The sequence below is a fragment of the Pseudomonas sp. GW821-FHT07G06 genome, from assembly GCF_058986625.1.
In genome coordinates, this window is sequence record NZ_JBYSVW010000009.1 from 55924 (window position 1) to 112423 (window position 56500).

General features: G+C 61.5%; 52 protein-coding genes (2 of these 52 running past the window's edge). 26 read left to right on the forward strand and 26 right to left on the reverse strand.

Annotation, left to right across the window (positions count from 1 at the left end; all coding sequences use genetic code 11):
* Window positions 1-2643, reverse strand: the 5' portion of a protein-coding gene (locus tag AC3WJW_RS16420) for a DNA glycosylase AlkZ-like family protein (protein ID WP_493726688.1). Its footprint begins 1674 nt before the window's first position; only the first 2643 of its 4317 coding nucleotides appear in the window; it begins with the start codon at window positions 2641-2643; its stop codon lies beyond the left edge, outside the window.
* Window positions 2644-2950: 307 nt separating this feature from the next.
* Here AC3WJW_RS16420 and AC3WJW_RS16425 point away from each other — a divergent pair, with 307 nt between their 5' ends.
* Together AC3WJW_RS16425 and AC3WJW_RS16430 are read left to right on the forward strand one after the other, a co-directional pair.
* Window positions 2951-3835: a sugar nucleotide-binding protein gene (locus AC3WJW_RS16425; RefSeq protein WP_493726689.1), complete on the forward strand. Its 885-nt coding sequence runs from the start codon at window positions 2951-2953 to the stop codon at window positions 3833-3835.
* Window positions 3828-4757 carry an NAD-dependent epimerase/dehydratase family protein gene (locus tag AC3WJW_RS16430; RefSeq protein ID WP_493726690.1) on the forward strand — a complete coding sequence of 310 codons (930 nt, stop codon included), beginning with the start codon at window positions 3828-3830 and terminating at the stop codon, window positions 4755-4757. Before AC3WJW_RS16425 ends, AC3WJW_RS16430 begins: the two co-directional genes overlap by 8 nt.
* A gap of 182 nt (window positions 4758-4939) precedes the next feature.
* Here the strand turns inward: AC3WJW_RS16430 and AC3WJW_RS16435 are convergent, their stop codons facing one another.
* The 5 genes from AC3WJW_RS16435 to AC3WJW_RS16455 all read right to left on the reverse strand — a co-directional run bounded on the left by AC3WJW_RS16435 (window position 4940) and on the right by AC3WJW_RS16455 (window position 9096).
* Entirely contained in the window at window positions 4940-5638 is a 699-nt protein-coding gene (locus AC3WJW_RS16435; protein ID WP_493726691.1) for an OmpW/AlkL family protein, read from the reverse strand.
* A gap of 250 nt (window positions 5639-5888) precedes the next feature.
* Window positions 5889-6407: a DUF3299 domain-containing protein gene (locus AC3WJW_RS16440; RefSeq protein WP_493726692.1), complete on the reverse strand. Its 519-nt coding sequence runs from the start codon at window positions 6405-6407 to the stop codon at window positions 5889-5891.
* Window positions 6408-6418: 11 nt separating this feature from the next.
* Entirely contained in the window at window positions 6419-7684 is a 1266-nt protein-coding gene (locus AC3WJW_RS16445; protein ID WP_493726693.1) for an ABC transporter permease, read from the reverse strand.
* Window position 7685: 1 nt separating this feature from the next.
* Window positions 7686-8396 carry an ABC transporter ATP-binding protein gene (locus tag AC3WJW_RS16450; RefSeq protein WP_007970153.1) on the reverse strand — a complete coding sequence of 237 codons (711 nt, stop codon included), beginning with the start codon at window positions 8394-8396 and terminating at the stop codon, window positions 7686-7688.
* A 121-nt stretch (window positions 8397-8517) separates the two neighbouring features.
* Window positions 8518-9096 (reverse strand): DUF2796 domain-containing protein, encoded by a 579-nt coding sequence (locus tag AC3WJW_RS16455; RefSeq protein ID WP_493726694.1) that lies wholly within the window; start codon window positions 9094-9096, stop codon window positions 8518-8520.
* A gap of 135 nt (window positions 9097-9231) precedes the next feature.
* Between AC3WJW_RS16455 and AC3WJW_RS16460 the strand changes: the two genes are divergently transcribed.
* A complete protein-coding gene (locus tag AC3WJW_RS16460; protein ID WP_493726695.1) occupies window positions 9232-9573 on the forward strand; it encodes a hypothetical protein in 342 nt (113 codons plus the stop codon).
* Between the two features lie 89 nt (window positions 9574-9662).
* Here the strand turns inward: AC3WJW_RS16460 and trxA are convergent, their stop codons facing one another.
* From trxA to AC3WJW_RS16475, 3 genes are all read right to left on the reverse strand, one after another.
* A complete protein-coding gene (gene trxA, locus AC3WJW_RS16465; protein WP_007970158.1) occupies window positions 9663-10535 on the reverse strand; it encodes a thioredoxin in 873 nt (290 codons plus the stop codon).
* A gap of 131 nt (window positions 10536-10666) precedes the next feature.
* The gene (locus AC3WJW_RS16470; protein WP_493726696.1) at window positions 10667-11323 is read right to left on the reverse strand and encodes a class I SAM-dependent methyltransferase; all 657 of its coding nucleotides are present in this window, start codon (window positions 11321-11323) and stop codon (window positions 10667-10669) included.
* Window positions 11320-11784 (reverse strand): YbaY family lipoprotein, encoded by a 465-nt coding sequence (locus AC3WJW_RS16475; RefSeq protein WP_493726697.1) that lies wholly within the window; start codon window positions 11782-11784, stop codon window positions 11320-11322. The genes AC3WJW_RS16470 and AC3WJW_RS16475 overlap by 4 nt, the downstream gene beginning before the upstream one ends.
* A 127-nt stretch (window positions 11785-11911) precedes the next feature.
* Between AC3WJW_RS16475 and nrdR the strand changes: the two genes are divergently transcribed.
* The 12 genes from nrdR (at window position 11912) to AC3WJW_RS16535 (ending at window position 20710) form a co-directional block, all read left to right on the forward strand.
* Window positions 11912-12376: a transcriptional regulator NrdR gene (gene nrdR, locus AC3WJW_RS16480; RefSeq protein WP_003228656.1), complete on the forward strand. Its 465-nt coding sequence runs from the start codon at window positions 11912-11914 to the stop codon at window positions 12374-12376.
* Window positions 12373-13506: a bifunctional diaminohydroxyphosphoribosylaminopyrimidine deaminase/5-amino-6-(5-phosphoribosylamino)uracil reductase RibD gene (gene ribD / locus AC3WJW_RS16485; protein ID WP_493726698.1), complete on the forward strand. Its 1134-nt coding sequence runs from the start codon at window positions 12373-12375 to the stop codon at window positions 13504-13506. The genes nrdR and ribD overlap by 4 nt, the downstream gene beginning before the upstream one ends.
* A 47-nt stretch (window positions 13507-13553) precedes the next feature.
* Window positions 13554-14219 (forward strand): riboflavin synthase, encoded by a 666-nt coding sequence (locus AC3WJW_RS16490; RefSeq protein WP_218486217.1) that lies wholly within the window; start codon window positions 13554-13556, stop codon window positions 14217-14219.
* A 16-nt stretch (window positions 14220-14235) separates the two neighbouring features.
* Complete coding sequence (ribBA, locus tag AC3WJW_RS16495; RefSeq protein ID WP_007970163.1) at window positions 14236-15327, forward strand: bifunctional 3,4-dihydroxy-2-butanone-4-phosphate synthase/GTP cyclohydrolase II; 1092 nt, start codon at window positions 14236-14238, stop codon at window positions 15325-15327.
* Window positions 15328-15418: 91 nt separating this feature from the next.
* Window positions 15419-15895, forward strand: coding sequence for a 6,7-dimethyl-8-ribityllumazine synthase (gene ribH, locus AC3WJW_RS16500; protein WP_003228649.1), 477 nt, complete (start codon window positions 15419-15421; stop codon window positions 15893-15895).
* A complete protein-coding gene (nusB, locus tag AC3WJW_RS16505) occupies window positions 15892-16392 on the forward strand; it encodes a transcription antitermination factor NusB (RefSeq protein WP_007970164.1) in 501 nt (166 codons plus the stop codon). Before ribH ends, nusB begins: the two co-directional genes overlap by 4 nt.
* Window positions 16393-16420: 28 nt before the next feature.
* Window positions 16421-17386 carry a thiamine-phosphate kinase gene (gene thiL / locus AC3WJW_RS16510; RefSeq protein WP_493726699.1) on the forward strand — a complete coding sequence of 322 codons (966 nt, stop codon included), beginning with the start codon at window positions 16421-16423 and terminating at the stop codon, window positions 17384-17386.
* Entirely contained in the window at window positions 17383-17886 is a 504-nt protein-coding gene (locus AC3WJW_RS16515) for a phosphatidylglycerophosphatase A family protein (protein WP_007970166.1), read from the forward strand. Before thiL ends, AC3WJW_RS16515 begins: the two co-directional genes overlap by 4 nt.
* A 35-nt stretch (window positions 17887-17921) precedes the next feature.
* Complete coding sequence (locus tag AC3WJW_RS16520) at window positions 17922-18662, forward strand: substrate-binding periplasmic protein (protein ID WP_493726700.1); 741 nt, start codon at window positions 17922-17924, stop codon at window positions 18660-18662.
* Between the two features lie 214 nt (window positions 18663-18876).
* Entirely contained in the window at window positions 18877-19494 is a 618-nt protein-coding gene (gene ribA, locus AC3WJW_RS16525; RefSeq protein WP_007970170.1) for a GTP cyclohydrolase II, read from the forward strand.
* Complete coding sequence (locus AC3WJW_RS16530; protein ID WP_102702040.1) at window positions 19491-19910, forward strand: MFS transporter; 420 nt, start codon at window positions 19491-19493, stop codon at window positions 19908-19910. The genes ribA and AC3WJW_RS16530 overlap by 4 nt, the downstream gene beginning before the upstream one ends.
* Entirely contained in the window at window positions 19910-20710 is an 801-nt protein-coding gene (locus tag AC3WJW_RS16535) for a cobalamin-binding protein (protein WP_493726701.1), read from the forward strand. The genes AC3WJW_RS16530 and AC3WJW_RS16535 overlap by 1 nt, the downstream gene beginning before the upstream one ends.
* Before the next feature lie 123 nt (window positions 20711-20833).
* On the opposite strand, the gene AC3WJW_RS16540 is transcribed toward AC3WJW_RS16535, so the two are convergent.
* From AC3WJW_RS16540 to AC3WJW_RS16560, 5 genes are all read right to left on the reverse strand, one after another.
* On the reverse strand, window positions 20834-22720 hold the full coding sequence (locus AC3WJW_RS16540) for a TonB-dependent receptor domain-containing protein (RefSeq protein WP_493726702.1): 1887 nt from the start codon (window positions 22718-22720) through the stop codon (window positions 20834-20836).
* Window positions 22721-22867: 147 nt separating this feature from the next.
* Window positions 22868-24766: a 1-deoxy-D-xylulose-5-phosphate synthase gene (gene dxs / locus AC3WJW_RS16545; RefSeq protein WP_493726703.1), complete on the reverse strand. Its 1899-nt coding sequence runs from the start codon at window positions 24764-24766 to the stop codon at window positions 22868-22870.
* Window positions 24767-24857: 91 nt separating this feature from the next.
* Window positions 24858-25745 carry a (2E,6E)-farnesyl diphosphate synthase gene (gene ispA, locus AC3WJW_RS16550; RefSeq protein WP_007970179.1) on the reverse strand — a complete coding sequence of 296 codons (888 nt, stop codon included), beginning with the start codon at window positions 25743-25745 and terminating at the stop codon, window positions 24858-24860.
* Complete coding sequence (locus tag AC3WJW_RS16555; RefSeq protein ID WP_007970180.1) at window positions 25742-25984, reverse strand: exodeoxyribonuclease VII small subunit; 243 nt, start codon at window positions 25982-25984, stop codon at window positions 25742-25744. The genes ispA and AC3WJW_RS16555 overlap by 4 nt, the downstream gene beginning before the upstream one ends.
* A 166-nt stretch (window positions 25985-26150) precedes the next feature.
* Window positions 26151-27296, reverse strand: a complete 1146-nt coding sequence (locus tag AC3WJW_RS16560) for a Fic family protein (RefSeq protein ID WP_493726704.1) — start codon at window positions 27294-27296, stop codon at window positions 26151-26153.
* Window positions 27297-27574: 278 nt separating this feature from the next.
* Between AC3WJW_RS16560 and AC3WJW_RS16565 the strand changes: the two genes are divergently transcribed.
* From AC3WJW_RS16565 to AC3WJW_RS16595, 7 genes are all read left to right on the forward strand, one after another.
* The gene (locus tag AC3WJW_RS16565) at window positions 27575-28366 is read left to right on the forward strand and encodes a YfaP family protein (RefSeq protein WP_493726705.1); all 792 of its coding nucleotides are present in this window, start codon (window positions 27575-27577) and stop codon (window positions 28364-28366) included.
* A gap of 38 nt (window positions 28367-28404) precedes the next feature.
* Window positions 28405-30117, forward strand: coding sequence for a DUF2138 domain-containing protein (locus tag AC3WJW_RS16570; RefSeq protein ID WP_493726706.1), 1713 nt, complete (start codon window positions 28405-28407; stop codon window positions 30115-30117).
* Window positions 30114-30752: a DUF1175 domain-containing protein gene (locus AC3WJW_RS16575; protein WP_493726707.1), complete on the forward strand. Its 639-nt coding sequence runs from the start codon at window positions 30114-30116 to the stop codon at window positions 30750-30752. The genes AC3WJW_RS16570 and AC3WJW_RS16575 overlap by 4 nt, the downstream gene beginning before the upstream one ends.
* On the forward strand, window positions 30749-35308 hold the full coding sequence (locus AC3WJW_RS16580) for an alpha-2-macroglobulin family protein (RefSeq protein ID WP_493726708.1): 4560 nt from the start codon (window positions 30749-30751) through the stop codon (window positions 35306-35308). The genes AC3WJW_RS16575 and AC3WJW_RS16580 overlap by 4 nt, the downstream gene beginning before the upstream one ends.
* A gap of 1 nt (window position 35309) precedes the next feature.
* Window positions 35310-36929: a DUF2300 domain-containing protein gene (locus tag AC3WJW_RS16585; protein ID WP_493726709.1), complete on the forward strand. Its 1620-nt coding sequence runs from the start codon at window positions 35310-35312 to the stop codon at window positions 36927-36929.
* A 3-nt stretch (window positions 36930-36932) separates the two neighbouring features.
* A complete protein-coding gene (locus AC3WJW_RS16590; RefSeq protein ID WP_493726710.1) occupies window positions 36933-37745 on the forward strand; it encodes a YfaP family protein in 813 nt (270 codons plus the stop codon).
* Between the two features lie 299 nt (window positions 37746-38044).
* Window positions 38045-39058 carry a PDDEXK nuclease domain-containing protein gene (locus tag AC3WJW_RS16595; protein ID WP_493726711.1) on the forward strand — a complete coding sequence of 338 codons (1014 nt, stop codon included), beginning with the start codon at window positions 38045-38047 and terminating at the stop codon, window positions 39056-39058.
* A gap of 305 nt (window positions 39059-39363) precedes the next feature.
* Here the strand turns inward: AC3WJW_RS16595 and AC3WJW_RS16600 are convergent, their stop codons facing one another.
* From AC3WJW_RS16600 to exaC, 9 genes are all read right to left on the reverse strand, one after another.
* Window positions 39364-40110 (reverse strand): S24 family peptidase, encoded by a 747-nt coding sequence (locus tag AC3WJW_RS16600; RefSeq protein WP_493726712.1) that lies wholly within the window; start codon window positions 40108-40110, stop codon window positions 39364-39366.
* 229 nt (window positions 40111-40339) lie between these two features.
* Window positions 40340-40867 carry an inorganic diphosphatase gene (ppa, locus tag AC3WJW_RS16605; protein WP_007894323.1) on the reverse strand — a complete coding sequence of 176 codons (528 nt, stop codon included), beginning with the start codon at window positions 40865-40867 and terminating at the stop codon, window positions 40340-40342.
* 113 nt (window positions 40868-40980) lie between these two features.
* Window positions 40981-41793, reverse strand: coding sequence for a M90 family metallopeptidase (locus AC3WJW_RS16610; protein ID WP_493726713.1), 813 nt, complete (start codon window positions 41791-41793; stop codon window positions 40981-40983).
* Window positions 41794-41797: 4 nt separating this feature from the next.
* Window positions 41798-42454, reverse strand: a complete 657-nt coding sequence (locus AC3WJW_RS16615; protein ID WP_095965734.1) for a DedA family protein — start codon at window positions 42452-42454, stop codon at window positions 41798-41800.
* Window positions 42455-42688: 234 nt separating this feature from the next.
* Window positions 42689-43150: a GNAT family N-acetyltransferase gene (locus AC3WJW_RS16620; protein ID WP_493726714.1), complete on the reverse strand. Its 462-nt coding sequence runs from the start codon at window positions 43148-43150 to the stop codon at window positions 42689-42691.
* 114 nt (window positions 43151-43264) lie between these two features.
* Window positions 43265-44101, reverse strand: coding sequence for an ethanolamine ammonia-lyase subunit EutC (eutC, locus tag AC3WJW_RS16625; RefSeq protein WP_493726715.1), 837 nt, complete (start codon window positions 44099-44101; stop codon window positions 43265-43267).
* Entirely contained in the window at window positions 44098-45492 is a 1395-nt protein-coding gene (locus tag AC3WJW_RS16630; protein ID WP_218480230.1) for an ethanolamine ammonia-lyase subunit EutB, read from the reverse strand. The genes eutC and AC3WJW_RS16630 overlap by 4 nt, the downstream gene beginning before the upstream one ends.
* A 195-nt stretch (window positions 45493-45687) precedes the next feature.
* Window positions 45688-47061, reverse strand: a complete 1374-nt coding sequence (gene eat / locus AC3WJW_RS16635; RefSeq protein ID WP_102702057.1) for an ethanolamine permease — start codon at window positions 47059-47061, stop codon at window positions 45688-45690.
* A gap of 273 nt (window positions 47062-47334) precedes the next feature.
* On the reverse strand, window positions 47335-48855 hold the full coding sequence (gene exaC / locus AC3WJW_RS16640; protein ID WP_034148108.1) for an acetaldehyde dehydrogenase ExaC: 1521 nt from the start codon (window positions 48853-48855) through the stop codon (window positions 47335-47337).
* 402 nt (window positions 48856-49257) lie between these two features.
* Here exaC and AC3WJW_RS16645 point away from each other — a divergent pair, with 402 nt between their 5' ends.
* From AC3WJW_RS16645 to AC3WJW_RS16660, 4 genes are all read left to right on the forward strand, one after another.
* Complete coding sequence (locus AC3WJW_RS16645) at window positions 49258-51174, forward strand: sigma-54-dependent Fis family transcriptional regulator (protein WP_493726716.1); 1917 nt, start codon at window positions 49258-49260, stop codon at window positions 51172-51174.
* A gap of 158 nt (window positions 51175-51332) precedes the next feature.
* Window positions 51333-52682, forward strand: a complete 1350-nt coding sequence (gene mpl / locus AC3WJW_RS16650) for a UDP-N-acetylmuramate:L-alanyl-gamma-D-glutamyl-meso-diaminopimelate ligase (RefSeq protein ID WP_116581882.1) — start codon at window positions 51333-51335, stop codon at window positions 52680-52682.
* Window positions 52679-53311: a flavin prenyltransferase UbiX gene (gene ubiX / locus AC3WJW_RS16655; protein WP_493726717.1), complete on the forward strand. Its 633-nt coding sequence runs from the start codon at window positions 52679-52681 to the stop codon at window positions 53309-53311. Before mpl ends, ubiX begins: the two co-directional genes overlap by 4 nt.
* On the forward strand, window positions 53304-53588 hold the full coding sequence (locus AC3WJW_RS16660; protein ID WP_493726718.1) for a YceK/YidQ family lipoprotein: 285 nt from the start codon (window positions 53304-53306) through the stop codon (window positions 53586-53588). Before ubiX ends, AC3WJW_RS16660 begins: the two co-directional genes overlap by 8 nt.
* Window positions 53589-53718: 130 nt before the next feature.
* Here AC3WJW_RS16660 and AC3WJW_RS16665 read toward each other — a convergent pair whose 3' ends face one another.
* From AC3WJW_RS16665 to AC3WJW_RS16675, 3 genes are all read right to left on the reverse strand, one after another.
* Window positions 53719-54360, reverse strand: a complete 642-nt coding sequence (locus tag AC3WJW_RS16665; RefSeq protein ID WP_104451322.1) for an oxidoreductase — start codon at window positions 54358-54360, stop codon at window positions 53719-53721.
* Window positions 54361-54387: 27 nt separating this feature from the next.
* Window positions 54388-56106 carry a C13 family peptidase gene (locus AC3WJW_RS16670; RefSeq protein ID WP_493726719.1) on the reverse strand — a complete coding sequence of 573 codons (1719 nt, stop codon included), beginning with the start codon at window positions 56104-56106 and terminating at the stop codon, window positions 54388-54390.
* A gap of 114 nt (window positions 56107-56220) precedes the next feature.
* On the reverse strand, window positions 56221-56500 hold the 3' portion of the coding sequence (locus AC3WJW_RS16675) for a MaoC family dehydratase (protein ID WP_493726720.1). It continues 176 nt past the right edge of the window; only the last 280 of its 456 coding nucleotides appear in the window; its start codon lies beyond the right edge, outside the window; it ends in the stop codon at window positions 56221-56223.

The window sequence follows — 56500 nt, forward strand, 5'->3', positions numbered from 1 at the left end:
GTCCAGCGCTCCGAGGTCGTCGGTGGATTGCGGATCGCTCCAGCGCCGATTGAGTACCGCTTGGGTGCGACGCTCTTCAAGCGGTGCATCGTCGAGAAAGGTGTAGGGGCGGGCACTGAGAATTTCCGCCGCCAGCGGTGAGGGCGCCGGCAAGTCGCGGCTGATCAGGCGGATGTCACCGTGTTCCATGCGCCGCAACAAGGCCAGCCAGCCTTCAGTGTCCATGGCTTCGTGCAGGCAATCGTCGAGGGTCTGTTCCACCAGCGGATGGTCGGGAATCTCCCGTTCGCCGGCGAGGTTTTCCACGCAGGCAATCTGATCGGGAAACACGCTGGCGATCAGGTCTTCGCTTTTCATCCGCTGGATTTGCGGCGGGACTTTGCGCCCGCCGCTGTAGCGCGGCAGCGCCAGGGCCACGCCGGCATTCCAGCGCCAGCGCACGCCGAACAGCGGCGCGTCGAGCACGGCCTGGATCAGGATGTGTTCGGCGCTGTTGCTGTGCAGGTAACGCCAGACATCGTCCAGCTCAAAGCTGTGGCTGGTGGACAGCGACAGTACGATGGCGTCTTCGCTGGCGGCGGCCTGCAGTTCGAAGTTGAAGGTGCGACAGAAACGCTTGCGCAGGGCCAGGCCCCAGGCGCGGTTGATGCGGCTACCGAACGGCGTATGAATGACCAACTGGGTGCCGCCGGACTCGTCGAAAAAACGCTCCATCAGCAGCGTGTCTTGCGAGGGCAGGGCACCGAGCGTCTGTCGTGCGCGGGCCAGATAGTCCACCAGTTGTTCGGCGCTGGCGAGGTTCAGGCCCAGGGTCCCGGTCAGCCAGTCGAGCGCTGGCTGCAAGTTGCCAGGCGCGGTACCCAGCAGGTCGTCGAGTTGTGCCTGCAAGCGCGCCACCGCCGAGGACAATTCGGCGCTGCGCCCCGGCGCTTCACCGAGCCAGAACGGAATGGTCGGCGGTTGACCCAGGGCATCCTCGACCCGCACCTTGCCGGATTCCACGCGCAGGATTCGATAGGAGGTATTGCCCAACTGGAAGATATCCCCGGCGATGCTTTCCACCGCGAAGTCTTCGTTGATGGTGCCGATGTTCAGCCCTTGAGGCTCCAGCAGCACGGCGTAGTCGGCGTTGTCCGGAATGGTCCCGCCACTGGTCACTGCGGTCAGTTTTGCGCCACGGCGACCGCGCAGGGTTCGGCTCACGGCGTCGCGGTGCAGGTAGGCGCTGCGCAGACCCTGACGCCCGTTGTAGCCCTCGGCGAGCATGTGCAGCAGCGCCTGATAGTGTTTGTCGTCGAGTCCGGCGTAGGGCGAGGCGCGGCGCAGCATCTCCAGCAGCGCTTGCTCAGGCCACTCCTGGCAACTGACTTCGGCGATGATCTGTTGCGCCAGCACATCCAGCGGCGCCTGCGGGATCAGCAAGGTATCGAGTTCACCCCGGCGCACGCAGTCGAGCAGCGCGGCGCATTCGATCAGGTCGTCGCGGGTGGTGGCGAACAAGCGGCCCTTTGGCGTGCCGCCGACCTGGTGCCCGGAACGGCCGACCCGTTGCAGAAACCCGGCAATCGAACGCGGCGAGGCGATCTGGCACACCAGGTCGACGTCGCCGATGTCGATCCCCAGTTCCAGCGACGCCGTGGCGATCAGCACTTGCAGGTCGCCGCGCTTGAGCCGCTGCTCGGCGTCCAGGCGAAATTCCTTGGCCAGGCTGCCGTGGTGGGCCGCTACGGCGTCCTTGCCCAGGCGTTCGCTCAGGTGACGGCTCAAGCGTTCGGCCAAACGCCGGGTGTTGACGAAAATCAGCGTGGTCCGGTGCTCGCGAGCGAGGGCGGCGAGGCGATCGTAGACCAGCTCCCAGACATCGTTGGCCATCACGGCCGACAGCGGCACGGGCGGCACTTCGATGTCCAGGTCGCGGGGGCGGGCGTGACCGATGTCGACGATCTCGCACGGGCGGTCGCGACCGACCAGGAAACGCGACACAGCTTCGATGGGTTTTTGCGTGGCCGACAGACCGATGCGCAGCAGCGGCTCGGGGCAGAGTGCCTGCAGGCGTTCAAGGCTCAGGGCCAGATGGCTGCCACGCTTGCTGGCGGCCATGGCATGGATTTCGTCGATGATCACCGTTTGTGTCGTACCGAGCATCTGCCGACCGGAGTCGGAACCGAGCAGCACGTACAGGGATTCCGGTGTGGTCACCAGAATGTGCGGCGCCGTCTTGCGCATCGCCGAGCGGTCTTTTTGCGGTGTATCGCCGGTGCGCACGGCCGTGCTGATCTGCAGTTCGGGCAGCCCCATCACACGCAATTGCTCGGTAATGCCGGCTAACGGGGTTTGCAGGTTGATCCGGATGTCGTTGGACAGCGCCTTGAGCGGCGAGACGTAGACCACCAGGGTTGCATCGGGCAAGCCTTCGGGGCTTTCCAGGCCGCGGTGCACCAGGTCGTCGATGACCGCGAGAAACGCGGTGAGGGTCTTGCCGGAGCCGGTGGGCGCGGCGACCAGGGTCGAGCGGCGCTGACGGATCAACGGCCACGCCCGGGCCTGGGCGGCGGTGACCGCTGCGAACGTGTGGCTGAACCAGGCACTGACGGCGGGGTGGAAGCCGCTCAGGGCACTGTCTGCGGGGATGGGCAGGTTCATGCAGCAAGTTATGCGGGTGGGGGGCGCAAGATGCAAGTACCACTTGGGGATCTCTATTGGCTGACAGGGCCCCATCGCGAGCAAGCTCGCTCCCACAGGGGGGCGGTGTTCACAAAACCATTGTGGGAGCGAGCTTGCTCGCGATGAGGCCAGTGGCAGCACCACAAATCCCGGACATCTACACTTTACGGATGACGGTTGCGTACTAAACCCGCAAAATGCAACGATTCCGGCAATTACCAACGACATCGCCTGGGGGCGATGTCGATATAGCCATCGTTCCAATCAGACTGGGCCTGCTGACTCTATGCGAATGCGCCTTATGTTACTGGGCGGCGGAAATGCCCTTGGGCAGGCGCTGATTCGCCTCGGTGCGGAGGAAGACATCGGTTTCCTCGCCCCCCGCCCGCCGCAAGACGGCTGGGATGCCGCGAGCCTGACACAACTGCTCGACGACACTCGTCCCGATGCATTGATCAACCTTGCCTACTACTTCGACTGGTTTCAGGCCGAAGCGGTCAGCGAACAGCGTCTGGCCGGCCAGGAGCGCGCGATCGAGCGTCTGGCGGAACTGTGCCAGCACCACAACATCGTCCTGCTGCAACCTTCCAGCTATCGCGTGTTCGACGGTTCCCGCGCCACGGCCTACAGCGAAAAAGACGAACCGGTGCCCTTGGGCTTGCGGGGGCAGTCGTTGTGGCGGATCGAGCAAAGCGTTCGCGCCACCTGCCCGCAACACGTGCTGCTGCGTTTCGGCTGGCTGCTGGACGACAGCCCGGATGGCGCCCTTGGCCGCTTCCTCGCCCGTGCCGAACAACCCGAAGAACTGCTGATGGCCGACGACCGGCGCGGCAATCCGACGCCGGTCGACGATGCCGCCCGTGTGATCATTTCAGTGCTCAAGCAACTCGATTGCGCCGCGCCGCTGTGGGGCACTTACCACTACGCCGGGCATGAGGCGACCACGCCGCTGGCGCTGGGGCAGGCGATTCTGAGCGAAGCCCGCAGCCTGCATCCGCTGGCCATCGAAGCCCCGACCGCCCAGGCCCACGCCGCGCGTCCGGATGCCGCGGAAGAGCCGCAACACGCGGTATTGGCCTGCAAAAAAATTCTGCACACCTTCGGGATCAAACCACGCGCCTGGCGTGCGGCGCTTCCCGGTCTACTGGACAGGTTCTATCGCCATGGCTAAAGGCCCCGTTTTGATCACCGGTGGTGCCGGTTTCATTGGTTCACACCTGACTGACGCGCTGCTTGCCAAGGGCCATGCGGTGCGGATTCTCGATGACCTGTCCACTGGCAAGCGCAGCAATCTGCCGCTGGATAATCCCAAGGTCGAACTGATCGTCGGCGACGTGGCCGATGCGGCTTTGGTCGCCCAGGCAATGGCCGGTTGCAGCGCCGTGGCGCACCTGGCCGCCGTGGCGTCGGTGCAGGCCTCGGTGGACGATCCGGTGCGCACGCACCAGAGCAATTTCATCGGCACGCTGAACGTCTGCGAAGCCATGCGCCAGGCCGGGATCAAGCGCGTGCTGTTCGCCTCCAGCGCGGCGGTGTATGGCAACAATGGCGAGGGCGAGTCGATCGACGAAGACACCCCAAAGGCGCCGCTGACGCCGTATGCGGTGGACAAACTGGCCAGCGAGCATTACTTCGATTTCTACCGTCGCCAGCATGGGCTGGAGCCGGTGATTTTCCGCTTCTTCAACATCTTCGGCCCGCGCCAGGATCCGTCCTCGCCGTACTCCGGGGTGATCAGCATTTTCAGCGAGCGTGCTCTAAAGGGCTTGCCGATCACGGTGTTCGGCGATGGTGAGCAGACCCGGGATTTCGTCTACGTCGAAGACCTGGTCGACTTGCTGGTGCAGGCCATCGAGAAGCCCCGGGCCGAAGTGGGTGCGGTCAACGTTGGCTGGAACCAGGCGACGACCCTCAAGCAAATGCTCGAAGCGCTTGAAGCCGTGGTCGGCCAGCTGCCGCCGGTAAGCTACGGCCCGGCGCGCTCCGGTGACATCCGTCATTCCCGGGCGAACAACCGACGTCTGCTGGAGCGCTTTCGCACCGCCTCGCAAACACCGATGAGCGTGGGGCTGGCGCGGTTGCTGGGGCGATAGATCGCTCACCCGCGGACATGAAAAAGGCGCCTTTTTACAGGCGCCTTTTTCACGGCCGGAATTTACTTACAGCGTGTGCAACTTCTATGGCGAGGGAGCTTGCTCCAGATCGACTCCGTCACGGTCGTCATCAGTATTGAGTTTGCTCGCCACGGCCTCATCCACCACCACGTGAACGTTACTTAGAACTTGTAGCCCAGACCGATCATGTAGACGAACGGATCCACATCCACATCGACCTTGGCCCGGGTGCCCGGTGCAATGGCGTTGTTTTCCACAGTGGCGGTGGTATCGATGTCGATGTAGCGCACCTGGGCGTTAATCATCACGTTGTCGGTCAGCATGTAGTCGGCACCGACCTGCCAGGCCAGACCCCATGAGTTATCCGCCTTGAAATTGCTGAAACCGGCGGACTGGGCTCGGCTGCCGACATGTTCGTCGTAGATATAGGTGTAGTTGATGCCACCACCGATGTACGGCTGGAACGCCGACTTGGGATCCAGCGGGTAATACACCAGGCTCAAGGTTGGCGGCAGCTGTTTGATGCTACCGAGCTTGCCATTGGCAGGGGCCAGCGCGGTGCCCTTGATTTTCACATCATGTTCGAAGGGGGTTGCCGCGAGCAGCTCGACACCGAGGTGGTTTGTGAGCATGTAGGCGAAGTTCAGACCAAGCTGTGTGTCGCTGCTCAGAGTCGCTTTGCCACCCAGGTCGGCACCCGCCAGCGGGCCTTGATCAACCTTGACGCTGGAGCTGTCGGCTTCCGGGTCGACGGTGATGGCGCCGGCACGGAGGATAATGTCACCGGCTTCGAAAGCATTGGCGAGCGGGGCTGCGAGCGCAAGGGCAACCAGCGAAGCGCTGAGCAAGGACTTGTTCATGGGGGCTCCAGAGGACGTTAAAAATGTTCGATGTCCAATGGTAAGCCGGCTAACTATTCGGTCTTTTGATGCAGCTCAATGAAAGTGGGAAGGGAAGGGGTTTTTGTAGTGTTTTTGATGGCCCCTTCGCGAGCAGGCTCGCTCCCACAAGGAATTGTGGTGTGCTGAAGATTTGTGTTTCAGCACCTGACCCTGTGGGAGCGAGCCTGCTCGCGAAGTCGGCATTTCTAACAACACAAAACGACCGGCTTCACTCCGGCAATTCATACAGATAAATCTTGTCCGCTTCCATCTGATACCCGGCATCCGCCAGTTCGCTGGTGGACGCCTTGACCTGCAGTGCGCCCTCGATCCAGTACGGCTGATACAATTCGTCGAGCTTCACGCCGACTTCGCTTTTTACGTGCACGATCTGGTTCGACGGCGGTGGCGGTACGTGGATGCAGGCGCCGAAATAGGGCACCAGCAGAAACTCCGTGGTGCGTCCTTCCTCGCTCACTTCCAGCGGCACGATGTAACCCGGCAGGCGAATGTTCTGGCCATCGAGGGTCTTGACCACCGGTGCGTTGGGCAAGTCTTGCCTGGCGGCGGGCGCCGACTCGGCCGACAGCGCATTGCTCATCTGCGACAGGTCATGCAGCGGCGTCATGTTCGGCACTTCCTTCGGCGCATCCGGCGGAATCATCTCCGACCAGGTCAAATCTCGCGGCTGGGCTGCCCACAGGGGCAGGGCGACCAGCATCAACAGCGCAAGTACAGCGCGGGGCATGTTCAACGTCCTCATAAGCGGATCGACAGGCCATCGGCCAGGGATTGGCGATAGGCGCGCCAGGCCGGCACGCTGCCCATCAGCAACGCGGCGATCAGGATGCCACCGAGCAGCGTCCATTCATACTCGCTCGGCCAGGACAGTGGCAGATACAGACCATAGTTGGCCTGCACATATCCCTGGGCCGCGGCGATGCACACATAAAGCAACGCCACACCGGCGATCACACCCGACAGCGCCAGGGCAAAGGCTTCGAGCACCAGCAGCGTCGCGATGTGCCACGGTCGCGCGCCCACCGAACGCAGGATCGCCATTTCCCGGCGGCGTTCGTTGAGGCTGGTGAGAATCGCCGTGAGCATGCCGATCAACCCGGTCAGCACCACAAACAGCGAGACCACGAACAGGGCTTTTTCCGCCGTGCCCATCAGGCTCCACAGCTCCTGCAGCGCCACGCCCGGCAGGATCGCCAGCATCGGCTCACCACGGAATTCATTGATTTCCCGTTGCAGGGCAAAGGTCGAAATCTTGTTGTTCAGACCGAGCATGAACGCGGTGATCGCTTGCGGGGTGAGGTCCATGTTGCGCGCCTGATCGGCCGTGATTCGGCCCTCGCCCCGGGCCGGCACGCCGTTATGCCAGTCGATGTGAATCGCTTCCATACCGCCAAGGCTGATGTGCAGCGTACGGTCCACCGGCGTGCCGGTGCGTTTGAGAATGCCGACCACGGTGAACGGCTTGTCGTCGTGCTTGACCAGGCTGATCGCCGCCACGCCGTGAGCCAGCACCAGTTTGTCACCGAGTTTGTAGTGCAGTGCCTTGGCCACTTCGGCACCGAGCACCACTTCGAACGGGTCGGTCGCAAACGCCCGGCCATCGGCCAGCTCCAGGTGTTGCTGGCGGCCGTACTGGTAATGCTCGAAGTAGGCTTCGGTGGTGCCCATCACCCGATAGCCGCGATGGGAATCGCCGAGGGACATCGGGATCGCCCATTTCACTTTCGGGTTGTTGGCGAAGTGCTCGAAGCTGTCCCAGCGGATGTTGTTGGTGGCGTTACCGATGCGGAATACTGAGTACAACAACAGGTTCACCGAACCTGAGCGGGCGCCGACGATCAGGTCGGTGCCGCTGATGGTGCTGGCGAAGCTGGCCTTGGCTTCGGTGCGCACGCGCTCCACCGCCAGCAGCAGGCACACCGACAAGGCGATGGCGAACGCCGTGAGGATCGCGGTGAAGCGGCGGTTAGCCAGGCTGGCCATGGCTAGACGAAACAGATACATCTCAGACCTCGGACGGGGTGGCGGCGCGATTGAGTTCGGCCAGCGACAGGTTGTGATCGAACAGCGGCGCCAGGCTCTGGTCATGGCTGACGAACAACAGGCTCGAGCCGGCTTCGCGGCACTCGGCGAACAACAGGCGAATGAAGTTCTCACGGGCGTCGTAATCGAGGGCCGAGGTCGGCTCGTCGGCGATCACCAGTTCCGGTTGCCCGATCAGCGCCCGGGCGGCGGCGACCCGCTGCTGCTGGCCGATGGACAACGAATCGGCGCGGCGACCGAGGATGTTTGCATCCTTCAGACCCAGGTGGGCGAGCAGCGTCGCGGCCGCTTTGTCGACGCTGCCGTGACGCTGTTTCGCCCGTTCGGCACGCAGCTTCGAGAAGTGGCAGGGCAGTTCGACGTTTTCACGCACCGACAGAAACGGCAGCAGGTTGAACTGCTGGAAGATGTAGCCGGTGTGATCGACGCGGAAGTGGTCACGGGCGCCGGCCGACAGCTGCGTCAGCTCCTGGCCGAGCAGGCGAATGCTGCCGCGATCGGGCTTTTGCACGCCGCCGAGCAGGCCGAGCAGGGTGGTCTTGCCACTGCCGCTGGGGCCTTTGAGGAACAGGGTTTCACCGCGCTCCAGGCGAAACGCCGGGATGTCCAGCAGTGGCGGGTGACCGGGCCAGCTGAAGCCCAGGTCGGACAGTTCGATGAGTGCTTGGGTCATTTAACCGATTTCATGAATGTTGATGACCTGTGTAGGAGCTGCCGCAGGCTGCGATCTTTTGATCTGCGGAGGTCAAAAGATCGCAGCCTGCGGCAGCTCCTACAGGAAATCTATTGTGAATTCAGAATTTGAGGGCGGCAGCCTTGGCCGTTACATCAACGCCTTGCTGCCCGCTCGGGCCGATCAGTTGTACCTGAATCGTCCGAGTGGCCGGGAACGAATTGAAAATGTTCGCCAGGTCGAGGGTCTTCAATGCGTCCGGTGTGGCGCAGGTGAACTGATAATGAGCGTGGATTTCGCTGTGGTCGTGATGATGCCCGTCCTTGGCGTCTTCATCGTGATCATCGTCGGCCTCGGGCTGGCCGCCGAACAGCGGGCTTTCCAGTTCCTGGTTTTCCACCACGCAACCGGCGGCTTTCGGCAGGTTGAACAGGGCCAGCGGTTGCTCAAGCAGAGCGCGGGCCGTGGCGACTTTGGCTTTGTCGGCATCGCTGGTGGCGACGTGTTCGAACCCCACCAGGTTCATGGCCGGGCTTTGCAGTTCCAGCGCCAGGGTCTTGCCGTCCAGCGCCGCGTTCAGGCGTCCAACGCCATGTTCGTGGGCGCCCAGGCTGCCATGCTCGTGATCGTGTTCATCGGCGGCATGGGCGACAGCCAACGGCAACATGGCAAACGGCAGAGCGAGAAGCAGACGACGCATGGCGAGTCTCCGAGAAGCAAAATGAAGAAAATGTTATGTAATCTTATAACGTAAGCGCGGAGAGTTTGACTGCCTGCTTGGCGTTGCACAAGTCCCATGGGAGCATGCAGGGAAGAAAAGTGCGGGAGCAGACCTATGTTGCGAATTCGCGGAAGCATCGGCGACTGGCCGGTGGATTTGACCCTGGAGATGGACGATGCGGACTGGGCGCGACTAGGGGCGCAGTTGCAGGTAGAAAAATCCCCGGCCAGCACGCCGGTGGCGAAGCCGCTGAATCAGGATGATGCGCTGTGGCAGATCGCCCGGGATTTGCTGCGTAAGGCCGGACAGTTGAGTGGACCGGATTTGCTCGATCAATTGGAAGGCCTGACCGGCAGTGCGGCGGCGGGCAAGCGCCTGCTGGTGCGTTTACGCCATTGTGCGGATGTGAAGGTGCTGAGCGGCGGGGATACGCCGCTCTACAGCTGGATCGAGTAGACCGTAAAAAGATCGCAGCCTGCGGCAGCTCCTACAGGGTGAAAACATATCCTCTGTAGGAGCTGCCGCAGCCTGCGATTTTTTGATTTTTAATAAAGCGCAGCAAACAGTTTACGGCGGTACGTGCTCACCAGCGGATGATCATTACCCAGCAACTCGAACACCTGCAGCAAGGTCTTGTGCGGCAAGCCTTCGCTGTAGCTGCGGTTGCGGATGAACAATTTCAGCAAAGCATCCAGCGCAGCGTCGTACTGCTGACGGGCCAGTTGCTGGATCGCCAGTTGATAGACCGCCTCATCGTCCAGCGGATCTTTAGCCAGCCGTGCCTTCAGGTCGGCGGCGTCCGGCAAGTCCTTGGCCAATCCGAGAAACTTGATCTGCGCCTTGGCGCCGGCCAGCGCGGCCTTGTGCTCGTCGCTCTTGACCGCATCCAGCACGGCTTGCGCCTCGCCCAGTTCACCGCGCTCGGTCAGGCAGCGGGCGTACAGGATCAGCGCCTTGGCGTTGGTATTGTCTTCACCCAGGATCACTTTGAGCAGCGCTTCGGCATCGGCAAAGCGGCTGTCGTCGAACAACGCTTGGGCTTGCTCGAACGGATCGGCGGCGGCCGGTGGCGGCATCTGTACGTGGGGCTCAAGCAAGGCGCGCACGGCGGATTCCGGTTGGGCACCGGCAAAACCGTCGACAGGCTGGCCGTCCTTGAACAGCACCACGGTCGGCAGGCTGCGAATGCCGAAGCGGGCGACGATGTCTTGCTCGAGGTCGCAGTTGACCTTGGCCAGCAGCAACTCACCCTGATAGCTCTCGGCAATGCTCTGCAGCATCGGCATCAGCACTTTGCAGGGCGCGCACCATTCGGCCCAGAAATCCACCAGCACCGGCTTGTGGAAAGAGTTCTCGATCACCGACTGGTCGAAATCGGCAGTCGTGGCGTCGAAGATGTACGGCGTTTCCTGACTCATGGGCAATCTCTTGGAAGCGTGAATTCGCTCACTATAAGGGCTGGCGCAAAAGATCGCAGCCTTCGGCAGCTCCTACAGGGTAAACAGCATTCCATGCAGGAGCTGCCGAAGGCTGCGATCTTTTGACGGGGTCAATCTCGCTGCGCGTGGTACAGGCTCACATGCCGAAACTCGTGGGGCTCGGCCAGATCCGGCAGGGTCATGGCTTCGAGCATTTCGATGCGCCGGTACAACGGATGGCGAAAATCCCGTACCCGGGAATCCGCCACCAGCGCCTCTCGGCCGCGACTGAGGAACTGGTCGAGCAGCGGCAGGTTCGCCCGGTCGTACAGCACATCCGCCACCAGAATCAGATCGAAGCGATCAGCCTCGGCGAAAAAATCCGTCGAGTAGTTAAGCTGCACGTCATTGAGCTCGGCATTCGCCCGACACGCGGCAATCGCCAGTGGGTCAAGGTCGCAGGCCAGCACTTCCAGCGCGCCGGCCTTGGCGGCGGCAATCCCCGCCACCCCGGAGCCAGCGCCGAAATCCAGCACCCGCTTGCCTTCGACCCAGTGCGGGTTTGCGGCCAGATAACGGGCCACGGCCAGGCCGCTGGCCCAGCAGAAGCTCCAGTACGGTGGCTCATGCAGGATGCGCCGGGTTTCTTCGGGGCTGAAGGCGCGGTCCATGTTGTCGCCGTCGATGAGCCACAGCTTCAAATCGGTTTCCGGCAACGGGCAGGCCACCAGTTGTGCATCACCGAGCAATTCAGCCAGGGCCCGTTGCAGGTCGAACGGTGCACTCATGGGGCTTTGACGAATTGCAATTGGCCCAGGGCCTGGGTGGTCGGCTGGGTAATCAGTTGCGACGGCAAGTGCAGGATCAACTGGCCGGACTGGCTGGCGCGGCCTCGCAGTTCCACGCGTGCGCCTGTCGGAAAGGACTCAGGATTGAAGCGCAGGTGAAACGGCAATACCTGGTTGTTGCCGATCAGGCTGGAACTGGCGAGCAATTGTTGCGGGCGGTCTTTTTCGTCGATCACCAGCAATGCCAATTCGACTTCGGCGCCTGCCGGTACGCCTTGCAGGGTGCCACTCAGCTCCCGCTGATAGGCAGGCAAGGGGCCGAGGTCGGCGGCCTCCCGGGCTTTCTTCTGCGCTTGCTGCGGCGCCGGGCCAGGTGTTGGCGGCTGGGGCTTGGGGGCATCGCTGCCGCAAGCCACCAGCAGGCTGAAAACACTGAGCAAAATGAGCGGGCGTAACGACATTGGTGGCTCCATAAAGCTGAATTCCATGGATCAAGTGATCATCCCGTCTGTATACCGCAAAGCCTATGGCTTGTCTTGCCACCGGGATGCGCTACCATGGCCCTCCCTTTTTTTGTTGCCTGCCACCATGCACTGTCCCTTCTGCGGTGCCAACGACACCAAGGTCATCGACTCGCGTCTGGTCGCCGAGGGCGAACAGGTGCGCCGCCGGCGTGAATGCCTGGCCTGCGGCGAGCGTTTCACGACGTTCGAGACGGCTGAACTGGTGTTGCCGCGCCTGATCAAAACCGACGGCAGCCGCCAGCCGTTCGACGAAGAAAAACTCCGCGCCGGCATGCAGCGCGCGCTGGAGAAGCGCCCGGTGAGCGTCGAGCGCCTCGAATCGTCGCTGGTGCACATCAAACACAAACTGCGTGCCACCGGCGAGCGCGAGGTCAAATCCCTCGTGGTCGGCGAACTGGTGATGGCCGAGCTGCAGAAGCTCGACGAAGTCGCCTACATCCGCTTTGCCTCGGTCTATCGCCGTTTCCAGGACCTCAACGAGTTCCGCGAAGAGATCGATCGCCTGGCCCGTGAACCGGTGAAAGAATGACCACGCCCGCAGAACTTGCCATCCTCGACGCCCATTTCATGGCCCGTGCCCTGGAACTGGCGCGCAAGGGGCATTACACAACGCACCCCAACCCACGTGTAGGTTGCGTGATCGTGCAGGGTGGGCAGATTGTCGGCGAAGGCTGGCACGAGCGCGCCGGCGAGCCTCACGCCGAGGTCCACGCCTTGCGCGCGGCCGGTGAGCAGGCGCGTGGCGCAACCGCTTATGTGACGCTTGAACCTTGCAGTCACCATGGCCGCACGCCGCCCTGTGCCGATGCGCTGGTGAATGCCGGTGTGGCCCGCGTGGTCGCGGCGATGCAGGACCCGAATCCGGAAGTCGCCGGTCGCGGTTTGCAACGCCTGGCTCAGGCCGGTATCGCCACCGAAAGCGGTGTGCTGGAGGGCGAAGCACGAAAGCTCAACCAAGGCTTCCTCAAGCGCATGGAGCACGGCTTGCCGTTCGTGCGGGTCAAGCTGGCCATGAGCCTCGACGGTCGCACGGCGATGGAAAGCGGCGAAAGCCAATGGATCACCGGTCCAGCTGCACGCTCGGCGGTGCAACGCCTGCGCGCCCAGGCGAGCGTGGTGCTGACCGGCGCCGACACGGTGCTGGCGGATAACGCACGCTTGACCGTGCGTGCCGATGAGCTCGGACTGGACGCCGAACAAACAGCACTGGCCATGAGCCGGCCGCCGTTGCGTGTGCTGGTCGATGGCCGCCTGCGCGTACCGCTGGATGCGCCGTTCTTCAAGGCCGGCCCGGCGCTGGTCGCCACCTGCGTGGCGGTGGAAGAGCAGTACGCCAACGGCCCGGAATGCCTGATCGTGCCCGGCTACGATGGCCAGGTCGACTTGCGTCAGCTGCTGGTCGAGCTCGCCAACCGTGGCGTCAACGAGGTGTTGGTCGAGGCCGGTCCACGGCTGGCGGGTGCTTTCGCTCAGCTTGGGCTGGTGGACGAATTCCAGATATTCATCGCTGGCAAGTTCATGGGTTCTTCGGCGCGGCCGCTGCTGGACTGGCCGCTCGCGCAAATGAAGGATGCGCCGGCACTCAAAATCACCGAAATTCGTGCAGTTGGCGATGACTGGCGAGTCATCGCCATCCCAGTGCCATCAGCGAGCGTATAATTTCCGGCCATCGCTATAGCGCTGGCTTTGTTCTCGAGGAGAACCTCATGTTTACCGGCATCATCGAATCCATCGGCAGTATTCGTGCATTGACCCCAAAGGGCGGTGATGTGCGGGTACACGTCGAAACTGGCAAGCTCGACCTGAGCGACGTCAAACTGGGCGACAGCATCGCGGTCAACGGTGTGTGCCTGACGGCCGTTGAATTACCAGGCAATGGTTTTGCGGCGGACGTCAGTCGCGAAACCCTCGATTGCACCGCCATGAACGACCTGAAAAGCGGCAGCCCGGTCAACCTGGAAAAAGCCCTGACCCCGACCACTCGCCTTGGCGGGCACCTGGTCAGCGGTCACGTCGATGGCGTGGGTGAAGTGGTTACCCGTACCGAAAACGCGCGCGCTGTGGAATTCCGCATTCGCGCGCCCAAGGACCTGGCCAAGTACATCGCCCATAAAGGCTCGATCACCGTCGACGGCACCAGCCTGACCGTGAACGCGGTCGATGGCGCCGAGTTCCTGCTGACCATCATTCCCCACACCCTGAGCGAAACCATCATGGCGTCGTATCAGCCTGGTCGCCGGGTGAACCTGGAAGTGGACTTGCTGGCCCGTTACCTGGAGCGTCTGCTTTTGGGCGACAAGGCCGCAGAGCCGACTGCCGGCAGCACCATTACCGAAAGCTTTCTGGCCGCCAACGGCTACCTCAAATCCTGACTCAAGGGGGTGCCTTGTGGCGCTCAATAGCATCGAAGAACTGGTTGAAGACATCCGCCAAGGCAAGATGGTCATCCTCATGGATGACGAAGACCGCGAGAACGAAGGCGACCTGATCATGGCCGCCGAGTGCTGCAAGCCCGAGCACATCAACTTCATGGCCAAGCACGCCCGTGGCCTGATCTGCATGCCGATGAGCCGCGAGCGCTGCGAACTGCTCAAGCTACCGTTGATGGCTCCGCGCAACGGTTCCGGTTTCGGCACCAAGTTCACCGTCTCCATCGAAGCCGCCACCGGCGTGACCACCGGCATCTCCGCCGCCGACCGCGCACGTACTGTGCAAGCGGCTGCCGCCCGTGATGCCAAGGCTGAAGACATCGTCAGCCCGGGCCACATCTTTCCGCTGATGGCCCAGGCCGGCGGTACCCTGGCCCGTGCCGGCCACACCGAAGCGGCCTGCGACCTGGCACGCATGGCCGGTTTCGAACCGAGCGGCGTGATCTGCGAAGTGATGAACGACGACGGCACCATGTCCCGTCGCGCCGAGCTGGAAGCTTTTGCTGCCGAACACGACATCAAGATCGGGACCATCGCCGACCTGATTCACTACCGGATGATCCACGAACGTACCGTTCAGCGGATTGCCGAGCAGCCGCTGGACAGCGAACTGGGCCAATTCAACCTGGTGACCTATCGTGATTCGGTGGAAGGCGACGTGCACATGGCACTGACCCTGGGCAACGTGTGTGCCGAAGAGCCGACCCTGGTTCGCGTGCACAACATGGACCCGCTGCGTGACCTGCTGATGGTCAAGCAACCGGGCCGCTGGAGCCTGCGCGCCGCCATGTCAGCGGTTGCCGAGGCCGGTAGCGGCGTGGTGCTGTTGCTCGGTCACCCGCTCGATGGTGACGTGTTGCTGGCGCATATCCGCGAAACCGCCGATCACGCGGCGGTGAAAAAACCGACCACCTACAGCACTGTCGGTGCCGGTTCGCAGATCCTGCGCGACCTGGGCGTACGCAAAATGCGCCTGATGTCAGCACCAATGAAATTTAATGCGATATCCGGTTTCGATCTGGAAGTTGTAGAATACGTGCCCTCCGAATAATGACCGGTTGTTCCCGGCCTTGAATTCGCGGTTCAAATATCACTGAGGGACGCGTACGAGACGCGTCCCGGCTCTTTAAGAGATCTAACGAATGACCCTGAAGACCATCGAAGGTACCTTCATCGCCCCTAAAGGCCGCTACGCTCTGGTAGTGGGCCGTTTCAACAGCTTCGTCGTTGAAAGCCTGGTCAGCGGTGCCGTTGATGCCCTGGTTCGCCACGGCGTGAGCGAAAGCGACATCACCATCATCCGCGCACCTGGCGCCTTCGAAATTCCGCTGGTTGCACAGAAAGTCGCTCAAAAGGGCGAGTTCGCGGCAATCATCGCCCTGGGCGCAGTCATTCGTGGCGGCACTCCGCATTTCGAATACGTGGCTGGCGAATGCACCAAGGGCCTGGCCCAGGTGTCCATGGAGTTCGGCGTTCCGGTCGCATTCGGCGTGCTGACCGTTGACTCCATCGAGCAAGCCATCGAGCGTTCCGGCACCAAGGCCGGCAACAAAGGTGCTGAAGCTGCCCTGTCCGCTCTGGAAATGGTCAGCCTGCTGGCGCAGTTGGAGGCCAAGTGATTAGCGACGATAGCGATCGTTTCAACCCGCGCGATCCAAAGCCTGCGGATGCCGGCAAGCCATCGAAAAGCGCCAAGCGCCGCGAAGCCCGTCAGCTCGCGACTCAGGCGCTATACCAATGGCACATGGCCAAGCAGTCGCTGAACGAGATCGAAGCGCAGTTCCGGGTCGATAACGATTTCAGCGATGTCGACGGCGCGTACTTCCGCGAAATCCTGCACGGGGTTCCGCAGTTCAAGACCGAAATCGACACCGCACTCAAGCCTTGCCTCGATCTGACCATCGAAGAGCTGGACCCGGTTGAATTGGCGGTTCTGCGCCTGTCCACCTGGGAACTGCTCAAGCGCGTCGACGTGCCGTACCGCGTTGTGATCAACGAAGGTATCGAACTGGCCAAGGTCTTCGGTTCCACCGACGGCCACAAGTTCGTCAACGGTGTGCTCGACAAGCTGGCCCCGCGTCTGCGTGAAGCTGAAGTGAAGGCGTTCAAGCGCTGATCGGCGCTTGGAATGTCGACACGAAGCCATGGGCGAGTTTGAGCTGATCCGCAATTTCTTCGCCGCCGCGCCTTGTGCGCAGGGCGGCGAAGGCGTTGCCCTCGGGATCGGCGATGACTGCGCCTTGCTGGCTGTTCCTCCCGGGGAGCAGTTGGCGATTTCTACCGATACGCTGGTGGCCGGCGTGCATTTCGCCGATCCCTGCGATCCCTTTCTGCTCGGTCAGCGCTCGCTGGCCGTGGCCGTCAGCGACCTGGCCGCCATGGGCGCCACTCCGGTTGCCTTTACCCTTGCCCTGACCTTGCCGACGGTGACCGCCGATTGGCTGCAAGCCTATGCCCTTGGTTTGAACCAGATGGCGCAAGGCTGTGGCGTGGCACTGGTCGGCGGCGATACCACCCGTGGGCCGTTGAGCCTGACCATGACCGTGTTCGGTCGCGTGCCGAGTGGCCAGGCGCTGACCCGCAGCGGTGCGCAGCCGGGCGATCTGCTGTGTGTCGGTGGCGACCTGGGCAATGCCGCCGGTGCCTTGCCATTGGTGCTCGGCCAACGCACGGCCGCCGCGAGTATTGCCGAGCCGTTGCTGGCCCACTACTGGTCGCCGCAACCGCAGCTTGGCCTGGGGCAGGCGCTACGGGGCAAGGCCACTTCGGCGATGGACATCTCCGACGGCCTGCTCGCTGATTGCGGGCATATCGCGCTGGCCTCGAAGGTCGGTATCAAAGTCGAGCGGGAGCGTTTACCGCTGTCGCAGAGCCTGGTCGACTTTCTCGGCCGATCGGACGCCCAGGTGGCGGCCCTGAGCGGCGGCGACGATTACGTGTTGGCGTTCACCCTACCGTCCGTCGAGTTGCCGCTATTGCTGGCCGACGGATGGCCGATCCATGTGATTGGACAGGTGGTGACGGGGCAGGGCGTGACGCTGCTGGACGCCGATGGTCAGGACATCACCCCGCAAACCCGGGGTTATCAACATTTTCGGGAGTCACCGTGACAGATCATCCCAAACAGGTCCCGGCGGAATTCGTACCGCCGTCGGTCTGGCGTAATCCATGGCATTTCCTGGCGTTCGGCTTCGGCTCGGGCACCTTGCCAAAGGCGCCCGGCACTTGGGGATCGTTGGTTGCGCTGCCCTTTATTCCGTTGTGGCAGATGTTGCCCGACTGGGGTTACTGGCTGATGCTCGGCATCACCATGCTGTTCGGCTTCTGGCTGTGCGGCAAAGTGGCCGACGATTTGCGGGTACATGACCATGAAGGCATCGTCTGGGACGAAATGGTCGGGATGTGGATCACCCTGTGGCTGGTGCCGGAAGGTTGGCAGTGGTTGCTGGCAGGCTTCTTGATGTTCCGCTTCTTCGATATCCTCAAGCCATGGCCGATTCGCTGGATCGACCGGCACGTGCATGGCGGCGTTGGCATCATGCTAGATGATGTGCTGGCCGGGGTGTTCGCCTGGTTGGCGATGCAGGGACTGGTGTGGTTTTTCGCCTGATCAAGGGTTACCAGGCGTTAATCGGGGGAGCAGGGATGGTTCTACGTGGATTGATGGTGCTGGTGTTCGCGATGTTTTGCTCTTTCGCCCAAGCGGGAGGAGGGGGTGCTACGCCGCCGACGGTGATTCATCTGGCCAGCGAAGACTGGGAAGACTACACCGCTGCTGACGGTCATGGCCTGGGCTGGGACGTGCTGCGACAAGTGTTCGAACCGGCAGGTGTCAAAGTGGACATCCGCACCGAGCCCTACCTGCGTTCGCTGGGCCTGGCCGAACGGGGTGAAGTCGATGCCTGCGTGGGTTCCTATCGCGACGAGTCCGAGGCTGTGCTCTATCCCCACTGGAGCTTCGACACCGATCACATCTATGCCCTGGGCCTGGCGAGCAGTCCGGTGCCAACCCCCGAAACCCTGGGCAATTATCGACTGGCCTGGGTCCGTGGCTACGATTACCAGGATTATTTGCCCAACGTGCAGCACTTTGCTGAAGTGCAGCGGCGCGACGGCATCGTGTCGATGCTGACCCACAACCGTGCCGACTATTACATCGACGCACAGACCGAAGTCGATTACGTGCGCAATCGTGCCAAAGACCCCTCTCAGTTGCGCAGTACCCATATCGCCGAGTTGCCGCTGTACCTGTGCTTTGCCAAGACCGCAAAGGCGCGTAGCCTGATGGCGCTGTTCGATCAGCGCATGGAGCAATTGGTCAAAAGCGGTGAGCTGAAACCTATCTTCGAGCGCTGGAAGCAGCCATACCCATTCGAAGACAATTGAACGGGGCCAATGTAGGAGCTGCCGAAGGCTGCGATCTTTTGATTTTGAAGATCAAAAGATCGCAGCCTTCGGCAGCTCCTACAGAGATTGATCGGCCCGCATATCAAACTTTTTGATAGTTATCGCCGATAATTCAGCCTAAGCGTCGCTCGGAACCTGCTGTTACAATGCCGGCTCTGCGAATCTTCAGAACTTTTAGATCAGGAGCACACCGGTGCCTGTCGTTTTTGTCGCCGCTTCCAAGCTGCCAACGCCTTTTGCGCAATTCACCATGCATGGCTTTCTCGATGAGGGCACTGGCCGCGAGCACGTTGTGCTGAGCCTGGGTGAGTTCGACGACGGTGCCCCGGTACTCGGCCGGTTGCACTCCGAATGCCTGACTGGCGATGCCCTGTTCAGCCAGCGTTGCGACTGCGGCTCGCAACTGGAGGCCGCTTTGCAGGCCATCGCCCGTGAAGGTCGTGGCGTGTTGCTGTACTTGCGCCAGGAAGGTCGTGGCATTGGCCTGCTGAACAAGATCCGCGCCTATGAGCTGCAGGACGGTGGCGCCGATACCGTGGAAGCCAACGAGCGTCTGGGCTTTGCCGCCGACCAGCGTGACTACGCCATGTGCCTGCCGATGCTGGAGCACCTGGGCGTGAAGTCGTTGCGCCTGATGACCAACAACCCGCGCAAGGTCAAAGCCTTGACCGACATGGGGATCGCGGTCGCCGAGCGCGTGCCGTTGCACACTGGCCACAACCCGCATAACCGACTCTACCTGGCGACCAAGGCCAGCAAGCTCGACCACATGATGGGCAATGAACATCAGGGCGAGGTAGACCGGGCGTGACCCGCGGTCAGGTTCGGCGGCGACTGTCCGTCAACTGGTGGCAATACCTGGCATTGGCCCTGTTGCCGCTGTTCGTGATCAACGCGGTATTCGGCCAGAGCGAAGCCATCCTGCCGGTGCTGGCGATGCCGTTGTTCATCGCCGGTGTCGCCTCGATGTTTGTCAGCCTGAAGTTTTTCGGCGCCTACAAACACGCGCTGATCGCCACCCAGAAAGCCCTCGATACCCCTGAAGAACCTGGCGCGTGGATCAACCTGGCGGCGAAGCGCCGTACGGCGTTCCTTGCCGCCGGCCTGCCGGCGTGGATCGGTGCCCTGGCGGTGTTCGTCGGCCTCGAAGCGGTGCCGCTGATGCTGCTGGCGCTGTCGACCGCCGTGCTGTTCTACCTCTACCGTATTCCGCGTCAGCTCGGTTGATGCGCGCGCTCTGGCTGGCGGTTTTGCTGCTGGCCGCCAGCGGCTCGGCCATCGCGGTCGAGCGGGTCGTCAGCCTTGCACCGTCGCTGTCTGAAATCGTCGTTGAACTGGGTTCTGCCGACCTCCTGGTCGGTGTGCTGGATGCCGGTGAGCGACCGGTGGAGCTCAAGAACCTGCCCTCCGTTGGCCGCTATGGCCAGTTGGACATGGAGCGGCTGCTCAGCCTGCAGCCCGATCTGTTGCTGCTATGGCCCGGTAGCGTCGGTCCGGCCCAGCGGGACCAGCTCAAGCGCCTGAACATTCCCACCTACGTCGCCGAACCCCACAGCCTGGAGCAGCTCGCCGCGCAAATCGAGGCCATTGCCGCTCGGCTCGATCGGCCTCAACGCGGCGTTTCACTGGCCAGCGACTTGCGCCAGCGGTTGGATGCACTGCGTCAACGCTATCGACGGGATCAGCCGTTGCGGGTGTTCTATCAGGTCTGGGATCGGCCACTGTATACGGTTGGCGGCGAGCAGATCATCAGCGATGCGCTGGAGGTCTGCGGAGCCAAAAACGTGTTCGCCGACCTGAAGCTGCCGGCACCGCAAGTCAGCGTGGAAGCCGTGTTGCAGCGTAATCCCGAGGTGATTCTGGCCAGCGATCAGGCGCAGCTCGACGCGTGGAAAGCCTGGCCGCAGGTGGCGGCGGTAGCGCAGGGGCAATTGCGTCTGGTGACGGACAAGGGCCTGGAGCGACCGAGCGGGCAGATGATCGAGGCGACTGCCAAACTGTGCCAATTGATCGCACCCGACCGCTGAAATGTACCGTCACTGATACTCTGGCCACGCCTGTAGGAGCTGCCGAAGGCTGCGATCTTTTGATTTTTCTTTTTAAAGACAAGATCAAAAGATCGCAGCCTTCGGCAGCTCCTACAGGTGATCTCAGCGGATGTCGGGGGTCCAGGTCACGCCAAACATCCACGCCCGACCTTCTTCGCGATACCCGTACTGGCTGCCCTGGTAGCTGTACAACGCCCGGCTGTAACCCTTGTCCAGCAGGTTGTCGACCTTCAGCTCCAGCCTGACTTCACGATTGAGCTCCCAACTGCTGCGCAGCCCGAGCAAGGCATAACCGCCGAGGGGCTGTTGATTGTTCAGGTCGTCATAGCTGCTGCTGACCGCTTGCCAACTGGCGCCGAGGCCCAGGCGATCGAACTGTCGGTCCAGATCCCAACTCAAAGTGCGGCGCGCGCGGCGGGCCAGGGTATGACCCGTGTCGCGGTCGCGCGGGTCGATGATCGCCACGCCGAGATTGCTTTGCCAGTCGAACAGTTCCTGCTTCAGCGTCGCTTCGAAGCCGTTGATCCGCGCCGAGGCGACGTTCTCGGGGCGTGAGTTGCTGCCGAAGATGATCGCGTCTTCAAGGTCGGTGCGATACAGCGACGTTTCCAGGCGACTGCTCTCGGTCAATTGGCTGCGCCATTGCAGCTCATAGCTTTTCGAGGTTTCAGGCTTGAGGTCCGGGTTGCTGAAGTCGGGGTAGTACAGATCGTTGAACGTCGGTGCGCGGAAGCCTTCGCTGTAGGTGAACAGCACTTCGTTGTCCGGGTTCAGCGGCAGGGTGAAGGTACCGCTCCAGGTGTTCTGGCTGCCAAATTGCTGGTTGTCGTCGTGACGCAAACCCAGCTCCGTGGAGAAACGGTCGGCCCGATAGCGATGCTGGATGTACGCCGCACGGTTCCAGCGACTGTCTTCATCGAACGCGGTGCTGCTGTTGATCCGGTCTTCATACCAGTCACCTCCGAGCAGCAGACTGTTGCGCTCGTCGAGCGTCAGGTCGTTCTGCCAGTTCACCGAATCCCGGTAGGTGTTGAACACGCTGCGTTCGTCACTGAGTTTGTCGAGGGTCTTCTCGCGGTTTTCGCTGTGGCCGAACTCGATGCGGGTTTTCCACAGGTCATTGATGCGCGCGTCGATGTAACTGCTGACACTGCTCACATCGAATTCGTTATCGGGCTGCTGTTGGACCGACTCGAACGTATTCATGTCGAAGCGCCCGAACGGGTTGTCGAACTCGCTTTTGCCGCGATTATCCAGCGCGTTGGCGCCGATCTCGATGTCATCGCTGAGTGCGTGGCTAACGCTCAGGCTGAACGACTGGTTTCGGTACTCATCATGGTCGCCGTCGCTGGGGTAAGACTCGTGGGTGCGATTGATCCCGGCGCTTTCATCGAGGCTGGCACCGAGGTTGAAGCGGGTGCGCTCATCGCCACCGGACAGGCCAAGGCTGTGCTCCCAGGTCTGGTTGCTGCCAAACGCCGTGTGCAGGCGCGGTTGCAGGCCCTGCTCGCCGCCCCGGCGGGTGAAGATCTGGACCACCCCGCCAATCGCATCGCTGCCATAAATCACCGAACGGGAGCCGCGCAGCACTTCCACGCGTTCAACCTGTTCGATGTTGATGTGTTGCAGGTTGCTGTCGCCGGAGGTCGAGCTGCCGATGCGCTGGCCGTCCACCAGCACCAGGCTCTGGGCTGATTGCGTGCCGCGAATGTAAACCCCCGGCACACTGCCGCGCCCGCCGGCCTGCGAGACTTGCACACCCGGTACACGGCGCAGCAGGTCAGTGATGCTATCGGGTTGCAGGCGATCGATGTCGTCGCGGGTGAACACGGTGTTGGCGGCGCTGCTGTCGTTGCGCGCTTCGACCTCTCGGTTGGCGCTGATCAGCACGTCGGGCAGCTTCAGCGCTTGATCGCGTTCGAAGGTGTCGGCCAGCAGTTGACCAGCCGGCAGCAGGGTCAGCGTCAGGGCGAGGGGAGAGAGTTTCATCGGAATCCGGGCTTTCACAGACAACGCATGCCCCCGTAGGAGCTGCCGAAGGCTGCGATCTTTTGATCTTGATTTTTCATGCCTGGAGCCACCGAAGGGCAAGATCAAAAGATCGCAGCCTTCGGCAGCTCCTACACAGGGGGATGTTTACAGGTCGAGCAGTTGCAGGCGCTCGCGGATCGAAGCCTCGATCCCGGCTTCATCCAGCCCGCACTCGGCCAGCATTTGTGCAGGCTTGGCGTGCTCGACGTAGATGTCCGGCAAGCCCAGGTGCAGCATCGACTTGAGGATGTTTTCCCGGGCGAGGAATTCGCTGACCGCGCCACCGGCGCCGCCCATGATCGCGTTTTCTTCGACAGTGACCAGCAGCTCGTGACTGCCGGCGATTTCGCGCACCAGCGCTTCATCCAGCGGCTTGACGAAACGCATGTCGACCACGGTCGCATCCAGCGTCTCGGCGACTTTCAGGGCTTCGGCCAGTTGCACGCCGAACACCAGCAGGGCGACTTTGCTGCCCTGGCGGCGGACGACGCCTTTGCCGATCTCGATCGGCTCGAGGTCTTTCTCGATGGTCGCGTTCGGGCCGTTACCGCGTGGATAACGCACAGCCGCCGGGCCTTCGTACAGGTGACCGGTGGTGAGCATCTTGCGCAGCTCGTTTTCGTCGCTCGGGGTCATCACCAGCATGCCGGGGATGCAGCGCAGAAACGACAAATCGAAGCTGCCGGCGTGGGTTGGACCGTCTTCGCCCACCAGACCTGCACGGTCGATGGCGAACAGTACGTCGAGGTTCTGCACCGCCACATCGTGGACAAGCTGGTCGTAACCACGTTGCAGGAAAGTCGAATAGATGGCGACCACGGGCTTGGCGCCTTCGCAGGCCATGCCGGCCGCGAGGGTGACGGCGTGCTGCTCGGCAATGGCCACGTCGAAGTAGCGCAGCGGGAAACGTTCGCTGAATGCGACCAGGTCCGAGCCTTCCTTCATCGCCGGGGTAATCCCGACCAGGCGCGGATCGGCCGCTGCCATGTCGCACAACCATTCGCCGAACACACCGGAATATTTCGGCCCGCTGGCCTTTTTCGGCGCGGCGGCGGGGGCGTCCAGCGGTTCGAGTTTGGTGATGGCGTGGTAACCGATCGGGTCGACTTCCGCCGGGGCGAAACCTTTACCCTTCTTGGTGACGACGTGCAGGAACTGCGGACCTTTCAGGTCGCGCATGTTGCGCAGGGTGGCGATCAGGGTCGGCAGGTCGTGGCCATCGATCGGGCCGATGTAGTTCCAGCCCAGCTCTTCGAACAGCGTGCCGGGAACCAGCATGCCTTTGGCGTATTCTTCGGTGCGACGGGCGATTTCCCAGGCACCGGGCAGGCGCGACAGCACTTTCTTGCTGCCTTCGCGCATGCTCGCGTAGGTGCGGCTGGAAAGGATCTTCGCCAGATAGTTCGACAAGCCACCGACGTTGCGCGAGATCGACATGTCGTTGTCGTTGAGGATCACCAGCATGTTGGCGTCCACTTCCGGCGCGTGGTTCAGCGCTTCGAACGCCATGCCCGCGGTCAACGCGCCGTCGCCGATCACCGCGATCGCCTTGCGCTCGCTGTTCTGCAGGCGGGCGGCAATCGCCATGCCCAGCGCGGCGCTGATCGAGGTGCTGGAGTGGCCGACGCCAAAGGTGTCGTACTCGCTCTCGGAGCGGCGCGGGAAGGCCGCGACGCCGTCCTTCTGGCGCAGGGTGCCCATGCGTTCGCGACGACCGGTGAGGATCTTGTGCGGATAAGCCTGATGACCCACGTCCCACACCAGCCGGTCGTCCGGGGTGTCGAAGACGTAATGCAGCGCGATGGTCAGCTCGATCACGCCCAGGCCTGCACCGAAATGCCCACCGGTCTGGCCGACCGTGTAGAGCAATTCCAGGCGCAACTCATCGGCCAGGGTTTCCAGCTCGGCTTCGCCTAACCGGCGCAGGCCGTCCGGCGTGTTCGCGCGGTCGAGCAGGGGCGTGGTCGGGCGCTTGCGGGGAATCTCATGAAACGTCGTGGGCATCAGGCGAATCGTTATAGGTATAAAAGATGCGGCAGTTTACCTGATGCATCGTCCCCTGCCCACGCGTTGGTCTTTTTTGGCGGATTCGCCTTCAACTGCGGCGATCGACGATATACCGGGCCAGATCCCGCAACGGCTCGGCCGCCGCGTCAAACGGTCGCAGGGCGTGCAGGGCCTGGTCGCGCAGCTCAAGGGCATAGGCCTTGGCGGCGTCGAGGCCGAGCAGGGCCGGGTAGGTCGGCTTGTCCCGGGCAATGTCGGCGCCCTGGCGTTTGCCGAGGGTGGCGGTATCGCTTTCGACGTCGAGAATGTCGTCCTGGACCTGGAATGCCAGGCCGATGGCCTGTGCATAGGTCTGCAGGGACTTGAGTTCGTCTTTCTCGGCACGGCCGCTGGCCAGGGCGCCGAGTTTGACGCTGACTTCGATCAGCGCGCCGGTCTTGTGCCGGTGCATGTATTCCAGGGCTTTCTGGTCAAGCTTCAGGCCGACCGAACCGAGGTCGATGGCCTGACCTCCGACCATGCCCGCCGGGCCCGCTGCCAGTGCCAGGGCGCTGACCATTTGCAGGCGGATTTCGGCCTCCGACGTGCTCAGGCGCGGGTCGAGCAGGGCGCTGAAGGCCAGGCTCTGCAAGCCGTCGCCGGCGAGGATCGCGCAGGCTTCATCGAATTTCTTGTGGGTGGTGGGCTGGCCGCGACGCAGATCGTCATCGTCCATGGCCGGCAAATCGTCATGCACCAGTGAATAGGCGTGGATCAGCTCCACCGCACAGGCGGCACCGTTGGCTTGCTCAGGCTTGCCGCCCAATGCTTCACACGCGGCGTAGGCCAGCAGGGGACGCACGCGTTTGCCGCCGTTCATCACGCTGTAGCGCATGGCTTCGTACAGCCGCGCCAACTCGGGGCCTGGTGCCGTGAACAGGGTTTCCAGAGCCGCATTGACGCGGGCCTGGCTGGTGGCCGAGTACGCTGCAATCATTCTGGCTGATCCGCGTCGAAGGGTTCCTCGGCCAACTCGCCATCACGCTCGAGCAGTACCTGAACCTTTTGCTCGGCCTGGGCCAGCGCCGCCTGGCAATCGCGGGTCAGACCGATGCCTTGCTCGAAAGCGGCCAGCGAGTCCTCCAGCGACAATTCGCCATTCTCCAGACGCTCCACCAGCGTTTGCAGGTCGGCGAGGGACTGTTCGAAATCCAGTGCAGCTTTTTTGCGGGCCATGGCGGCGATTTCCGGTTGACGTTAAACCGGCGCGACACTAGCAGATAGGGGGTTTATGGGCAAACTCACAGACGACGCACACCCCCTGTAGGAGCTGCCGAAGGCTGCGATCTTTTGATTTTGTTTTGTTGAAGCAGGATCAAAAGATCGCAGCCTTCGGCAGCTCCTACAGTACCGGGTTATCAGGATAGTGGATTCGGTAGCGGGTGCTGCGCCCGCCACCGGGCAGGCGTTGCAGACAACCCTTATCCAGCAGTTCGGCCAGATGACGGGTTGCGGTCGCTTTGGATACTTTGGCGACGGCCTGGTATTGAGCCGCACTGATGCCCTGCTCGAAGCCTCTTTCGCCACCATCGAGCAAGCGATTCAGTACCCTGGTTTGCTCGGCCGACAACCCGGATGTTTGGTGCGCCTGCCAGAATCGCGCCTTGCCTAGCACACTGTCGATCCGTGTCATGGCTTGTTGCAGGCTGAGCAGAAGCGTTTGCAGGAACCACTCCAGCCAATAAGTGACATCGGTCGTAGCTTTTTGACTCGTTTCCAATACCCGGTAGTAACCGGAGCGGTCCTCAAGAATGCTTGCCGACATTGCGTAAAAACGAATCGCCTGAGCCTCGCCCTGTGCCAATGCCAGATCGGTAATGGTGCGTGTCAGGCGACCATTGCCGTCGTCAAAAGGGTGGAGTGTGACAAACCAGAAGTGTGCGATGCCAGCACGCAGCAATGGGTCGAGTCCGGCCTGGTTTCGGCCGCTCTCAAACCAGTCGAGGAAGACTTCGAGTTGACGCTCAAGGCCCGGTCGAGGCGGCGCTTCGAAGTGTACGGTCGGCTTGTCGAGACGACCGGAGACGACCTGCATCGGTTCATCGCCTTGCAATGTACCGACACGTATCGCCCGGGCGCCGAGGTCGCCGTCCTGCTCCGGAAACAACCATCCATGCCAGTGCAGCAAGCGGTCCAGTGTCAGCGGCTCGGCAAAATGCTGAGTCGCATCAAGCATCAATTGCGCAAGACCTTCACTGCGTTGGCTGACTCTATCGCCATCAACCAGATCCAGACCCAGGCGTCGAGCCAGTGACGAACGAACGGAGCCGACGTTCAGTTGTTCACCTTCAATGGCCGATGAGGTGACGATGTTTTGCAATAACGCATCCAGCTCACTTTGTGCGCTCAGCGAACTGCCCACGGAACTGGCCATGCCCATTAGCCGACCTTGTGCTTGAACGCACTCGCGTAACAAGGGCGCCAAGCGTTCGGCATTCCAGGTGAACTCTGGCCAATCAGGCTGCTGCCATATCCATCGAGGTGTCATGAACTTGTTGCTCTAAGTGGGGGTGAGCCGATTGGATCGGTTATTCGGCTCACATAATGAGCCGAATATGGCGCGTATTCGGCTCACCGTCCACCCGTTATCGTGATTCCCGCCGCAATTTCGGAGCCATCCGATTGTTAAAAAACACCCGAATGGCTAACCTTCGAGCCCTATACGACCTGGCAGTCACGGGTCTTTCAGACGAAACGCAGTATTCCCATCTGTAACGCGCCCAGGATCAGGCGCAAGGTTTCGTCATGCATGGCAGGAGGCGTCGCATGCGCTCATTTCTTTTGCTGCTGATCGGGCTGGCTATCGCGCCCTCGATTCTGGCCGCGCCGAATGCCGGGTTGTCGGAACCGGTGGGCGGCTGGCGCTACAACGGTTTGCTGGATCGCACGGAAAACCCGCAAGTCGCCTATCCCACGCCGCCCATCGACCGGGGCGTGCAGCGCAATCGCACGATGATCGAAGGCCAACTCAAGGCCCTCGGCACTCAGCGTGGGTCGCACACGCTGGCGGTCAACGGCAATCCCCTGAATCTGTACACCGACGACCAGGGCAGTTTCGCCCGGCCCTATGCGTTCGGCGCCGGTTCCAACAGCGTCGAAGTGCGTAGCGTTGAAGGCCAGTCGCTCAAGCGCGTTCAATTCTATGAAGCCAACAACCTGCGCACCCCGGCGCGGATTCGTGTGGTGCTGGGCTGGGACGACCCGAAGGCCGAACTCGATCTGCACATCATTACCCCCGACGGCCAGCACGCTTTCTGGGCGCACTCGGCGCTGACCAATGGCGGCGGTCTCGACCCGGATGGCGTCGATGGGCCCGGCCCGGAGATGTTCACCATGACCGCACCGCTGCACGGCACCTATCTGGTTTACGTGAACTATTGGGGCAACTTCGGCAGCGAAGGCTATAACTTCGATGAGGCCGGCAACCAGAACGAGGTGATCACCTCGCAGATCAACCTGGTACTCAACGAAAACACCGTCGATGAAAAACGCGAGACCTTTATCGTGCCCCTGCGCGCAATCGGCGACCTGCTGCTGGTCAAGACTTTCAACTATTAAGCATCCCGTTCCACGGATGAACATCGGGTTTTGTGAACATGAGTGATAGCACTGTTACTCCGGCCGCTGGCGCACCCGCGGCCAAACCTTCCCTGCATTGGCCGACGCTGCTGATCGGCATATGCCTGGTCGCTGGCGTGGCCGGTGGGTTGGGGTGGCTCATGCACAAACCCAAGGCGCCGGCGCCTGCGTTGGCCAGTGACAAACTGGGTATGGGCCGGCCGGATGGTTTGCTGGAAACCTACTCCTTGAGCCAATTGCCCAAGGACCTGCTCGCGGTGCCCTTCCTCAAGGAAACCCTGACCGAAGATTTCGTCTTCTACTACGAAACCCACGCTGATCGTCTCGGCTTGATCGGCAGTTTGCGGCGGATCATCTACGAACATGACCTGAAGTTGCAGGACACCCTGATCGAGCAACTGTTCGATCAGCCTGCCGATGTAGCGTTGTGGCGCGGGGCGGACGGGCGGCTCAAGGATTTCCTGCTGGTGATGGATCGCGGCGGCCTGGCCAAGGTGCTGGAACCGCTGGCCAATGTCGCGCTGGACGACTCGCAGTTGAGCAAGGTCGCTGACGTGAAGGTCGGCAGCGAAGACGTGCCGCTCTATCAACTCAATTACAACGCCAGCAAGGCGCTGTTGTTCGCGTCTCATGGCGACAAACTGGTGGTGCTGTCCAATCCGGCGAAACTCTACGATCCGCAAAGCGGTGCAGCGGAGGAATCGGGCAGCGTATCGACCACGGCTATTGCCGCGCTGCTCAATGGTGAAAAGCTGTTTCCCGAAGCCTTCGGCCTGCCGCCTCGTGCGCCGCAGGTGAAACAACGCCTGTCGGTGAATGCCAGCGTGCTGGCCATGGGTTACCAGCGCTTCATTCCGAACTTCGCCGGCCTGCGTTTCGACATGGACGACAAGGGCTGGCACAGCTTCCTGGCCATGGATGAACTGGAGAACCAGCCGGATTTCGATTTCAAGCCGATCTGGCAAGCCATGCCCATGGGGGCCAGCGCTTGCGTGGCGTTGCCCCTGGCTGCCGAACAACAGAAGCCGCTGCTGGTGAAGCTCGGTGCCGAGGAGAAGGTGGCCCAGGCACTGACCGAACACATGGCCGGCGCGGCGGGGCTGTGCTGGTATGCCGATTCTCGGTTGTACACGCCCCTGCTGGTGGCCAGCCTCAACGATGACGACGACGGCAAACTCGATGGGGACCTGGGCAGCCTGTTCGGCTCGATGGTTGGCGCACACGAGAGCAATGTCGAGGACGGTGCCTTCCCGGTGCTGGAAAAACAGGAAGGCCAGAGCCATCAGTGGCAACGCCAGGTCAGCTCCAGTTTCGGGCCTTATGCGGCCAAGGAAGCTCAAGATCCTAATGCCATCACCGGCAAGGCGTTCATGAAAGTCAGCCTGGCGCGCCATGGCTCAACGTTGCTGTTTTCCCTCGACGACAAGCTGGTGGACAAGGCCCTCGGCACCCTCGACAAACGCTTCCCGCCGATGGCCGACGTGGTGCCCAAGGACTTGCTGATGCCAGTCTATTTCGGCCCCGATTCCATGGCGCAACTGATGCAGCAGGAAACCCTCGACAGCCTGCCCCAGGACATGGAACCGGTGTTCTACAACGCCGCGCAAACCTTCCTGATTCCGAAGCTGCGCACGCTCGGTGGCTACGGCAAATACGCCCTGACCTTGCCCGAAGGCAGTGAACCAGACGGCCATTGGCAGTGGCTGCCGCTGGAGTGGAAAGCCCTGTGACGGCATTGATCCGCAGTCTCGGCCTGCTGGCGTTGTTGCTGAGCGCAGGTGCCCGCGCTGTCGAGACGCCGTCGCTCGACCCGCAGCAATCCCAAGTGTTTCGTGCCTGGTTCGTGCGCATCGCCCAGGAGCAACTGAGCCAGGGCCCGAGCCCGCGCTGGTATCAGCAGGACTGCGCCGGGCTGGTGCGCTTTGCCGCCAATGAAGCGCTGAAAGTCCATGACGACAAATGGCTGCGCAGCAATGGCCTGTCCAATCGTTACTTGCCGCCGGAGCTGCAATTGAGCGATGCCCAGCGCGGTCTCGCCCAGCAATGGCAGCAGGGCGGCGGCAAGATCGGGCCGTACGTCAACGCGATCAAATTGATCCAGTTCAACAGCCGTCTGGTCAGCCGCGATGTGTCACAGGCACGCCCCGGCGACCTGATGTTTTTCGATCAGGGCGACGACCAGCACCTGATGATCTGGATGGGCCGCTACATCGCCTATCACACCGGCACCACCACACCCACCGACAACGGCATGCGTTCGGCAAGCCTGCAGCAACTCATGACATGGAAGGACACCCGATGGATACCCGACGCAGCCAACCCCAACTTCATCGGCGTCTATCGACTGAATTTTCTCTCCCAATGACCGGTGCCCGCATGCTGCGTTTTCTGTGTCTGATGTTGGTGTGGATGCTGCCACTCTCGGTGGTTAACGCCGATGACTCGGTCCCGGCCAGCGGCTATGCGCCAGTGGCCGGCGAGAGCTTTTTCCTGCTGGCGGACAGCAGTTTTGCCAGCGATGAACCAGCGATGGTGCGCCTCGAAGCGCCGGGCCGCGACTATCGCCGGTTTCGCATGGAGCCTTATGGCGGCGCGGACATTCGGGTGTATCGCATCGACAAGCCGCTGGACTTCCTCAAGCGCCAGAAAAATCTGCATCGGGTGGTCAGCGATGGCCAGTTCAAGGGTGAAGGCCTGTCCAACACCCTCGCGTACCTGTGGGACAACTGGTATCGCAAATCCCGCCGGGTGATGCAGCGGGCGTTTTCCTACGAGTCGCGTAAACAAGTCACCGAGGAAGTGCCGGAACTGAAGATGGGCAATGCGATGGCCGCGCCAACGCCCTACGATGCACAGCCGCAATTCGCGTTGATACCGGGTTTGCCGGTGGTCAGCCAGTTCCGATATCCGTTGTGGCAGGCCAAGCCGATCCAGCCACCGGCGGGGGTGAACCTGGCCGGATCTTCCAGCGAGTTCGTCAGTGTCGCGCCGGGCAATGTGTACATCCCGCTGGGCACTCTCAAACCGGGTCTTTATCTGGTGGAAGCGCTGATCGGCAAGTACCGCGCGACCACCATGGTGTTCGTCTCCAACACCGTGGCGGTGAGCAAGATTGCCGGTGACGAATTGCTGGTGTGGGCCGCGCGCAAACACGAAGGCAGCTCGGTGCCGAAGGTCAATGTGCTGTGGACCGACGGCCTGGGTGTGATGAGCAGCGGCGCCACCGATAGCGACGGCTTGCTGCGCCTGAAACACGTCAGCCCCGAGCGTTCCTTCGTGATCGGCGAAGACGAAGAGGGCGGAGTGTTCGTCTCCGAGAACTTCTACTACGACAGCGAAATCTACGACACCAAACTCTATGCCTTCACCGACCGGCCGCTGTATCGACCGGGGGATTGGGTGTCGCTGAAAATCGTCGGACGTGAGTTCAAGAACGCGCGGGACTCGGTGCAGCCAAGCGCTGCCGACGTCAATGTGAGCGTGCTCGATGCCACCGGCACGGCCCTGCAATCCCTCGATCTGAAGCTCGATTCCAGGGCCGGCACCCAGGGCCGCTTCCAGTTGCCGGACAATGCCGTGGCCGGTGGTTATGAACTGCGTTTCACCTACAAGGACCAGACCTACAGCAGCGCCTTCCGCGTCGCGGAATACATCAAGCCGCACTTCGAGATTTCGCTCAATCTGGCCAAGCAGGATTACCGCACCGGCGAGCCGGTCAAGGGCAACCTGGTGCTGCTGTACCCGGACGGCAAACCGGTGGCCAATGCGAAATTGAGCCTGAGCCTGCGCGCCCAACAGCTGTCAATGGTCGACAACGAACTGCAATACCTCGGGCAATTTCCGGTGGAGCTGACCAGTACCGAACTGACCACCGACGCCAAGGGCAACGCAACGCTCGACCTGCCTGCCGCCGACAAGCCGAGTCGCTACATGCTCACCGTGTTCGCCAGCGACGGCGCGGCGTATCGGGTCAAGACCACCAAGGAAATCCTCATCGACCGTGGCGCGGCGAACTTCCGCTTGAGCGCGCCCCGACGCTTCAGCGCGGTGGGCGACAAGGTTGCGTTCAGCTACACCCGCGAGGGCGAGCAGGCCCAGGCCGTTACACCGGGCAGCTACGGCTGGGTACGTCTGGAAGACCAGAGCACCGGCGAAGGTAAACTCGCGGCAACCGACAAAGGTTTCACCCTGGCCTTTGACCGACCTGGCACCTACAACCTGACACTCAAGGATGATCATGGCCGGGTGGTCGGCGCCACCGGCCATTCGGTCACCGGCGAAGGTGTCAAAGCCGTACCCGGCACTGTGGAGATCGTCCTCGACAAGCCCGAGTACATCACGGGCGATGAAGCGCTGGCGCTGATCACTTTCCCGGAACCGGTCAACGATGCCTTGCTGTCGCTGGAGCGGGACAAGGTCGAGGCGACCGCGCTGCTGTCCAGGGGCAGTGACTGGCTGAAGACGGAAAAACTCAGCGATACCCAATACCGCGCGCGCATCCCGGTGAAGGACGGCTTCGCGCCGAACCTGACCTTCTCGGTGCTGTACACCAAGGGCGGCCAGTACAGTTTCCAGAACGCCGGCATCAAAGTGGTGACGCCACAGATCGACGTGGCCATCGCCACCGATAAAGACACCTACCAGCCGGGCGAAACCGTCTCGGTGGACCTGACGACTCAATTTGCCGGTAAGCCGATCCCGGCGCACCTGACGGTCAGCGTGGTCGATGAAATGGTCTACGCCCTGCAACCGGAAGTGGCGCCGAGCATCGACCAGTTCTTCTATCACCCGCGACGCAACAACGTGCGCACCAGCGCCAGTTTGTCGTTCATCAGTTATGACGTCGCCTTGCCGGGCAGCCCCGGTGCACCGGGCAAAGCCAATCGCAGTGAGCGCGGCGTGAAGGTGCTGGAACGGCCGCGTCGCGAGGACGTCGACACAGCGGCGTGGCAGCCAGAATTGCTGAGCGACGCCAACGGCAAAACCCGTTTCACCTTCAAGATGCCCGACTCCCTGACCCGCTGGCGCATCACCGCCAGGGCCATCGCCGATGACGGTCAGGTCGGACAGAAGAAGCAATTCGTACGCTCGGAAAAACCGCTGTACCTGAAGTGGAGCGGGCCGAGTCGATTCCGTACCGGCGACAAACCGGACCTCGGTGTGTTCGCCTTCAGTCAGGCCGAGAAACCGCTCAAGGCCGAACTGGTGACCCGTTACGCCGGCAACGAACAGCGCGTACCTGTGACCCTGAACAACGGCATCAACTACATCCCGTTGCCGGCGTTTGAACTGCTCAATGGCGAGTGGAGCGCCGAGCTGGTGCAGGACGGCAAAACCGCTGACGCGTTGGCGGTGAACCTGAGCGCGACCGGTGAAGGCTGGCGGGTGACGCAATCCCAGAGTCTCGATGTGAGCAGCGGCGATACACCGCTGACTCTGCCGGCAGACGCGACCGATATTCGCCTGCGCCTGGATGACAGTCCGCAAGCGTTGTTCCGTTCGGCCCTCGACGACTTGTTGAGCTACCCCTACGGTGGTGTCGAGCAGACTGCCAGCCGCCTGTTGCCGTTGAGCATTGCCTACCCGACGCTGGCGGCGAATCCGCAGATCCGCGATCGCTTGCGCCTGATCATGCAAAACAGTCGCCTGCGCCTGGTACAAATGGCCGGTCCTTCGGCGAGCTTCACCTGGTGGGGCATGGACGGCGAGCCGGACGCGTTTCTCACGGCCTACGCCTATTACGCCGACTGGCACGCCAGCCGGGTGCTGGACCTGAGCCTGCCGCCGGAGCATTGGCAGCGGGTGCTGGAGGTCTACGCCAAACAGGCGAACAACACGCCGCTGCTACAGCGGGCGCTGATCCTGTCGTTCGCCAAACAGATGCAGTTGTCGGTCAACACCTTGCTCAGTGGCCTGATGGATGATCTGGCGAAAGCGGGTGAGGGCAGTGCCGCGAATCTGATGGAAGGCGGTGAAGACAGTCTCGTCATGAGCGATCCTGACTCAGCCCTGGGGCTGGCTGCCGCGCGAGTGCTGACGGCCTCGCTGGCCAGGCAGGCGAAGGTTGTTTTGCCGGATGCGTTCAATCGGCAACTGGCCGACGCGCAGCAACGTCTGGCGGTCAGTTCCCAGCCGTTCGCCGAAGCGCTGAACCTGTCACTGCAACCCTTCGATCAGGCTCACGCCCAGGCGTTGCTGCAACGCCTGTTGCCGCAGCAATCGACCCTGGAACGGGCATTGGCGCTCACCTGGCTGCAACGCAGTATCGAGCAGGCATCGCCCACCATTGCATTGGCCCCGGGTGAAGGCTGGAAGAAGCGGTACGGGGTTTCTGGTGAGATGTATTGGACGTGGCAGGGGCCTGCGCCAGTGCCGGCGGTATTGACGCTGAGCGGGGTGCAGGAGCGTCCGCTGCGCGCTGCATTGAGCTACCGCAGCCAACAGCCGGTGGTGGATCCGATGGCGGTGACCATCACCCGTCGCCTGTCGCGGCTGGTGCCGGGGGATGAGGCTTTCACTTTCAAACTCGAAGCGGTCGGCAACGCGCCACTGTCCAGCGACAACCTCTATCTCGACGAAGTAATTGTCACCAGCAAAGCCGCCAAACCGCTGCGCTACGGCCTGCTGGAGGTGCCGCTGCCACCGGGTGCCGATGTCGAGCGCACGACCTGGGGCATCAAGCTCATGGGCAAGGCTGGCACCGAACCGACATCGCTGGAGAAGGCGCGTTTCGAGCCGGGGCAAATGGCTTATGCCGTTCCGATCGATGCCTTGAGTGGCGAATTGCGCCTGCGGCATCTGGTGCGTTTCTCGCAGAAGGGGCAGTTCAACTTGCCGCCGGTGCGGTTCACTCAGGTGTATGCGCCGCAGCATCAGGCGATGGAACAAAAGGCAGCCCTTGGCCAGGTCACGGTTCACTGACGTGCACAGGTTGCTGCTGGGGTGGCTGCTGTGTTTGATCCCTGTGCTGGTGACAGCGCAGGACGAACCGCTGCGCCTGGCCTTCAAGGGCGATTTACTGTCGTTGAGCCGAACTCAGGTGATCGCTCGCGAGCCACTGCCGCAGACCTTGCAGACACCGTTGGGCAGTGTGTGGAAGTTGTTCGTCTACGCCTGGCTGGTGGACACCGGTGCGCGTGAGCTGACTTATGAATGTCGCGGCCAGTCGAAGGAAGAAGTCTATTGCTGCACGGCGGGCGGCAGGATCGAGCGCGATCAGGCGTTGGTGAAGTCATGCGGTCTGTATTTCGAACCCGCGCGATTGGGCATCCGCGAGGCCGACTGGCGAGCCTATTGGCAGGCACGGCAGGCGCCGCAATGGTTGCTGGATTTGCCTTCGTTGCAACCGGCTACCCGGGTTTCGGTGGCACAGCTGCTGAAAGTGCTGTCGGTACTGCCAGCGCAGGATCAAGCCCGACGTGTGTTGCTCGATGTGGTGCTCAATGCCGCCGATGGCCATGTCGTCGGCGAACTCGGAAGCCGCCTGCGCGTGAAGACCTGGAGCTGGTTGGCGGATCAGGATGCCACGTCACGCCAGGGCGGGTTTGCCGGTTGGACGGGCGACGGTACACCGATCTGGGCCGGAGGACGGGGCACCAGTCAGCGGGTACTGCGCGATTACGCCCGGACGTTGTCCACGGTGATACCTGTTTCCTGGCCTGCAGATGCAGGGAAGTGTGTAGAAGTTGATCTGTTTTCCCGCTATCCACTTCGGCGTGTCTTGGCAGGAGGTTCCGCGGTGACTTCCGGAGCGTTGCAGGGTGACTACCGCGTCGAATTCGCCAACGGCAATGCGCTGGATATCCACAGCGATGGCGAACTCTTTCTGCTGAACGACAAGCTCGTCGCCCGGCTGGATCGCGAAGAGTACGTTGCCCGTGTGCTCCAGCGCGAAGCCACTGCCGAGCCGGTCGAAGCCGCCAAAGCCCTCGCGGTGGCCATCCGCACGTACCTGCTGCAAAACGCCACGCGCATTGGCGATTGCCTGAGCATCGACGACAGCAGCAACCGTCAGCGGGTCGCGCCGCGTCCGGCATCGTCCGAGTCCCGCGACATCGCCGCGTGGACCAGCGACCTGGTCCTGGCCGGCAGTACCGTCACCTATCATTCCGATCAACCCGGCCCGGACAAGTTGTCCTGGCAGCAAGCCGTCGAACAGGCCCGTGCCGGTCAGCGCTACGACGCCATCCTGCTGCACGCCTACCCACGCGCCAGTCTCAGTCGCTGGGACAACCCGATTGCGTCCTGCGAAGCGTTGCCTGCCGCGCAAGACTGGCTGCAGAAACAACGGCGCGGCTGGCGTGCGCGGTTGGAAGGCGAGGTCGGCTACAACGAAGTCAGCACCTTCGCCGTATGCCGCCTGGCCTTCGGACGCCCCTATGTCGACCGCGAACGCCAGCGTATCTACGTGCGTGGCGTGCTGACGCTGCAAGACCGCCTCGACCTGACCCACGAATACCTGCACCTGGCCTTCGAGGCACACCCCAGCGGCCAGGATGAAACCTACATCGAAGGGCTCGCCCGCCACCTCTTGCTGGAATAGACCATGAAACTCCGTTATCCACAGGTCTTGCTGTGTCTCTGCTCGCTGCTGGCGTTGCCATCAGTGATGGCGGCGGACAGCGTCAAACTCGACACCCCTGCAGGCGGCTGGCGCACCGGTGCGCCCGAGGGTGAAGGGGAAAGCTTCCGGCAGGTCGTCAACTACCCCGCCTCGTCGGTCAACACCCCGGCAGGGCAGGCCAACACCGCACGCATCAGCGGTCAGATCAAAGCCACAGCGAAATCCACAGAGCCCGGCCGGCTGATCGTCAACGGGGTGAGCATGCCGCTGAAAATCGACCCGGCCGGCCGCTTCGATCGCCCGTTCTCATTCCCCAACGGCAGCAACAGCGTCGAAGTTCGCAACCCTGATGGACAGCATCGTCACCGCACACAATTCCTCAACAGCAGCGGCGGTGTGACCCCGGCCAAGTTACGTGTATTGCTGGCATGGGACAGCGACAACACCGACCTCGACCTGCACCTCATCACTCCCGACGGCGCGCACATCTGGTACGGCGACCGCATCGCCCCCAACGGCGCAGCGCTCGACGTCGACGTCACGACCGGCTACGGCCCGGAAATCTTCGCCATGCCCGCGCCGATCAAGGGGCAGTATCTGGTGTATGTGAACTACTTCGGTGGCGGCTACAGCAGTGATGAGGAAGGGCAGGAAGATGCGGTACAAGCGCTGACCACCGCGCAGGTGACGGTGATTACCGAGGAAGGGACGCCGAGTGAGAAAATGGAGACCTTCCTGGTGCCGATGCGCGCGGTGGGGGAGTTGACGTTGGTGAAGTCGTTCAGCTATCCGTGAGGTTGAGGTACAACTTGCGCAGGGTTTGCACACGATTGCGCCCGTGATCCTTGGCGCCATACAGAGCCTCATCGTTGAGCTTGAAAGCGAAGTCCGACCGGCAGAGCTTCTTCCGGGTTAAGGGTAGCGGTCTATGGACTGGGTGGATTTAGCATCGGCCATTTTGGCTTGGCAAGTGTTCTCTGGGCGGGATGGATGCTTGTTAGCGTTGTTTCATGCAGAAATATATTGTGAATGTTCTTGCGTCGGTATCAGGAGTAATTGAGAGGGCCCTCCCGCTGACATGGAAATGCCCTGACGTGAATGATCTTCCTGGCAATACCTCTCTCGATTCTGCTTTCAGTGAAATTACCCAACTGATTGTGACTGCTCGACAACGCGCCATGCAGGCGGTCAACACCGAGCTGATAGAGCTGCACTGGCAGGTTGGGGCCTACATCAGCCGCAAGATTGAAGCGGCGGAGTGGGGGGATGGAGTGGTGGCTCAACTGGCTCAGCACCTGGCCTATACGCAGCCCGGATTGCGGGGGTTCACCCGTGCGAATCTTTTTCGCATGCGCAAGTTTTACGAGGCTTATAGGCATGACGCAAAAGTCGCAGCACTGCTGCGACAATTACCCTGGACCCAGAATCTGATCATCCTCAACCAGAGCAAACACCCGGAGGAGCGCGAGTTTTACCTGCGCATGGCAATCCAGGAAAAGTGGTCGAGCCGCGAACTGGAGCGGCAGTTCAAGGCAGCTCTGTTTGAACGTTCAGTGGTCAGCCCGGCAAAAGTCTCAGCACCGCTGCGACAAACTCATCCCCAGGCCCTGGACGTGTTCAAGGATGCCTACGTGGTCGAGTTTCTGGCTCTGGAGCGTGGTCATGCAGAGACGGACTTGCATGGAGGCCTGCTGCACAAGCTCAGGGATTTTCTGATTGAGCTGGGCAGGGACTTCTGCTTTGTGGGTTCGCAATATCCATTGCAGGTAGGCGGGCGGGACTTTGCGCTGGATCTGTTGTTTTTCCACCGTGGGCTGAACTGCCTGGTGGCGATCGAACTCAAGGTCGGGCGCTTTGAGCCGGAATACTTGGGGAAGATGGATTTTTATCTTGAAGCGTTGGACCGCAATGTCCGCAAACCACACGAAAACCCGGCGCTCGGCGTATTGCTGTGCGCGAGCAAAGAGGACGAAATCGTCGAGTACGCCTTGAACCGCTCACTGTCGCCAGCCTTGATTGCGGAGTACCGCACTCAATTGCCAGACAAGAAACTGTTGCAAGCCAAGCTGCAGGAGTTTTATGCGCAGAATACTGAAGGGGCTGAGTGATTTTCGTTGTGAGTCACTTTCTTTCAGGCATTAAAAAGCCGGCTTGTGGCCGGCTTCTCGGGGACTGGCTTGGATCATTTTTGGTAAACCGCGCCAGCCTTCAAAACGTACACCCGGATCTTGCGTCCGGCTGTGGGACCTGGTGAGAAAGTCATCTGTCAGGTCAGCGCATCTGAGCCGCAGGGCGGGTCGATGCGCAAATGTGGGGCGCAGCATACGCAGGTTTGATGGAAATTCCCAGCGGGAAGTGCCGTACAGAGCTGCTCGGCCACCTGGGGGGGTGGCCGATGGGCGTTGTGGCACGTTTAAAGAAACGGCACTGCCGGCCGCCGTTTGTTCAGGGTCGACCACCAGAACACCCAACCCAGTACCCTGATGTTCTGTTCCTCGATTTGTGCCGCCCGGAAGATCTCATCCGGGTATTCGGCGCGGTTGTGGCTGCGCAATCGCAGGGAGTTGCCCGGTAGTCGGTGCAGGTACTTGATGCGCAGCATGCCGTCATGTTCGATGGCGTAGATCTCGCCATCGATAATCTGGGTCAGGCCACGATCAATCGCCAAGGTCGAACCGTCTTCAATTTTCTCTCCCATGCTGTTACCGCTCATGAAGGCGCAGATGGCGTCGCCGTGGTTGATTTCCAGTGAGTCGAGATGGCTGCGGGGCAGGCGGATGGATGTCTCTGGATCTTCTATGACGTGGGTTTTGTTGGAACCCGGGGCGATGACAGCTTCTTTGTAGAAAGGCAGTTCGACGTCGACTGGCTCGATGACCGTGTAGACGCCGCGGATGGTCTGGGCGTCGAAGATGTTGCCGGACTCCTCGAGCAGGCGCAGGTGCTGGGCGTCTTTCGAGCCTTCGCCGGTTTTCAGCCAGTCGCTGTTGACGGAGAGTTTTCTGGCGACTTCTTCCATGCAATGGGCAGGCACGCCGCGGGTGTACCAGTTATGTACATTTTGCGGAGCCGTACCCAGAAAGTCGGCAAATCCGGTGGTCGTGATATTCGCTGCTTCGAGGAGCGCTTTAAAGCGTGGGCCGCTAGTGTTCTTTTTCATGAACGCGAGTCTACTGGCGGCTGGTAGGGGTTTGAATAAACGCCTCGTTCAAATTTCGCGGGAAATTTACGACCGGATGTAAGACGTTCTTGATGAATTTTAAACAGACAAAAACCAATGCCGAGCAGGTTTAAACGTCATGTTTAACGCGCTTATCAAGCGCCCACAAAAAACCCCGGATCACCCGGGGTTTTTCTTGAAGCCTGTCGCTGGAAGCTCGCGGCTTCTCTTAACCTTTATAGGCTGCAACCGACTTGGTGATTGCGTCGCGGGCGGCGTCTGCACCGGCCCAGCCTTCGATCTTCACCCATTTGCCTTTTTCGAGATCTTTGTAGTTCGCGAAGAAGTGCTCGATCTGCTGGATCAGCAGTGCTGGCAGGTCGGTGTATTCCTTGACGTCGACGTACAGCTGGGACAGCTTGTCGTGCGGAACTGCGATGACTTTGGCATCGCCGCCACCGTCGTCGGTCATGTTCAGGATGCCGACCGGGCGAGCGCGGATCACCGAACCAGGAGCAACCGGGTAAGGGGTCACGACCAGTACGTCGAGGGGATCACCGTCGTCAGCCAGGGTGTTCGGGATGTAACCGTAGTTGGCCGGGTAGAACATTGGGGTGGCCATGAAACGGTCAACGAACAGGCAATCGCTGTCTTTGTCGATTTCGTACTTGATCGGCGCGTGGTTGGCCGGAATCTCGATCGCGACGTAGATGTCGTTCGGCAGGTCTTTGCCAGCCGGAATCTTGCTGTAGCTCATTGGGCGTTGCCCCCGTTAGTTGACCAGAAACACTTGGCCGGATTGACCAAAAAGTGGCGGCGATTATAGGCATATTCCTGTGTCGACGCCATGTACCAGAAGTCGTATGGCGCTCACTGGTGTGCCTGATAGACAGGGTCATGCGCCTGAAGTTGCTTCAACCTTGCCAGCGGGTCCTGGCGATAGAACAGCTTCAGCTGCTGGTACACCTGTGGATAAGCCTCGTGCAGCAAATCCGGGGCGCTGAAGAAGTATTCGCTGGTGACGGCGAAGAACTCGGCAGGGTTTTCGGCGGCGTACGGGTCGATGGCGGTTTCAGCGTCGGGATTGCGTTCCAGTTGCCGGTCGAGGTCGTCGTAGGCCTCTTGCATGACCTTGGCCCATTCGCTGACCCGCATGTCGGGATGCAGTGGCGGCAGGCCGTTGGCGTCACCATTGAGCATGTCGAGTTTGTGCGCCAGTTCGTGGATCACCAGGTTGTAGCCTTCCCAGCCTCCGCTGGCCATGACGCCGGGCCAGGCGAGGATGATCGGGCCTTGTTGCCAGGCTTCACCGCTGTGCTCACCGTCCCATTCATGCTCGACGCCGCTGGCGTCGCGATGGCGCTGGGGGCTGAGGAAGTCATCGGGGTAGAGAATGATTTCGTGGAAGCCCTGATACCAGTTCAGGTCGCCGAGGTGAAGCAGCGGCAGTTGCGCCTGGGCGGCGAGCAGCAAGCGTTGCTCCTGATGCAGTTCGACGCCGGGCAGGGCACTCAGGTGCTTGTCTTCGAGGAACAGCACACAGGCTTCGCGCAGCCATTGGTCTTCGGCGGCACTGATGCCATCGAGAAAGCTCAGGTGATGGCGCACCCGTTGCCACATGTCATCGGCAATCGGGTGCCTGGCCAGGGTGCGTCGGCGACGCCAGGCGCTCAGGGACCACATCGTGTCAGCGCGATTCGGCTTTGGAGCTCGAACCGGCAAGGCGGCTACGCACCATGCCGATGATCATCGGCACCAGGGAGAGCAGGATGATGCCCACAATCAGCAGCGACAGGTTCTTCTTGATGAACGGTACGTTGCCGAAGAAATAACCGAGCGTCACCAGGCCACCGACCCACAGGATGGTGCCCAGCACACTGAAGGCGAAGAAACGCGGATAGGGCATTTTCCCCACCCCGGCGACGAAGGGGGCAAAGGTCCGGATGATGGGCAGGAAGCGCGCCAGGGTCACGGTTTTCCCGCCATGCTTGTCGTAGAAATCGTGGGTTTGTTGCAGGTAGTCGCGGCGGAAGATCTTCGAGTTCGGATTGCTGAATAGTTTTTCACCTGCCGTTCGTCCGATGATGTAATTGGTACTGTCGCCCAGAATCGCCGCCAGCATCAGCAGGCCGCCGAGCAGTACCGGATCCATGCCGCCACCGGCCGCCACGGCGCCGGCGATGAACAGCAGGGAGTCGCCCGGCAGGAAGGGCATGACCACCAGGCCGGTTTCACAAAAGATAACCATGAACAGAATGGCGTAGATCCATGCCCCGTAGTTGGCTACAAGCATGTCGAGGTAGACGTCGAGATGCAGGACAATGTCGATCGGGTTGAAATCCATGGATAGCACCTGTGGTATTGGCCCGACTCTGCAGGCCTGTGCGGATGACTTCGCGTAAGACTACGGATAGGGGTAGTTTTTCTTACAAGCCGGGAATAACGGAATTATACGAGGCGACTGGTGAAAATCGCGTCGAGATTGTACCGGGGAATGTCATGACAGGGCTGATGTTTGATAACGAACAGGTGGGAGCGAGCCTGCTCGCGATGCCATCGCGAGCAGGGTGCAGGTGGTTCAGAGTTCTTCGCTGATCGGCAGCACATAGTTCTTGAATTCGGTGTCTACCTTGAATCCGATGGACTCGTAGGTTTTCTGCGCGATTTCGTTGTTGCTGCTGGTGGAAACGCGCATGCGTACGGCATTGGTTTCCTTGGCCATTTTTTTTGCGGTACGGATCAGGTTGTCGGCCACCAACTGGCGGCGGGCGTCCTCGGCGACATAAATATCGTTGAGGATCCACACACGTTTGAGTGACAGCGAGGAGAAGCTCGGGTACAGCTGACAGAAGCCCATCAGCTTGTGGCTGTCATCATCGGACAGCGCCAGGTAGATCACCGACTCCTTGCGACGCAGGCGTTTTTCGAGGAACGCCCGGGACGAGTCCGGATACGGCAGGGAGCCATAAAACTCGCGATATCTGACGAACAACGGGGTCAACAGGTCCAGGTGTTCGAGGGTCGCTTGAATAATCCGCATGGTAGGTCTCGTCTTCAAGTGGCTGTCTTACGTCTCTGACGGCGATGGGAAACCCTTGGCGGCCGCGCAACGATCCTGCCTGAAACGGGTACGAATGTGCAATGTGGAAGCGGTTCAGGCATTCGGCGGCCCAAGCAGGAAATTATCTTTCATGTCGGCCCCCGCGTCCGACTCCAGTGTCTGGACCTGGGCTTCATCCTTCAGATTGACCCCTGACAACTGCCGCCGGCAGGCTTCGCGCATCAAATACAGCAAACGGTGTGCCGCCATGCCGTAACTCAGGCCTTCGAGCCGCACGTTGGAGATGCAATTGCGGTAGGCATCGGTAAGGCCGACCTTGGGATTGTAGGTGAAATATAAGCCCAGGCTATCCGGGGAACTGAGGCCAGGGCGTTCGCCGATGAGGATGACGGTCATTTTCGCCCCCAGCAACTCACCGATTTCGTCAGCGACCGCCACGCGCCCCTGTTCCACCAACACCACTGGTGCAACAGTCCAGCCTTCGGCGGCAATCTGTTCTTCGAGGCGTGCCATAAAGGGCAGGGTATGGCGATGAACGGCCAGTGCCGACAGGCCGTCGGCGATCACAATCACCAGATCGACCCCACCAGGATGTGCCGCAGCGTAGTTACGCAGGGTCTTTGCCGACGCGTCACTCAGCTTTCGTCCCAGGTCCGGGCGTTGCAGGTAGCTGTTGCGGTCGATCGCTGCGCTGTGCAGCAAAAGGCTTTCGTGTCCGCGTTCGGCCAGTTGTGAGTTGAGTGTCGCGTGATCGAACGGCAAGTGCACCGCATCCCGTGCCTGGGCGTGGGCGTACTGGAAGTCCAGTTGCGCGCGGGTGGGGATGCTGGTGCCGGTTCGGCCCAGGGCAATTCGCGCCGGTGTCAGGCGTCGCAGTTCCAGCCATGGGTTGTGGGGATCGAAGGGTAGTTTATCCATGTCATTGCTCATCCCAATTGCGCCAAGGCCTGCCGAAAGGCCGGCGGCAGGCTGTCACCGAAGAGAATCCTGCCGTCCGATTGAGTGAAGATGCCCATTTTCGCCAGCCATTGCTCGAACTCCGGCGCGGGCTTCAACCCCAGGGTCTGCCTGGCGTAGAGCGCATCGTGGAACGAGGTGGTCTGGTAGTTGAGCATGATGTCGTCGGAACCCGGGATACCCATGATGAAGTTGATCCCGGCGACACCCAGCAGGGTCAGCAGGGTGTCCATGTCGTCCTGGTCGGCTTCGGCATGGTTGGTGTAGCAGATGTCGCAACCCATGGGCACACCCAGCAATTTGCCGCAGAAGTGGTCCTCCAGACCGGCGCGGATGATCTGTTTGCCGTTGTACAGGTATTCCGGGCCGATAAAACCGACAACGGTGTTGACCAGAAACGGGTTGAAGTGACGCGCGACGGCATAGGCGCGGGTTTCGCAGGTTTGTTGATCGACGCCATGGTGAGCGTTGGCCGATAGAGCGCTGCCCTGGCCGGTTTCGAAGTACATCAGGTTCTGGCCCAGGGTGCCGCGATTCAGACTCAATCCGGCGTCATAGCCTTCCTTCAACACGCTCAGGTTGATGCCGAAACTGGCATTGGCCGCTTCGGTGCCGGCGATCGACTGGAACACCAGGTCCAATGGGACGCCGCGATTGACCGCTTCGATCGACGTGGTGACATGGGTCAGCACACAAGCCTGGGTCGGGATTTCGTAGCGCTGGATGATTGCGTCGAGCATCTCCAGCATCGCGCAAATCGAGGCGATGCTGTCGGTGGCCGGGTTGATGCCTATCATCGCGTCGCCATTGCCGTGCAGCAGGCCGTCGAGAATGCTCGCGGCGATGCCGGCCGGTTCGTCGGTGGGATGGTTGGGTTGCAGGCGCGTGGACAGGCGCCCGCGCAGACCCAGGGTGCCGCGAAACTGCGTGACTACGCGGATTTTTTGCGCCACCAGCACCAGATCCTGCACGCGCATGATCTTTGATACGGCGGCGGCCATTTCCGGCGTCAGGCCGGGCGCCAGGGCGCGCAGGACCTGTTCGTCGGCCGCATCACTGAGCAGCCAGTCGCGAAAACCGCCGACGGTGAGGTGGCTGACGACCGCGAAGGCGTTTTTGTCGTGGGTGTCGATGATCAGACGCGTCACTTCATCGGATTCGTAGGGGATCAGTGCTTCCTGCAGAAAGTGGCTGAGCGGCGTGTCGGCCAAAGCCATCTGTGCGGCCACCCGCTCGCCATCGTTGAGCGCGGCGACGCCCGCCAGAAAATCTCCGGAGCGGGCCGGGCTGGCCTTGGCCATCACTTCCTTGAGGCTGTCGAAGCGGTAAGTCTGGGCGCCGACGGTATGGGCGAATGTGGCCATGGGCGGTGTCCTTCTGTTCTGTAAATGTCGCAAATTCACCCCGATTCCCCTGTAGGAGCTGTCGAGTGCAACGAGGCTGCGATCTTTGATCTTGCCCTTAAAGATCGCAGCCTCGTTGCACTCGACAGCTCCTACAGAGGGCAGCGTGCACTTCAATCATGCAGGCGCCGGGCAGCGGGCCCGGCACCGGTGCATTTAGATACCTTCGAGCATAGCGTCCGCCGGTGCTTCGGAGCGCTGCCGGGCGGTCAATTGGAAGTACAGGTAACCGGCGATCATGAACCCGAGGAAGATCAGGCCGATCAAGGTGTTGAACCACGCCATCGCCACCAGGCACACCACCGCCAGGAACAGCGCGATCCCCGGTACGATTGGATAGCCCGGTGCGCGGAAGGTGCGTTCCAGGTTCGGTTCGGTTTTACGCAGTCTGAACAGGCTCAGCATACTGATGATATACATCACGATGGCGCCGAATACCGACATGGTGATCATCGCCGCCGTCAGGCTCATGCCTTGCAGGTTGACCAGGCCATCGCTGTAGATGGCCGCAATGCCGATCACACCACCGGCCAGAATGGCCCGGTGCGGCGTCTGGAAGCGCGAGAGTTTGGCCAGGCCTTTGGGCAAGTAGCCGGCGCGAGCCAGGGCGAAGAACTGACGTGAATAGCCAAGAATGATCCCGTGGAAACTCGCCACCAAGCCGAACAGACCGATCCACACCAGCATGTGCATCCAGGTCGAATTATTGCCGACCACGGCCTTCATCGCCTGGGGCAGCGGATCGTTGATGTTCGACAGTTGGCGCCAGTCGCCGACGCCGCCCGCCATCACCATCACGCCGATGGCCAGGAACACCAGGGTCAGAATACCGCTGACGTAGGCCTTGGGGATGGTGCGTTTCGGGTCCTTGGCTTCCTCGGCGGCCATGGCTGCGCCTTCGATAGCGAGAAAGAACCAGATCGCGAAGGGAATGGCGGCGAAAATGCCAGGAATCGAGCCCATTGTGAACTCATTGGCACCCGACCAACCGTTCAGTACGAAGTTGCTGAAACTGAAGCCCGGGGCGACCACGCCCATGAACACCAGCAGTTCTGCGACGGCCAGTACGGTGACCACAAGTTCGAAGGTGGCCGCGATGCTGACGCCGAGGATATTCAGGCCCATGAACACGAAGTAAGCGCCAACGGCGGCGATCTTCGGGTCCAGTTCCGGGTATTGCACATTGAGGTAGGCACCGATGGCCATGGCGATGGCCGGTGGGGCAAAGACGAATTCGATCAGGGTAGCGATGCCGGCGATCAACCCGCCTTTCTCACCAAAGGCCCGGCGACTATAGGCAAATGGCCCGCCGGCGTGGGGAATCGCCGTCGTCAGTTCGGTGAAGCTGAAAATGAAGCAGGTGTACATCGTCGCCACCATCAAGGCGGTGACGAGAAAACCCAGGGTGCCTGCGGTGCCCCAGCCGTAACTCCAGCCGAAGTACTCGCCGGAGATAACCAGGCCGACGGCAATGCCCCAAAGATGCAGGGTGCCGAGTGTGGGTTTGAGCTGTGTGGAAGAAGTAGTCATAAGTCCTCTCTATTTTTTATTGTTCGATCTTTTGGACTTTCGGGTGTGACGGGTTGGGTGAAACGCTGAATGACGGGTACGCAAGGCCCGTGCCAGAGCGGCCAGACCTTGGGTGTTGTGTCATTTAGGGCGCCTTCGCGAGCAGGCTCGCTCCCACAGGGTTATGGGGTGAAATCACTATTGAGGAGCCGGCCCGGATCCACTGTGGGAGCGAGCCTGCTCGCGATGGCTATCGAAAGGGCGATGCAGTGTTAAGTGCATCGCCCCCGCTGCTTAGAAGAAGCCCAACGGATTGATGTCGTAGCTCACCAGCAGGTTTTTGGTCTGCTGATAGTGATCGAGCATCATCTTGTGGGTTTCACGGCCGACGCCGGACTTCTTGTAGCCGCCGAACGCGGCGTGCGCCGGGTACAGGTGGTAGCAGTTGGTCCACACACGACCGGCCTTGATCGCCCGGCCCATGCGGTAGGCGCGGTTGATGTCGCGGGTCCAGAGGCCGGCGCCGAGGCCGAACTCGGTGTCGTTGGCAATGGCCAGGGCTTCGGCTTCGTCCTTGAAGGTGGTGATGCTCACCACCGGGCCAAAGATTTCTTCCTGGAACACACGCATCTTGTTGGTGCCCTTGAGCAGCGTCGGCTGGATGTAATACCCGCTCGCCAGGTTGCCCTCGAGTTTTTCCACCTTGCCGCCGGTCAACAGTTCGGCACCTTCGCCCTTGGCAATTTCCAGGTACGAAAGGATCTTGTCGAATTGCTGCTCGGACGCCTGGGCGCCGACCATGGTGTCGGTGTCCAGCGGGTCGCCGCGTTTGATTTGCAGGACCTTCTTCATCACGACGGCCATGAACTCGTCGTAGATCGACTCTTGCACCAGGGCGCGGGAAGGGCAGGTGCAGACTTCGCCCTGGTTGAAGAACGCCAGCACCAGGCCTTCGGCGGCTTTCTCGATGAAGGACGGTTCGGCCTTCATGATGTCTTCGAAGAAGATGTTCGGCGACTTGCCACCCAGCTCCACGGTGGACGGAATGATGTTTTCCGCCGCGCATTTCATGATGTGCGAGCCGACCGGGGTCGAGCCGGTGAAGGCGATCTTGGCGATGCGTTTGCTGGTGGCCAGCGCTTCGCCGGCTTCTTTGCCGAAGCCTTGCACGATGTTCAGTACGCCCGGTGGCAGCAGGTCGCCGATCAATTCGACCAGCACGGTGATGCCCAGCGGGGTTTGCTCGGCAGGCTTGAGCACCACGCAGTTACCGGCAGCCAGGGCCGGGGCGAGTTTCCACGCGGCCATCAGGATCGGGAAGTTCCACGGGATGATCTGGCCGACCACGCCGAGGGGTTCATGGATGTGATAGGCCACGGTGTTGCCGTCGATTTCGGCGGCGCTGCCTTCCTGGGCGCGGATGCAGCCGGCGAAGTAGCGGAAGTGGTCGGCGGCCAGAGGGATGTCGGCGTTGAGGGTTTCGCGCACGGCCTTGCCGTTGTCCCAGGATTCGGTGATTGCCAGCAGTTCCAGGTTCTGTTCGATGCGGTCGGCGATTTTCAGCAGCACCAGCGAGCGCGCCTGGGCGGACGTGGCGCCCCAGGCATCGGCAGCGGCGTGGGCAGCGTCCAGGGCCTTGTCGATGTCTTCGGCCGTGGAGCGAGGGAATTCGGCAATCGGTTGGCCATTCACTGGCGAGGTATTGGTGAAGTACTGACCTTTGACAGGCGCGACGAACTCGCCGCCGATGTAGTTACCGTATTTGGCTTTGAACGAAACGATAGCGCCTTCAGTACCGGGGTGAGCGTAACGCATGGTGGTCTCTCCTTGCTTTTGTGCTTATAGGGAGTCGCGCATGTGCGCTTGCTATAAGCGTAGAGCAAGGGGCGGGCCAGTGCGTTGCAGCTCAGGCAAATCAAGGCCTTGCGCATTTTTTGTCGGACGGATGGAGTGCGCCTGTGACGCTTTCGGTACAGCTGGCGTGACACTTTGTACCGCTTCTGGCACAGCCTGTGACCGGGTGGTCTTGCCAGCATTGCAATGCAGGCCCGGCTGGAGGATGCTCGGGCAATCACAAGGACTGACGCTGCATCACCCCTGTAGGAGCTGCCGCAGGCTGCGATCTTTTGACTTTGATTTTTTCAAGATCAAAAGATCGCAGCCTGCGGCAGCTCCTACAGGGAGCGTGTAAACCTTTCGGGGGGAGAACAATAAGAAATGCACGACAACCATTTGAGTCGCCATGCCCAGCAAGTTCTGACCGTCACTCAGGGCAAGGCCCACCTGCATGGCCCTGGCAGTGACCCGTCCATCGCCCGCTCCTGGCTGCGCTGCCTTGAGGACTATCACCTCGACCCGGCCCTGAGCATTGCACCGACGGTGCTGGAGCATGGGCGTGTCCTGGAAAGCCGCGAACGCTTGCAGCAAGTGCTGCACATCGCTGGCAATGAAATGACCAGCCTGCACCAGCAACTCTCCGGTGCCGGCCATGCAGTGCTGCTGACCGACGCCCGCGGCGTGATCCTCAATTGCGTCACCGCACCTGCCGAACGACAGATTTTCGAGCGTGCCGGGCTCTGGCTCGGCGCCGACTGGAGCGAGGCCTGCGAAGGCACAAACGGCATCGGCACCTGCCTGGTGGAACGTCAGTCGCTGACCATCCATCAGGACGAACATTTTCGCGGCCGCCACACCGGCCTGACCTGCTCGGCGAGCCCGGTCTTCGATCCCCATGGCGAATTGCTGGCGGTGCTCGACGTGTCGTCGGCGCGGCGCGATGTGTCGCGGCAAAGCCAGTTCCACACCATGGCGCTGGTCAATCTGTCGGCGAAGATGATCGAGAGCTGCTATTTCCTGCGCTGCTTCGACAATCAATGGTTGCTGCGTTTTCACTTGCAGGCTGAGTCCGTCGGTTTGTTCAGCGAAGGGCTGCTGGCATTCGACGGAGAAGGGCGTATCTGCGCGGTCAATCAGAGTGCGCTGAACCTGCTGGGGCACATTCGCGGCGGCTTGCTGGGTAAACCGGTGGAAGCGTTTTTCGATTGCTCCCTCGATGAGTTGCTGGGGCGGGCGAGTATCAATGCCGCAGCCAGTTGGCCATTGCGTACCCGTGATGGTCGCAAGTTGTTCGCGGTATTGCGCGGCGAGGCGCGGCGGTCGCTGCCGACTCCGATGGAGCCTGCTCCCAAGGCTGCACCGGCACCGCGCCTGTCGGGCATTTGCCTGGATGATGTGACCTTGCAGGCGGACTTTCGCAAGGCCTTGCGCGTGTACGAGCGCGACGTGCCGCTGCTGATCAACGGCGAAACCGGGTCCGGCAAGGAGGCCTTCGCCAAAGCGGTGCACCACGCCAGCCAGCGGGCGGAAAAAGCCTTCGTCGCCCTCAATTGCGCGGCCATTCCCGAGAGCCTGATCGAAAGCGAGCTGTTCGGTTACCGTGGCGGCAGCTTCACCGGCGCACGCAAGGAAGGTATGCGTGGCAAGTTGCAACAGGCCGACGGCGGGACCTTGTTCCTCGATGAAATCGGTGACATGCCACTGGCCCTGCAGACGCGATTGCTCAGGGTGCTGGAGGACCGGCAGGTGGTGCCGATAGGTGGCGAGCCGGAAGCGGTAAACGTGCGGATCATCAGCGCCACCCACCGTAATTTGCTGGATCGCGTGCAGGACGGCAGCTTCCGCGAGGATTTGTATTATCGCCTCAATGGGCTGGAAGTCGCGCTGCCGGCTTTGCGTGATCGCAGTGATAAATCGCAGTTGCTCGATTTTTTACTGGCCGAAGAGGCGCACGGAGAAGCGGTGTTGATTGACGGGCCGGCACGCGAGGCTTTGTTGGGATTTGCCTGGCCGGGCAACGTACGCCAGCTGCGCAATGTACTACGTACGCTAGCGGCCCTGTGTGAGGACGGACGGATCGGTCTGGAAGATTTGCCGGCCATGATTCGTTCGGCCAGGCCGGCGATGGCGCAAGCTGTCGAGGAACCATCGGAGCATCCGCTGGAGGATGCCGAGCGGCTGGCGTTACTCAGTGCACTGGAGCAGACGCGGTGGCATATGACGCATACGGCGGAGCAGTTGGGGGTCAGTCGAAATACCCTTTATCGCAAGCTACGCAAGCACGGGATTGCCCGGTAAGCTGCGTCGCGCCCAATCGCGAGCAGGCTCGCTCCCACAGGGTCTATGGGGTCTTTGTGGGAGCGAGCCTGCTCGCGAAGGCGTCTTCGGATCTGAAACATCAGGTGCGATTTTCCCCTCCCTAAGCTAACCTGCGACCAAGTTTTACGAGGTCGACTATGCACATTCATATTCTTGGTATCTGCGGCACTTTCATGGGGTCAATGGCGGTTCTGGCCAAAGAACTGGGCCATCACGTGACGGGCTCCGATGCCAACGTCTATCCGCCGATGAGTACTCAGTTGCAAGCCCAGGGCATCGAGTTGACACAAGGCTATGACCCGGCGCAACTCGATCCGGCCCCTGATCTGGTGGTGATCGGCAACGCCATGTCCCGGGGCAACCCGGCGGTGGAGTACGTGCTGAACAAGGGCCTGCCGTACGTGTCCGGCCCGCAATGGCTGGCGGATCACGTGCTGCAAGGTCGTTGGGTGCTGGCCGTCGCCGGTACGCACGGCAAGACCACCACCAGCAGCATGCTGGCCTGGGTGCTGGAGCATGCAGGCATGGCCCCGGGCTTCCTGATTGGCGGCGTACCGCAAAATTTCTCGGTGTCGGCGCGCCTGGGTGATACACCCTTCTTCGTCATCGAAGCCGACGAGTACGACAGTGCATTCTTCGACAAGCGCTCCAAGTTCGTACATTACCGCCCACGCACCGCAATCCTGAACAACCTTGAGTTCGATCACGCGGACATCTTCCCGGACCTGCCGGCCATCGAGCGGCAGTTCCATCACCTGGTGCGGACCATCCCGAGCGAAGGCCTGGTGATTCATCCGACCACTGAGCCGGCCTTGCAGCGAGTCATTGAAATGGGTTGCTGGACCCCGGTGCAAACTACCGGTGCCGGCGGTCAGTGGCAGGTCAAACTGCTCAGTGAAGATGGTTCGAAGTTCGAAGTGATGTTCGAAGGCGTCACCCAGGGTGTGGTCGAATGGGACATGACTGGCCAGCACAACGTCGCCAATGCATTGGCCACTTTGGCCGCTGCGCGCCACGTCGGCGTGGTGCCATCCATGGGCATTGCCGCATTGAGCGCCTTCAAGAGTGTGAAACGCCGGATGGAGAAAGTCGCGGAAGTCCGTGGCATCACCATCTATGACGACTTCGCTCACCACCCGACCGCCATCGCCACCACGCTGGACGGCCTGCGCAAGCGCATCGCCGATGCACCGTTGATCGCGATCATCGAGCCACGTTCCAACTCCATGAAACTTGGCGCGCACCGTGACGGATTGCCGGAAAGCGTGGTCGATGCCGACCAGGTGATCTGGTACGCACCCGCCAACCTCGGCTGGGACCTGGCGGGCACCGCGGCACTGTGCACTGTGCCGTCGATTGTCAGCGATTCCCTTGAGGGCATCATCGATCGTGTGAAGAGCCAGGCCCAACCCGGCACTCACGTGGTCATCATGAGCAACGGCGGCTTCGGCGGCCTTCACGGCAAGTTGGCCGAGGCACTCAAATGAACAACGGCCCGGACCGCATCACCCTGGCGATGACCGGCGCTTCAGGCGCCCAATACGGTTTACGCCTGCTCGACTGCCTGGTGCGGGAAGATCGTGAAGTGCACTTCCTGATTTCCAGGGCCGCGCAGTTGGTGATGGCGACCGAAACTGACGTCACGCTGCCGTCCAAACCGCAGATGATGCAGGCGTTTCTCACCGAGTACACGGGGGCCGTCGCCGGGCAGATTCGGGTGTACGGCAGGGAAGACTGGATGTCGCCGGTGGCCTCGGGTTCCGGCGCGCCAGCGGCGATGGTGGTGGTGCCGTGCTCCACTGGCACCTTGTCGGCGATCGCTACCGGCGCCTGCAACAACCTGATCGAGCGTGCCGCCGATGTGACGCTCAAAGAGCGTCGCCAACTGATTCTTGTGCCTCGCGAGGCGCCGTATTCGAGCATTCACCTGGAGCACATGCTCAAGTTGTCGAACATGGGCGTGACAATCCTGCCGGCATCACCGGGCTTTTATCATCAGCCGCAAACCATCGATGACCTGATCGATTTCGTCGTGGCACGGATCCTTAACCTGCTGAATATTCCTCAGGACATGCTGCCGCGTTGGGGCGAGCATCATCTGACCAGCGATGATTAAGCTGCTGGTGATGGTGCTGGCGCTGCAATTGGCCGGCTGCGCCACGGTGCGCACCCTCGATGCGGCCAAGCCGGGGGCGCCGGTGGTCTACGCCGGGACGCGGCTGGATTTGTATGCGATGAATGGCGGTTGTTGCGCAATGGATCGTTTCGGCGCGCAAGCGCCGAGCTACCCCGGTGTCGACCTACCGGCAAGTGCGTTGCTCGACACACTGCTATTGCCGCTGTCGTTGCTGACGGTGATCGGGGTGAGTTTTCAGGCAACGGGTGGGTTGTAGGTGTAGCGCGCTTTTGTGGCGAGGGAGCTTGCTCCCGCTGGGGCGCGAAGCGGCCCCGCTCTTTACCTGAGGAGCAGGGGACTGCTGCGCAGTCCAACGGGAGCAAGCTCCCTCGCCACAGGGCTGGAAATTATTTGCCGAGTTTGCGCAACTCATCCGACTCGACAATCCGCACACCATCCTGCTCTTCGAGCGCAAGACGCCACATGGCGCGGGCCAGTTGGCAGGCCTCGATGCCGTGGTACTTGCCGGGGATCAGGCGTGACAAGGGGCCGGCGACTTTCTCGGCCAGGCGCGGCTCAACGCGATCACCCAGCAACAGCGAAGGGCGGCAAATAGTCAGCTGCGGCCAGTCCTGCGCGCGCAATGCGTACTCCATCTCGCCTTTGACCCGGTTGTAGAAAATCGAGGATCTGCGATCGGCTCCCAGGGCGCTGATCACGATCAGGTGCCGTGCGCCCATCTCCCGTGCGCGTTTGGCGAATGCCACCACCATGTCCAGATCCACTGCGCGAAACGCCTGCTCCGAGCCGGCTTGCTTGATCGTGGTGCCCAGGCAGCAATAGGCGATATCGACCCGCCCGTTCAGTTGTGGCAGGAACGCCGTCGGGTCACCGACCGGGTTTTCCAGGTGCGGGTGTTTGGCCAGTGGCCGGCGTGAGGGGGCCAATACCCGGGTGATCGTTGGCTCGCTGAGCAAGCGATCGAGCAGGTGTTCACCCGTCAAACCGGTGGCTCCGGCGAGCAGCACATGCTGAGGCGTCAAGTACATAGTGTTTCTCCCTTGATACTGTTCAGCTTAGTTGCTGTTTGCATCCTTGCTTTGCATGGATGCACTTTGCAGCGCTTTTCGTGCCTGTTGTTTGCGCAATAGTTGCCAGTGCGAGAGGACGGTTTTCGGTGCCCAGATCTGAGGTTCGGAGGCTTCGAAGCCGTCCGCCAGCTCACGCTCGGCGACAGTGGCCTTGGCCCGTTTGAAGGCTTGTTCCAGATCATCGGTCTGGTTCAGGGCCTGGACGAACAGGGCATCGCCGAAGTAGGTGAAGTTGGCTTCCTCCGAGCAGCCGAAGGAGACTCGGTCGGCCCGCGAGGCCGTCATGATCAGGGTCCGTTCATCCTTGAGTGCGGGGATGAAACCGCCGGAATAGCAGGACGAAATCACGATGACCTTGTCGCGGTTTTTCAGCGGGGCGAGAACGGCGGCCAATTCGTCGGCTGGCAGATCGGCCAGTTCCATGCGCGGCTGGTCCAGTACCAGTTCGTGTTCGCTGGTGCCATGGCTGGTCAGGTAGATGAAAATAAGGTCTTCCGGACCGCTGCGCTCGGCCAGCGCCAGGGCCGCGCGACGCAGGTTTTCCCGGGTAGCCATCGGGCGGTCGGCGAGGTGGTCACGATGGTTCACCAGGCGGATCTGGCCGAAGGCGCCGAAACGGGTGGAGAGCATATTGGCGACGTAGTCGGACTCGCGCAGAAACACGCTTTGCTTGCCGTCACCGCCCAGGGTCAACGAATACAGCTCCACCGCCGGGGTGGAGGGCGGAATGTTGGCCAGTGCTGCGTCGAGCAAGCGCCCCTGTGCCAGCAGGCCGAGTTCGAGCGTGTCCGGCAACAGTTTGCCCTCGGCGTCGCGCACGCGCTGGCCATTGATCCAGGTGCCGCTGAGCACAGTGCCATCGGTCAGCACCAGCGTGCCGCGACCCTGGTAACTGTCGTTGTCGAACTGGCCGGTGTAAAAGCTGCCGTCGGCGAGGTTCAGCCGGCCCTGGCCGGAAAAGCGCCAGTCGTTGAACTGGCCGATGTAGTGGCTGCCATCAGTGCCGATCAACTCGCCTTTGCCGTTCAGAGAACCTTCCTTGAACTGGCCCAGCCACACATCGCCGTCGGCGTTTTCGTAGCGGCCTTTGCCGTGCAGTTGATTGTTCTTGAAGCTGCCGACATAGATGTCGCCATCGGCACTGTTGAACGTGCCGTTGCCTTCCAGCTGGCCATCGACAAAGTGCCCGGTGAACTGATTGCCGTTGCCGTCACCGCGCTGGCCTTCACCGTTGGGTTTGCCGTGGGCGAACTGGCCCTGATAGGAGCTGCCGTCTTCGAGTTCCAGGCGACCCAGGCCGGCGTATTGATCGGCCTTGAACTCACCGCGGTAGCTCATGCCGTTTTCTTTGAGCGTGCCTTCGCCGTCTCGGCGGCCAGCCTTGAAGCCGCCGCTGTAGCTGTTGGCGTTGGTGGTCAGTGCACCCTGGCCGTCGAACAGTCCCTGATTGAACTGCCCGCGATAGACTTCGCCATTGCTGCCATGCCATTCGCCCTGGCCCTGCCACTGACCTTTGTCGAATTCGCCGGCGTACCAGCTGCCGTTCGGGTAGTCGATGCGACCCTTGCCTTGCAGTAAGCCATTGACCAGGTCACCGCGATAGCGTCCGCCGTCCGGCAGGCGTGCGTCGGGCGGCAGAGGAGATTCGCCGTCGCCGCAAGCAGTGAGCATCAGGGTCAAGGCAAGGAGTGCAAGTGGGCGCATAGCGGATTCCGGGCAATTAGGCGAGGGAGTATGCCGCAGCCATGTGTCCTTATATAGGGCGAGGTACCGCAAGAGGGCGCGAAACAGCAGGAGCTGCTTCGCATCCGGGAAGGTTTACACGAAGCACAGGGACAGGGGTTCGGCGATATACGCCGGCTTGTCCGAACCTTCGATTTCCAGGGTGGTGGTGGCCTTGAGCAGCCATTGACCGGGTTTCTTCTCGATGACGTCGGTCAGGTCGACCTTCAGCCGTACCCGCGAATTAACCTTGACCGGCTGGATGAAGCGCACGCTGTCGAGGCCGTAGTTGACCACCATCTTCAAGCCTTCGGGCATGACGAGGATGTCTTCCATCAATTTCGGAATCAGCGACAACGACAGAAAGCCGTGAGCG

What these genes read in the sequence shown, in the direction of transcription:
- AC3WJW_RS16425 (WP_493726689.1), top strand. Translation starts at nt 2,951, where the DNA reads ATGCGAATGCGCCTTATGTTACTGGGCGGCGGAAATGCCCTTGGGCAG.
- AC3WJW_RS16430 (WP_493726690.1), top strand. Translation starts at nt 3,828, where the DNA reads ATGGCTAAAGGCCCCGTTTTGATCACCGGTGGTGCCGGTTTCATTGGT.
- AC3WJW_RS16435 (WP_493726691.1), bottom strand. Translation starts at nt 5,638, where the DNA reads ATGAACAAGTCCTTGCTCAGCGCTTCGCTGGTTGCCCTTGCGCTCGCA.
- AC3WJW_RS16440 (WP_493726692.1), bottom strand. Translation starts at nt 6,407, where the DNA reads ATGCCCCGCGCTGTACTTGCGCTGTTGATGCTGGTCGCCCTGCCCCTG.
- AC3WJW_RS16445 (WP_493726693.1), bottom strand. Translation starts at nt 7,684, where the DNA reads ATGTATCTGTTTCGTCTAGCCATGGCCAGCCTGGCTAACCGCCGCTTC.
- AC3WJW_RS16450 (WP_007970153.1), bottom strand. Translation starts at nt 8,396, where the DNA reads ATGACCCAAGCACTCATCGAACTGTCCGACCTGGGCTTCAGCTGGCCC.
- AC3WJW_RS16455 (WP_493726694.1), bottom strand. Translation starts at nt 9,096, where the DNA reads ATGCGTCGTCTGCTTCTCGCTCTGCCGTTTGCCATGTTGCCGTTGGCT.
- AC3WJW_RS16460 (WP_493726695.1), top strand. Translation starts at nt 9,232, where the DNA reads ATGTTGCGAATTCGCGGAAGCATCGGCGACTGGCCGGTGGATTTGACC.
- trxA (WP_007970158.1), bottom strand. Translation starts at nt 10,535, where the DNA reads ATGAGTCAGGAAACGCCGTACATCTTCGACGCCACGACTGCCGATTTC.
- AC3WJW_RS16470 (WP_493726696.1), bottom strand. Translation starts at nt 11,323, where the DNA reads ATGAGTGCACCGTTCGACCTGCAACGGGCCCTGGCTGAATTGCTCGGT.
- AC3WJW_RS16475 (WP_493726697.1), bottom strand. Translation starts at nt 11,784, where the DNA reads ATGTCGTTACGCCCGCTCATTTTGCTCAGTGTTTTCAGCCTGCTGGTG.
- nrdR (WP_003228656.1), top strand. Translation starts at nt 11,912, where the DNA reads ATGCACTGTCCCTTCTGCGGTGCCAACGACACCAAGGTCATCGACTCG.
- ribD (WP_493726698.1), top strand. Translation starts at nt 12,373, where the DNA reads ATGACCACGCCCGCAGAACTTGCCATCCTCGACGCCCATTTCATGGCC.
- AC3WJW_RS16490 (WP_218486217.1), top strand. Translation starts at nt 13,554, where the DNA reads ATGTTTACCGGCATCATCGAATCCATCGGCAGTATTCGTGCATTGACC.
- ribH (WP_003228649.1), top strand. Translation starts at nt 15,419, where the DNA reads ATGACCCTGAAGACCATCGAAGGTACCTTCATCGCCCCTAAAGGCCGC.
- thiL (WP_493726699.1), top strand. Translation starts at nt 16,421, where the DNA reads ATGGGCGAGTTTGAGCTGATCCGCAATTTCTTCGCCGCCGCGCCTTGT.
- AC3WJW_RS16520 (WP_493726700.1), top strand. Translation starts at nt 17,922, where the DNA reads ATGGTTCTACGTGGATTGATGGTGCTGGTGTTCGCGATGTTTTGCTCT.
- AC3WJW_RS16535 (WP_493726701.1), top strand. Translation starts at nt 19,910, where the DNA reads ATGCGCGCGCTCTGGCTGGCGGTTTTGCTGCTGGCCGCCAGCGGCTCG.
- AC3WJW_RS16540 (WP_493726702.1), bottom strand. Translation starts at nt 22,720, where the DNA reads ATGAAACTCTCTCCCCTCGCCCTGACGCTGACCCTGCTGCCGGCTGGT.
- dxs (WP_493726703.1), bottom strand. Translation starts at nt 24,766, where the DNA reads ATGCCCACGACGTTTCATGAGATTCCCCGCAAGCGCCCGACCACGCCC.
- ispA (WP_007970179.1), bottom strand. Translation starts at nt 25,745, where the DNA reads ATGATTGCAGCGTACTCGGCCACCAGCCAGGCCCGCGTCAATGCGGCT.
- AC3WJW_RS16555 (WP_007970180.1), bottom strand. Translation starts at nt 25,984, where the DNA reads ATGGCCCGCAAAAAAGCTGCACTGGATTTCGAACAGTCCCTCGCCGAC.
- AC3WJW_RS16560 (WP_493726704.1), bottom strand. Translation starts at nt 27,296, where the DNA reads ATGACACCTCGATGGATATGGCAGCAGCCTGATTGGCCAGAGTTCACC.
- AC3WJW_RS16565 (WP_493726705.1), top strand. Translation starts at nt 27,575, where the DNA reads ATGCGCTCATTTCTTTTGCTGCTGATCGGGCTGGCTATCGCGCCCTCG.
- AC3WJW_RS16570 (WP_493726706.1), top strand. Translation starts at nt 28,405, where the DNA reads ATGAGTGATAGCACTGTTACTCCGGCCGCTGGCGCACCCGCGGCCAAA.
- AC3WJW_RS16580 (WP_493726708.1), top strand. Translation starts at nt 30,749, where the DNA reads ATGACCGGTGCCCGCATGCTGCGTTTTCTGTGTCTGATGTTGGTGTGG.
- AC3WJW_RS16590 (WP_493726710.1), top strand. Translation starts at nt 36,933, where the DNA reads ATGAAACTCCGTTATCCACAGGTCTTGCTGTGTCTCTGCTCGCTGCTG.
- AC3WJW_RS16600 (WP_493726712.1), bottom strand. Translation starts at nt 40,110, where the DNA reads ATGAAAAAGAACACTAGCGGCCCACGCTTTAAAGCGCTCCTCGAAGCA.
- ppa (WP_007894323.1), bottom strand. Translation starts at nt 40,867, where the DNA reads ATGAGCTACAGCAAGATTCCGGCTGGCAAAGACCTGCCGAACGACATC.
- AC3WJW_RS16610 (WP_493726713.1), bottom strand. Translation starts at nt 41,793, where the DNA reads ATGTGGTCCCTGAGCGCCTGGCGTCGCCGACGCACCCTGGCCAGGCAC.
- AC3WJW_RS16615 (WP_095965734.1), bottom strand. Translation starts at nt 42,454, where the DNA reads ATGGATTTCAACCCGATCGACATTGTCCTGCATCTCGACGTCTACCTC.
- AC3WJW_RS16620 (WP_493726714.1), bottom strand. Translation starts at nt 43,150, where the DNA reads ATGCGGATTATTCAAGCGACCCTCGAACACCTGGACCTGTTGACCCCG.
- eutC (WP_493726715.1), bottom strand. Translation starts at nt 44,101, where the DNA reads ATGAGCAATGACATGGATAAACTACCCTTCGATCCCCACAACCCATGG.
- AC3WJW_RS16630 (WP_218480230.1), bottom strand. Translation starts at nt 45,492, where the DNA reads ATGGCCACATTCGCCCATACCGTCGGCGCCCAGACTTACCGCTTCGAC.
- eat (WP_102702057.1), bottom strand. Translation starts at nt 47,061, where the DNA reads ATGACTACTTCTTCCACACAGCTCAAACCCACACTCGGCACCCTGCAT.
- exaC (WP_034148108.1), bottom strand. Translation starts at nt 48,855, where the DNA reads ATGCGTTACGCTCACCCCGGTACTGAAGGCGCTATCGTTTCGTTCAAA.
- AC3WJW_RS16645 (WP_493726716.1), top strand. Translation starts at nt 49,258, where the DNA reads ATGCACGACAACCATTTGAGTCGCCATGCCCAGCAAGTTCTGACCGTC.
- mpl (WP_116581882.1), top strand. Translation starts at nt 51,333, where the DNA reads ATGCACATTCATATTCTTGGTATCTGCGGCACTTTCATGGGGTCAATG.
- ubiX (WP_493726717.1), top strand. Translation starts at nt 52,679, where the DNA reads ATGAACAACGGCCCGGACCGCATCACCCTGGCGATGACCGGCGCTTCA.
- AC3WJW_RS16660 (WP_493726718.1), top strand. Translation starts at nt 53,304, where the DNA reads ATGATTAAGCTGCTGGTGATGGTGCTGGCGCTGCAATTGGCCGGCTGC.
- AC3WJW_RS16665 (WP_104451322.1), bottom strand. Translation starts at nt 54,360, where the DNA reads ATGTACTTGACGCCTCAGCATGTGCTGCTCGCCGGAGCCACCGGTTTG.
- AC3WJW_RS16670 (WP_493726719.1), bottom strand. Translation starts at nt 56,106, where the DNA reads ATGCGCCCACTTGCACTCCTTGCCTTGACCCTGATGCTCACTGCTTGC.